This window comes from Prosthecobacter sp. (assembly GCF_044226605.1).
Classification (GTDB): Bacteria; Verrucomicrobiota; Verrucomicrobiia; order Verrucomicrobiales; family Verrucomicrobiaceae; genus Prosthecobacter.
The window spans coordinates 1-57671 of record NZ_JBGAGS010000025.1 but is presented as its reverse complement, the minus strand read 5'-3'; the positions used below and the strand labels follow the sequence as shown (position 1 = coordinate 57671).

At 61.5% G+C, this 57671-nt stretch carries 50 protein-coding genes (1 of these 50 running past the window's edge); 17 read left to right on the top strand and 33 right to left on the bottom strand.

Annotated features, from left to right (window positions below):
• On the top strand, positions 1-968 hold the 3' portion of the coding sequence (locus tag ACILSO_RS27000; protein ID WP_395740598.1) for an anthrax toxin-like adenylyl cyclase domain-containing protein. The gene continues 127 nt to the left of window position 1, outside the view; only the last 968 of its 1095 coding nucleotides appear in the window; the start codon falls outside the window, past its left edge; it ends in the stop codon at positions 966-968.
• Between the two features lie 213 nt (positions 969-1181).
• On the opposite strand, the gene ACILSO_RS26995 is transcribed toward ACILSO_RS27000, so the two are convergent.
• Positions 1182-1655, bottom strand: coding sequence for a DUF4375 domain-containing protein (locus ACILSO_RS26995; RefSeq protein WP_395740597.1), 474 nt, complete (start codon positions 1653-1655; stop codon positions 1182-1184).
• Between the two features lie 135 nt (positions 1656-1790).
• On the opposite strand from ACILSO_RS26995, the gene ACILSO_RS26990 reads away from it, so the two are divergent.
• The 6 genes from ACILSO_RS26990 (at position 1791) to ACILSO_RS26965 (ending at position 9630) form a co-directional block, all read left to right on the top strand.
• A complete protein-coding gene (locus tag ACILSO_RS26990) occupies positions 1791-2648 on the top strand; it encodes a hypothetical protein (RefSeq protein WP_395740596.1) in 858 nt (285 codons plus the stop codon).
• A 221-nt stretch (positions 2649-2869) separates the two neighbouring features.
• The gene (locus ACILSO_RS26985; protein ID WP_395740595.1) at positions 2870-5995 is read left to right on the top strand and encodes an SEL1-like repeat protein; all 3126 of its coding nucleotides are present in this window, start codon (positions 2870-2872) and stop codon (positions 5993-5995) included.
• 452 nt (positions 5996-6447) lie between these two features.
• Positions 6448-6915: a tetratricopeptide repeat protein gene (locus tag ACILSO_RS26980; RefSeq protein WP_395740594.1), complete on the top strand. Its 468-nt coding sequence runs from the start codon at positions 6448-6450 to the stop codon at positions 6913-6915.
• A gap of 123 nt (positions 6916-7038) precedes the next feature.
• Complete coding sequence (locus tag ACILSO_RS26975) at positions 7039-7869, top strand: ankyrin repeat domain-containing protein (protein WP_395740593.1); 831 nt, start codon at positions 7039-7041, stop codon at positions 7867-7869.
• A 718-nt stretch (positions 7870-8587) separates the two neighbouring features.
• Positions 8588-9130 carry a hypothetical protein gene (locus tag ACILSO_RS26970; RefSeq protein WP_395740592.1) on the top strand — a complete coding sequence of 181 codons (543 nt, stop codon included), beginning with the start codon at positions 8588-8590 and terminating at the stop codon, positions 9128-9130.
• Between the two features lie 41 nt (positions 9131-9171).
• Positions 9172-9630, top strand: a complete 459-nt coding sequence (locus tag ACILSO_RS26965) for an SRPBCC family protein (RefSeq protein ID WP_395740591.1) — start codon at positions 9172-9174, stop codon at positions 9628-9630.
• Between the two features lie 351 nt (positions 9631-9981).
• On the opposite strand, the gene ACILSO_RS26960 is transcribed toward ACILSO_RS26965, so the two are convergent.
• From ACILSO_RS26960 to ACILSO_RS26935, 6 genes are all read right to left on the bottom strand, one after another.
• Positions 9982-10614, bottom strand: a complete 633-nt coding sequence (locus ACILSO_RS26960; protein WP_395740590.1) for a hypothetical protein — start codon at positions 10612-10614, stop codon at positions 9982-9984.
• 117 nt (positions 10615-10731) lie between these two features.
• Positions 10732-12891 (bottom strand): TIR domain-containing protein, encoded by a 2160-nt coding sequence (locus ACILSO_RS26955; RefSeq protein ID WP_395740589.1) that lies wholly within the window; start codon positions 12889-12891, stop codon positions 10732-10734.
• A gap of 5 nt (positions 12892-12896) precedes the next feature.
• Complete coding sequence (locus ACILSO_RS26950) at positions 12897-13238, bottom strand: hypothetical protein (protein ID WP_395740588.1); 342 nt, start codon at positions 13236-13238, stop codon at positions 12897-12899.
• Between the two features lie 222 nt (positions 13239-13460).
• Positions 13461-15884: a DNA/RNA non-specific endonuclease gene (locus ACILSO_RS26945; protein WP_395740587.1), complete on the bottom strand. Its 2424-nt coding sequence runs from the start codon at positions 15882-15884 to the stop codon at positions 13461-13463.
• A gap of 17 nt (positions 15885-15901) precedes the next feature.
• Positions 15902-17989, bottom strand: a complete 2088-nt coding sequence (locus ACILSO_RS26940; RefSeq protein ID WP_395740586.1) for a CHAT domain-containing protein — start codon at positions 17987-17989, stop codon at positions 15902-15904.
• A gap of 68 nt (positions 17990-18057) precedes the next feature.
• Positions 18058-19527: a metallophosphoesterase gene (locus ACILSO_RS26935; protein ID WP_395740585.1), complete on the bottom strand. Its 1470-nt coding sequence runs from the start codon at positions 19525-19527 to the stop codon at positions 18058-18060.
• Between the two features lie 276 nt (positions 19528-19803).
• Between ACILSO_RS26935 and ACILSO_RS26930 the strand changes: the two genes are divergently transcribed.
• Complete coding sequence (locus ACILSO_RS26930) at positions 19804-20259, top strand: hypothetical protein (RefSeq protein WP_395740584.1); 456 nt, start codon at positions 19804-19806, stop codon at positions 20257-20259.
• 367 nt (positions 20260-20626) lie between these two features.
• Entirely contained in the window at positions 20627-21163 is a 537-nt protein-coding gene (locus ACILSO_RS26925; RefSeq protein WP_395740583.1) for a hypothetical protein, read from the top strand.
• A 7-nt stretch (positions 21164-21170) separates the two neighbouring features.
• Here ACILSO_RS26925 and ACILSO_RS26920 read toward each other — a convergent pair whose 3' ends face one another.
• Both ACILSO_RS26920 and ACILSO_RS26915 read right to left on the bottom strand, forming a co-directional pair.
• Positions 21171-21656, bottom strand: coding sequence for a hypothetical protein (locus ACILSO_RS26920; RefSeq protein ID WP_395740582.1), 486 nt, complete (start codon positions 21654-21656; stop codon positions 21171-21173).
• A gap of 255 nt (positions 21657-21911) precedes the next feature.
• On the bottom strand, positions 21912-23588 hold the full coding sequence (locus tag ACILSO_RS26915) for a hypothetical protein (protein ID WP_395740581.1): 1677 nt from the start codon (positions 23586-23588) through the stop codon (positions 21912-21914).
• A gap of 308 nt (positions 23589-23896) precedes the next feature.
• Between ACILSO_RS26915 and ACILSO_RS26910 the strand changes: the two genes are divergently transcribed.
• Both ACILSO_RS26910 and ACILSO_RS26905 read left to right on the top strand, forming a co-directional pair.
• A complete protein-coding gene (locus ACILSO_RS26910) occupies positions 23897-24847 on the top strand; it encodes a hypothetical protein (protein ID WP_395740580.1) in 951 nt (316 codons plus the stop codon).
• A 232-nt stretch (positions 24848-25079) separates the two neighbouring features.
• Positions 25080-25373 carry a hypothetical protein gene (locus ACILSO_RS26905; RefSeq protein ID WP_395740579.1) on the top strand — a complete coding sequence of 98 codons (294 nt, stop codon included), beginning with the start codon at positions 25080-25082 and terminating at the stop codon, positions 25371-25373.
• 177 nt (positions 25374-25550) lie between these two features.
• On the opposite strand, the gene ACILSO_RS26900 is transcribed toward ACILSO_RS26905, so the two are convergent.
• Complete coding sequence (locus tag ACILSO_RS26900; protein ID WP_395740578.1) at positions 25551-27269, bottom strand: hypothetical protein; 1719 nt, start codon at positions 27267-27269, stop codon at positions 25551-25553.
• 368 nt (positions 27270-27637) lie between these two features.
• Between ACILSO_RS26900 and ACILSO_RS26895 the strand changes: the two genes are divergently transcribed.
• Both ACILSO_RS26895 and dinB read left to right on the top strand, forming a co-directional pair.
• Positions 27638-28069 (top strand): hypothetical protein, encoded by a 432-nt coding sequence (locus tag ACILSO_RS26895; protein WP_395740577.1) that lies wholly within the window; start codon positions 27638-27640, stop codon positions 28067-28069.
• A 258-nt stretch (positions 28070-28327) separates the two neighbouring features.
• Positions 28328-29419, top strand: a complete 1092-nt coding sequence (dinB, locus tag ACILSO_RS26890) for a DNA polymerase IV (protein WP_395740576.1) — start codon at positions 28328-28330, stop codon at positions 29417-29419.
• A gap of 553 nt (positions 29420-29972) precedes the next feature.
• On the opposite strand, the gene ACILSO_RS26885 is transcribed toward dinB, so the two are convergent.
• The 5 genes from ACILSO_RS26885 to ACILSO_RS26865 all read right to left on the bottom strand — a co-directional run bounded on the left by ACILSO_RS26885 (position 29973) and on the right by ACILSO_RS26865 (position 35368).
• Positions 29973-30395 carry an ExbD/TolR family protein gene (locus tag ACILSO_RS26885; RefSeq protein ID WP_395740575.1) on the bottom strand — a complete coding sequence of 141 codons (423 nt, stop codon included), beginning with the start codon at positions 30393-30395 and terminating at the stop codon, positions 29973-29975.
• Between the two features lie 52 nt (positions 30396-30447).
• Positions 30448-31203 (bottom strand): MotA/TolQ/ExbB proton channel family protein, encoded by a 756-nt coding sequence (locus ACILSO_RS26880; RefSeq protein ID WP_395740574.1) that lies wholly within the window; start codon positions 31201-31203, stop codon positions 30448-30450.
• Positions 31187-31510, bottom strand: a complete 324-nt coding sequence (locus ACILSO_RS26875) for a hypothetical protein (RefSeq protein ID WP_395740573.1) — start codon at positions 31508-31510, stop codon at positions 31187-31189. Before ACILSO_RS26875 ends, ACILSO_RS26880 begins: the two co-directional genes overlap by 17 nt.
• The gene (locus ACILSO_RS26870; RefSeq protein ID WP_395740572.1) at positions 31494-32759 is read right to left on the bottom strand and encodes a hypothetical protein; all 1266 of its coding nucleotides are present in this window, start codon (positions 32757-32759) and stop codon (positions 31494-31496) included. Before ACILSO_RS26870 ends, ACILSO_RS26875 begins: the two co-directional genes overlap by 17 nt.
• Positions 32760-33307: 548 nt before the next feature.
• Positions 33308-35368, bottom strand: a complete 2061-nt coding sequence (locus ACILSO_RS26865) for a sodium-translocating pyrophosphatase (protein ID WP_395740571.1) — start codon at positions 35366-35368, stop codon at positions 33308-33310.
• Positions 35369-35694: 326 nt separating this feature from the next.
• Here ACILSO_RS26865 and ACILSO_RS26860 point away from each other — a divergent pair, with 326 nt between their 5' ends.
• Together ACILSO_RS26860 and ACILSO_RS26855 are read left to right on the top strand one after the other, a co-directional pair.
• Positions 35695-35925: a hypothetical protein gene (locus ACILSO_RS26860; protein ID WP_395740570.1), complete on the top strand. Its 231-nt coding sequence runs from the start codon at positions 35695-35697 to the stop codon at positions 35923-35925.
• A 260-nt stretch (positions 35926-36185) separates the two neighbouring features.
• The gene (locus tag ACILSO_RS26855; protein ID WP_395740569.1) at positions 36186-36632 is read left to right on the top strand and encodes a hypothetical protein; all 447 of its coding nucleotides are present in this window, start codon (positions 36186-36188) and stop codon (positions 36630-36632) included.
• A gap of 88 nt (positions 36633-36720) precedes the next feature.
• On the opposite strand, the gene ACILSO_RS26850 is transcribed toward ACILSO_RS26855, so the two are convergent.
• Entirely contained in the window at positions 36721-37320 is a 600-nt protein-coding gene (locus ACILSO_RS26850; protein WP_395740568.1) for a hypothetical protein, read from the bottom strand.
• Positions 37321-37682: 362 nt separating this feature from the next.
• On the opposite strand from ACILSO_RS26850, the gene ACILSO_RS26845 reads away from it, so the two are divergent.
• The gene (locus ACILSO_RS26845; protein ID WP_395740567.1) at positions 37683-37967 is read left to right on the top strand and encodes a hypothetical protein; all 285 of its coding nucleotides are present in this window, start codon (positions 37683-37685) and stop codon (positions 37965-37967) included.
• Positions 37968-37989: 22 nt separating this feature from the next.
• Here the strand turns inward: ACILSO_RS26845 and ACILSO_RS26840 are convergent, their stop codons facing one another.
• Positions 37990-38880: a LysR family transcriptional regulator gene (locus tag ACILSO_RS26840; protein WP_395740566.1), complete on the bottom strand. Its 891-nt coding sequence runs from the start codon at positions 38878-38880 to the stop codon at positions 37990-37992.
• 116 nt (positions 38881-38996) lie between these two features.
• Here ACILSO_RS26840 and ACILSO_RS26835 point away from each other — a divergent pair, with 116 nt between their 5' ends.
• Positions 38997-39929: a carbonic anhydrase family protein gene (locus ACILSO_RS26835; protein ID WP_395740565.1), complete on the top strand. Its 933-nt coding sequence runs from the start codon at positions 38997-38999 to the stop codon at positions 39927-39929.
• Between the two features lie 510 nt (positions 39930-40439).
• Here ACILSO_RS26835 and ACILSO_RS26830 read toward each other — a convergent pair.
• The 16 genes from ACILSO_RS26830 to ACILSO_RS26755 all read right to left on the bottom strand — a co-directional run bounded on the left by ACILSO_RS26830 (position 40440) and on the right by ACILSO_RS26755 (position 57269).
• Positions 40440-40664, bottom strand: coding sequence for a hypothetical protein (locus tag ACILSO_RS26830; RefSeq protein ID WP_395740564.1), 225 nt, complete (start codon positions 40662-40664; stop codon positions 40440-40442).
• A 91-nt stretch (positions 40665-40755) separates the two neighbouring features.
• Complete coding sequence (locus ACILSO_RS26825; protein WP_395740563.1) at positions 40756-41490, bottom strand: ROK family protein; 735 nt, start codon at positions 41488-41490, stop codon at positions 40756-40758.
• Positions 41491-41761: 271 nt separating this feature from the next.
• Positions 41762-42538 carry an SDR family oxidoreductase gene (locus tag ACILSO_RS26820; RefSeq protein ID WP_395740562.1) on the bottom strand — a complete coding sequence of 259 codons (777 nt, stop codon included), beginning with the start codon at positions 42536-42538 and terminating at the stop codon, positions 41762-41764.
• Positions 42539-42553: 15 nt separating this feature from the next.
• Positions 42554-42994 carry a hypothetical protein gene (locus ACILSO_RS26815; RefSeq protein WP_395740561.1) on the bottom strand — a complete coding sequence of 147 codons (441 nt, stop codon included), beginning with the start codon at positions 42992-42994 and terminating at the stop codon, positions 42554-42556.
• Positions 42995-43017: 23 nt separating this feature from the next.
• Positions 43018-43833, bottom strand: a complete 816-nt coding sequence (locus ACILSO_RS26810) for an HpcH/HpaI aldolase/citrate lyase family protein (RefSeq protein ID WP_395740560.1) — start codon at positions 43831-43833, stop codon at positions 43018-43020.
• A gap of 144 nt (positions 43834-43977) precedes the next feature.
• Entirely contained in the window at positions 43978-45555 is a 1578-nt protein-coding gene (locus ACILSO_RS26805; RefSeq protein WP_395740559.1) for a hypothetical protein, read from the bottom strand.
• 194 nt (positions 45556-45749) lie between these two features.
• Complete coding sequence (locus ACILSO_RS26800; protein WP_395740558.1) at positions 45750-46493, bottom strand: RraA family protein; 744 nt, start codon at positions 46491-46493, stop codon at positions 45750-45752.
• On the bottom strand, positions 46487-48001 hold the full coding sequence (locus ACILSO_RS26795; RefSeq protein WP_395740557.1) for a sialate O-acetylesterase: 1515 nt from the start codon (positions 47999-48001) through the stop codon (positions 46487-46489). The genes ACILSO_RS26800 and ACILSO_RS26795 overlap by 7 nt, the downstream gene beginning before the upstream one ends.
• Positions 47998-48894: an alpha/beta hydrolase fold domain-containing protein gene (locus tag ACILSO_RS26790; protein WP_395740556.1), complete on the bottom strand. Its 897-nt coding sequence runs from the start codon at positions 48892-48894 to the stop codon at positions 47998-48000. The genes ACILSO_RS26795 and ACILSO_RS26790 overlap by 4 nt, the downstream gene beginning before the upstream one ends.
• Positions 48891-50426 (bottom strand): hypothetical protein, encoded by a 1536-nt coding sequence (locus ACILSO_RS26785; RefSeq protein ID WP_395740555.1) that lies wholly within the window; start codon positions 50424-50426, stop codon positions 48891-48893. Before ACILSO_RS26785 ends, ACILSO_RS26790 begins: the two co-directional genes overlap by 4 nt.
• Positions 50423-51544, bottom strand: coding sequence for a sialidase family protein (locus tag ACILSO_RS26780; RefSeq protein WP_395740554.1), 1122 nt, complete (start codon positions 51542-51544; stop codon positions 50423-50425). Before ACILSO_RS26780 ends, ACILSO_RS26785 begins: the two co-directional genes overlap by 4 nt.
• Before the next feature lie 147 nt (positions 51545-51691).
• The gene (locus ACILSO_RS26775; RefSeq protein ID WP_395740553.1) at positions 51692-53080 is read right to left on the bottom strand and encodes a hypothetical protein; all 1389 of its coding nucleotides are present in this window, start codon (positions 53078-53080) and stop codon (positions 51692-51694) included.
• The gene (locus ACILSO_RS26770; RefSeq protein ID WP_395740552.1) at positions 53077-54024 is read right to left on the bottom strand and encodes a Gfo/Idh/MocA family protein; all 948 of its coding nucleotides are present in this window, start codon (positions 54022-54024) and stop codon (positions 53077-53079) included. The genes ACILSO_RS26775 and ACILSO_RS26770 overlap by 4 nt, the downstream gene beginning before the upstream one ends.
• Positions 54021-55010 carry a Gfo/Idh/MocA family protein gene (locus ACILSO_RS26765; protein WP_395740551.1) on the bottom strand — a complete coding sequence of 330 codons (990 nt, stop codon included), beginning with the start codon at positions 55008-55010 and terminating at the stop codon, positions 54021-54023. The genes ACILSO_RS26770 and ACILSO_RS26765 overlap by 4 nt, the downstream gene beginning before the upstream one ends.
• A gap of 115 nt (positions 55011-55125) precedes the next feature.
• A complete protein-coding gene (locus ACILSO_RS26760; protein ID WP_395740550.1) occupies positions 55126-56685 on the bottom strand; it encodes a sialate O-acetylesterase in 1560 nt (519 codons plus the stop codon).
• Between the two features lie 113 nt (positions 56686-56798).
• Entirely contained in the window at positions 56799-57269 is a 471-nt protein-coding gene (locus ACILSO_RS26755) for a bacterioferritin (RefSeq protein WP_395740549.1), read from the bottom strand.
• Between the last annotated feature and the right edge of the window lie 402 nt (positions 57270-57671).

Sequence of the window (57671 nt, the reverse complement as noted above, 5' to 3'; positions counted from 1 at the left end):
CCGGCCTCATCTTGGAAAACTACGCCTCCAAAGGGTTCCACGTCAAAGCCAAGTCCTGCAACTGGGGCCCCATGGCCGGCTTTGTCCTGAGCGATCCCCGTTTCACCAAACGCGCCGGCTCCAGGGAGGCCCGTGAAACCCAGCGCAAGGACGTGCACTCGGCACTCAACGGTGCCAACCCGGCCACAGAATTCCCCGTGTACATCACCGATGACCGCCGCCGGCACCTCGAGCACCACGGCTACATGGTGCGAAGCGGCGGCACCATCAATGAAATGATCTACAAAGCCAGCCCCAAAGGCGGCAAGGAAATGCAGTTCGTGCTGAAGCGAACCATGTCCGGCCCGGGAGCAGGCCCGCTCCAGCTGTGGGCGGTGTGTTATGGCCAGGCGGAGGTCGCGCTGCCCTCCAGTCCCACGGCACCCAACCGAGCCACCAGCAAGTCTGACCTTCTCCCTGTGATGGCGCTCGTCGATCCCCAATGCCCGGGCCATCTCCTCAACACCTATCGCTCAGCCATGACCGGAGACTACGACCTCTGGGCCGTCTTTCCAAAAAACGTCAATTATCAGCCCCATTACGTCGATCAGCGCGCCGTGCCCGGCTCCAACCGCTTCGTTCTCCCGATCCGCAACTTCACTGCGCACGAAGATCCGCACATGGGAAACATGACCCCGCGCGTTTCCCGTGTTAAAGACTACCTGAATCAGCGGCTCTATGTCGCAGGCTATCGCGGTGGGGACATGGTGCATCACAGCGATGAAGCCGGACGCCCGCTTGTCACCGACGTGGAGCTGGAGTTCATCGCCTTCATTCCCGGCGAGTCCCAGGCCCGCTTCATCGAAAACATCACCGACCTGAAGATGTTCTTCACTGAAGTCTTTCCACAGTACCACATCACCTTCAATCCCGGCTGGCAGCGCCAGCTCGGCTTCGCCACCACCCAGCAGGGAAACTGGGAGGCCTGAGAAGCCCCGCACCGCCTCCCCCTGCAGGTCGGCCGTGTTTGGCGTCGAGGTCACCCCATGCTCCAGCACCCCCTCCGCCATACCGCCCGACTTCGAGCACGCCCGTACGCCACGGCGCCCGCCTGGATCTGCCCGCAGCTTCCGTATTGATACGCAAATCACATCGCCGCCTTCTCGCACAACCATTTTCCGGTATAAAATACCACCCCGTATTCACCGCAGCTCGGAAGTATGCTCCTTCAGATACGCCACCAGCTTCACGTACATCAGCGGAAACGCCTCATCGATCCTGTCATTCACTTCCCTGAGCCGTTTTTCAAACTCCGGCGTGGCATCCTCAATGGCTGCCATCTGCACGTTGCGCGTGGCCCGGTCTGCCGGCACCTCCCCCTGCGGAAACCAGGCCGCAACATCCTTCAAAGCACCGCTGCATTCCCCCGCCCCCATCTCATCCAGCGCTCGCACCGCATGATAAAACAGGTCGCCTGACGAGTTGCTCAGGTATTGCCACACCGTGCCATTGAGCACCTCATCCCGCAGCCTCAGCGCCAGCACCAGCACCTGCTCAGCCCGTGAAAGCTGCTCAAACGTACGACCACGTTTGATGCGCGAATAGAGCTCACCGACCGCCCATCTGGCCTTGGGCTGCTCAAGAATCTTCGCCGGCGTCCGTCTCCACCACATCATTGGATCGTCAGGATACCTGGCCCCAATGATTGTCCACTCTTCATGTAACCCTCCGTCACAGTCTCCGGATGAAGAGTGGTGAAGGCGCATCCGCAAAGCCCCTTCCCAAAACTTTCAAACGGCAACGCAGCCCCCATGATCACCTCACCATCCCGGTCCGAAACACGCGAAATGCACGACACCACGGCTCGTTCGAGTCCTGGCACCAGGAGCGCCACGCGTCGCAGCTTCATCACTTCACTGGCCGGCAGCCTGCTCTGCCAGTGCGCCAGCAGGAAGCCCGATGTGTACCTGCCAGTCACACCCACGAAAGGTTTGCAAAAACTGCTCAGGCGCTCTGCCCTTTCCATCACACGCCCTTCCGGCTCGGGCGCTGCGTGGGTCCTTTCAGACAGCGAGGCACAGGTAGATTTTCAAATGGATTTCAGCCAGGTAGGGACCCCGCAGGATGCGATGGCGTGCCTGATGGCCACTCCCCTGGCCATGCTGGGTGTCATGGCCTACAATCGCACCTACAAGCAACCTTCCGAAGCGGAGCGTGATCAAGCCAGGGCCCTTTCCCAGGACCATCAAAATGCGGCGGACTGGATCAAACATTACCAGTCCGGGTTTAAGACCGCCGCCGTGCAGCACGGAGCCTCCTCCGTCCGCATCGTCCCGCCACGTCCGCCTCATCAGCCGGCCGCCAGTCTTTCGGATGTCGATACCTTTCCCGACCTCGCAGGCACCGGAGTGGATGCCGTGATCGACCTTCACCTCAGCTGCCGCTTTGAAGGCACCCGCACTTTGCGGCCCGCGCTTCACACCTATTGCAACGTCCGCCGCCCCGGGAACCGCAACACCTTGTGGGAAACCGCCTTCGACACCAAAGCCCAGGAAGCACACACCCTGCGCGAATGGATCAAAAATGACGGCGCACGTTTCCGCACCACCATTCAAAAACTCCCTCAACAGGCCGCACAACAGCTCGTGTCCGCTCTCTACGCGCAGTGAAAGCGTCATCATCGCCCTGCCGCCCACAGCCACGCCGCAGCAGCCCGCACCGCCCACACCACCGCCTCCGCACACAAAACTCTTCAGCCATCAAAGGTCCTCGCCCCCCGCACCAAAATCATTCATCGTAGTGATTGCCTTGGCCCCAGCCCCCCATCCAAAACCCGTACCAAAAACTTGTAACTGCCCCCTCTTCCTGCTTCGCTCTCCGTCACGGCAGCATGAACACCTCACCCGCTTCACAGGCACGAGCCCTCGCCCTCATCGCGTCCCTCCTTCACCTCCTCATCGGCCTGCCTGCATCGGCTCAGGTGCCCAAGCTCGAGGCCCCCGTTCCCAAGGCCCCCGACTCCGCTCCCACCCCCATCGCCGAGCTCCGCGAGCTCGCTGAGAAAGACGACCCCGCCGCGCAGTTCGCGCTCGCCCAGCGCATTCACGACGGCAAAGGCACCCGCAAGGATCCCGCCGATGCCATGCAGTGGTATCGCAAAGCCGCCAACCTTGGCCACATCCAGGCCCAGATCGCCGCCGCAGATGCCTACTTCAAAGGCGACGGCGTGAAGCAGAACCCCGCCGTCGGCATGCAGTGGCTGCGCAAAGCCGCCGAGCAGGGCGATGCCACCGCGCAGGGCCGGTTTGGCCTCGCCTTTTGCGATGGCCGCTACGCCACGCGAGATCCCGAAGAAGCCCTCAAGTGGTTCCAGCGCGCCGCGGACCAGGGCGACCCCCTCGGCCTCTACGGCATCGGCAATGCCTACGCCACCGGCGGAGGCGTGGAGAAAGACGTCGCCGAAGCCCTCAAATGGTATCGCAAAGCCGCCGAGAAAAACGAGCCCTGGGCACAGACCGCCCTCGGCCAGCATTACCGCGATGGCAACGGCGTCGCGCGCGATCCCGCCGCCGCCTTCCGCTGGTTCCAGCTTGCCGCGCAGCAGGGCCTCCCCACTGCGCAGTTTCGCCTCGGCATCTGCTACATGGACGGCATCGGCGTCGCCAAAAATCCCGCCACCGGCGTCGATTGGTTTCGCAAAGCCGCCGCGCAAGACGACGCCTACGCGCAGAACCGCCTCGGCCTCTGCTACATGGCCGCAGAAGGCGTTCCCTACGATGCAGAGCAGGCCGTGCAGTGGTTTCTCAAAGCCGCCAATCAAGGCTTCCCCTACTCCCAGTTCCGCCTCGGCCTCAGCTACTGGAAAGGCAGCGGCTCCCCCCTAGATCCCGCCACCGCCGTCACCTGGTTCACCCGTGCCGCCACACAGGGCCAGGCCTACGCCCAGTACTACCTCAGCGTCGCCTGCCTTCAGGGCCGCGGCACCGAGACAGACCACCCCGCCGCGCTCGACTGGCTGAAAAAATCCGCCGCCCAGGGCTACACCCATGCCATGTACCAGCTCGGCCTCTGCTACCAAAACGCCCAGGGCGTCCCCAGAAACATCGGCACCGCCATGGAGTGGTTTCAAAAAGCCGCCGAAAGCACCGGCACAGACGGCCTCGGCCGCGATGGCGCCCAGCTCCAGCTCGGCCTCCTTTATCAGCAGGGCACCCACGTCGAAAAAGACCTCGCAGCCGCAGCCGCCTGGTTTCGCCGCGCCGGAGACCGCGGCAATGCCACCGCCAGCTACCACCTCGGCCTCTGCTACCTCCAGGGCCAGGGCGTGGAAAAAGACCCCGCCGCCGCCGCCTTCTGGCTGCGCTTCGCCGCCGAATTCGCAGACGCCAATGCCCTCCACACCCTCAGCCAGCTCTACGCCCGCGGCCAGGGCCTCACGCAGGACGCCTCTGCTGCTAGGAAATACCAGCATCTGGCAGAAGAATTCGGCGCCGCAGACCCCCGCTGCCTCCAGAGCCCGCACTACACTCCCGATCCCGTCGCAGCGGAAAAATGGCTGCTCCAGGCCGCCGAAAAAGGCACCGCCCACGCCCAGTACCTCTACGCCCAGCACTGCTCCCTGGAGGATGTGGAGCACTACCAGTGGCAGCTCCGCGCCGCCGGGCAGGGCCACTCCCGCGCCCAGTTCTGCGTCGCCCAGTGCTACCTCAAAGGCCGCGGCACCCACAAAGACACCGCCACCGGCATCGACTGGCTGAAAAAAGCCGCCGCACAAAACCTAGCCGTCGCCCAATACGAGCTCGGCTCCCACTACCGCCTCGGCTCCGGCAGCACCCTCCCGAAAGACCCCGAAAAAGCCACCGAGTGGACCCGCAAGTCCGCCGATCAAGGCTACCCGCCCGCCGAATACAGCATGGCCCTCTTTCACAGCAAAGACAGCGCCGACTCCACCCGCTGGATGCTCAAAGCCGCCGAGCACGGCCACTTCACCGCCCAGTACCGCATCGGCTACGCCCACCACTCCGGCACCGACATGCCGCTCGATCACACCGCCGCCATCACCTGGCTCCGCAAATCCGCCCTGCAGGGCCACATCCCCGCCCAGCTCGCCCTAGCCGTGGACTACGCCACCGGCACCGGCGTCGAAAAAGACCCCGCCCAAGCCTGCGAATGGTACCGCAAAGCCGCCGAGAAGGGCGACCCCGAAGCGCAGTATCAGCTCGCCCTCTGCTATCACCTCGGCCAGGGCATCGCCAAGGACGAAGTCACCGCCCTCGAGTGGCTCGTCCGCGCCGCCTATCAGGACCACGTCATCGCGCAGGATGCCCTCGGAAGGGCCTACCTCGAAAGCCAGGACTCCAGCTGGACACGCAAACCTGGCACGACAGGCCTCACCCAAGATCCCAAGCAGGGCTTCACCTGGATCCACAAAGCCGCCGAGCACGGCCTCGCCCGCGCCCAGTATCGCCTCGCCGAATGCTACAAATACGGCGAAGGCGTCGAAAAAGACCCCGCCAAGTCCGTCCCCTGGTTTCGCAAAGCCGCCGAAAAAGGCCTCGCCGAAGCGCAGTTCGAGCTCGGCCACGCCCTCTACATCGGCCAGGCCGTCAAAGAAGATCCCCCGCAGGCCGTCGAGTGGTTCCGCAAAGCCGCCGCCCAAAGCCACCCCTGGGCCCAGCACCGCCTCGGCGACTGCACCATGGACGGCTTCGGCACCGCCAAGGACCCCGCCGCCGCCGTCGAATGGTATCGCAAAGCCGCCCACCAGCACAAAGCCCTCTCCCAAAACGCCCTCGGCGATGCCTACCGTGACGGCACCGGCGTCGAAAAAGACCCCGTCCAGGCCCTCTCCTGGTACCTCCTCGCCTCCGAGCAAAAAGAAGACAACCCCACCCAAAGCACCGCCCAAACCTCCGCCAAAGCCCTCCAAAAAACCCTCACCCCAAAACAGATCGAACAAGCCAGGCGCCTGGTGAAAGACTTTCACAAGGAACATCCGCAAGAGAAAGAAGAGTGAGCCCCCTATCCACCTCCCTCCCCACCCTCCGCTCACATCATCATCCTCCTCTTCCTCCCTTTTCCGGCTCCTCCTCGTCCTCCTACTCGAACTCGTCCTCGATCAAAGCCCCCCGCCACAAACTCACACCTCAAAGCCAAAACCCGCTTCGCCACTGCGCCAGCCTCTTCGCATTGTAGTACCGGCTTTAGCCGGTACTCCTCTTCCTCCTACTCCTCCTCTTCCTCCCTTTTCCGGCTCGTCCTCGTCCTCCTACTCGAACTCGTCCTCGATCAAAGCCCCCCGCCACAAACTCACACCTCAAAGCCACAACCCGCTCCTCTACTGCGCCAGCCTCTTGGCATTGTAGTACCGGCTTTAGCCGGTCCTGCTCTTCCTCCTACTCCTCCTCTTCCTCCCTTTTCCGGCTCCCATCGCCCCCCACATCTCGTCCTCGTCCACAACCTCAGCCCATGAACCTGCCCCAGCTTCTGATCTGCCTGCTCTGCGCCACCCATTTGGCAGCAGCCGATCCATCGCTCTACGAGCAAGCGCGCGAGCTTTACAAGCAAGGACCGAGCAAAGGCCCCGAGATCGTGCGCTTGCTGCAGGAGCACACCAAGGCCAATCCCAGGGACATCGATGCCTTCACCTTGTTGGGCATCACCCTTTTCGGAATCGAAAAGCCCGCAGAAGCCCTGCCCCCCATCGACCGCGCCATTGAGCTCGCGACCGAAGAAAAAAACATCCGCACAGGAGTCATCATGCTGCGCGCACGCACGCTGTATGAACTCGACCGCAAGTGGGAGTGCAGAAAGGTGCTCGAAGCCTATTGGGCCTTCTGGCAGGACAACCCCGAATTAAAGAAGCTCTACGACTGGTACTACCCCAAAGTCCAAGACGCCAAAAGCCCGGAAGAGAAAGCGGCGGCCAAAGCCTAACCCGCCCCCTCAGCTCCACTGCAAACAACAGGCCAGACATGAATGGCACTCGCTTACAACGCATAAAGCGTTGTTTGATCAGCCAGCCTCCGATACCACGCGCCAGCTTCCACCCGCGAAATCATGCAAAAAAGATTCATCACCACTTCAGCATTGGCGATTGGAGTCGCGCTGCTCGCGATCACCCTCACAAGACCACGCAGCCAGAGCAGTCACGTTTCTGAGTCACGCATGAAGGCGTTCCGTCTTCTCACGCAAGAGATGACCGAGACCATCCACAGACAGCACCGGTCTGAGTTTCTCGCCATGTACAACGCCTTCAAACCCCATGAGAGCCAGCGGGCCGAGTATGAGCAGACGCTGGTCTTCGCCGCCGTGGGCGTGTACGATCAGTTCTTCATCGACTTCGTCGTCGCATCAGGCGCAGACATCAATTGCCGCAACGAACGCGGGCAGACGTGCCTGGAGGCCGTGGCGCGGCGGAGCGACGAAATGGACGCTGCGGAGCAGCTTTATCATCTTGCCCAGTTAGGACTCAACGTGTCCCAGCCAGACAATCACGGCGAAACATTGGGTCATTATGCAGCACGGAACAACCGCGCGGGGCTGCTGTTGTGCCTGCCCGACAAATTCAAGAGCCTCATCGACGCTCAGAACAGTCTCGGCCAGACCCCGTTGATGATCTGTGCGGAATCAGGCATTGTGAATGCCGCAGCAGCTCTTCTGCATAAAGGCGCCTCAAGAACCCTCCGTGACCGCGAGGGACGCACTGCCCAGGATTACGCATCGAAACTTCAGATCAGAAATTCAGAATTCGAAATGGGAGTTTCTCCAGAGACAAAGAAAAAGTTTCTCGATCTGTTTTCCAACCCTCCCCCGATTGATGAAATCTTCAGAGACAAAACGACTGAAGACAAATCTGGCAAGGCTCCAGAACCCAACTTAAAACCATAGCAATAGCCAGACAAAATGGATGCAGCCTGCAGCTTGCATGGAACCTGTCGTATCCTCAACGCCATTTCCATCGCCCTCCAGCGCTGTCACCTGCACCAAATTTAAAACGCAGCCAAAAAAAAGATGCCACGACGCCGCGAACTCAAGTCGATTGCAAGCGGTCTTGCGTCACATTGTGTCAGCCGGAACAATGATATCGGTGGATACTGGGCATTGGGCGTCATTTGCAAGTCAGCCTTTGAAGCCGGAACCGATGAAGTTCGCTTAGCGATCATGTCCGACGATCCCGTTCCTGATCACCTGAAAGCATTCCGCAAATCATTTCGGGAACGCGTCTCCGACCAACACCCGTGGAGTCACCTCATTCAAGACATCGTGGTCGAATTCAGATTTGAACCGCATTCCATGCATCCAATTCGAGGACCATTGTCTCGGACCTTCTGCACAATCCACATGATCGACGATCTGAATGTTTCGAGAACCGCGACGGCATCAACCTTTTGTTACGCTCATGACCCCAGGTTCGAACACAAGTCCACACGTTGCTGACAAAACGCATGCACACCACGCCTTGCATCACATCTGTCATCTCGTCGACACCCGCACTTTCCGACAACCACCTTCCCTCTCACACCACTCCCATCCCATGAAAACCGCACTCTTTCTCACACTGGCCCTCTTCACCTTCACTGCTCACTCTCAGCAGCCCGATCGCTCCATGAAGATTGAGCTGCCGAAGTCCAATCCCGATTCGGTGTTCAGCCTTCGCGAGTCAGTCCAGTTCAACCTCGTCGTCATCACCAAGAGCGTTGAGGATCAGAACACGCTCGAGCCCTTGACCGTGGACGACTGGCGCTACGACGAGCCAAACTATTTTGCTGACGGCAGAGTGCCCAATGTCGTCCTCCATGTGGAACGCAAGGAGAAGGACGGACGCTGGGAGCGGGTGCCCTTCCGCGCATCATCACAAGGCGGTGGAGCGAATCTAGAACGTCTGCATGCCCACCTTGCCGTCGAAGTCTTTCCCGGTTCATCAAAAGTTCAGATGGCGCTGGCGATGTACCTGGCCAGGAAGGCCATGGCTGAAAAGAAAACCGATGAGTCGTTGAAGCAGGAAATGGCCGAAATTCAGAAGGCATTAAAAGCGGAAACACTGGGAGAGTTTCGCCTCACCGCCACCTACACTGGCGTATCGCGCAGCGGCGGACGCGTCATCGTGAAAGCCCCGTCGATCGAATTCAAGATTCAGGAAGCCCGATGAACCGGCAGCCCGGCCCGAACTAACGAACAGCGCCCGTCGCCATGCCATCCGCCGCCATCACCGAGCACATGCCCACCAGTGCGGCAGCCGTCTTTGACCTGTTGCACGACTACTCGCGGAGGCTCGAGTGGGACACCTTGCTGCGGGAGGCTCGCTTCACTCGCGGGCACACCTCCGCGGGAGTCGGAGCGACCACTCTGTGCGTCGGCAAGCCGCTTTTCGGCATCATCGGCATCGAAACCACCTATGTGACCTTCAACCGTGGCGTCATCGCCGCCGTCAGCATGATCAACCGCCCTCCGTTTTTCCAAACGTTTGCCGCCAGCATTCGGCATCAAAACACCGGCGAAGGCTCATCTCTCACCTACCGGTTCAGCTTCAGAGCACGCCCTTGCTTTCTGCGCTGGCTGCTTGAGCCCATCATGCTCGTCGTGCTCCGGCATGAAACGCGGCAGCGTCTGAGAGCACTGTCCCGATTCCTGGCATCCACACCGAGATGACCCAACGACAGCGCCAAAAAACAGGTGCGGCCAATGGCCTCGTCATGCCTTAGGAAGTCAAAAGTAAGTCGGCACCGCAGAGACTCTGCTGTACCGGGAGCGCCGGTTTTTAACCGGCTCCGGGTGCCGCTCCGCATGCATGCAGGCAGGCGTACACCGCACCTCTCACCCAGCCTCATTTCCCTGCCATGCTCCACGCACGCTCGACATAAGCCGGTTTATAAACCCGCGCTCCCAGCCATGAGCCTCTCCGGCGGCACCACAGATCGTGGTATCAGTTCCTGGACCCGTTCTCGAAATAAATGAGCGCAAAACCAAACCCGCTCGAATCAAGCCTTGATGCCTGCCCCGCTACTTCACCGGCACCCGAAACACCTTCCCTGAATACGGGCATTTCACCTCCATCCCTGGAGCGATGCCCGTCACGTCCACCAGATGGGTCTTGTCTGAGTAAGGGCTGTACACAAACCCCGGACGTCCCGGCACCGCCATGCCATAGGGCAGTTCCACGCCACGCGGAGCCACCGCCTTTGCCACCGGCGCCGCAGGCAGCATCTCGCTCACGGCTGCAGCCGAGGCCACAGGCGCAGGAGCCCGCTCAGGCACCTGGCGCAGCGGCTGCAGCCGCACCACCGGGCGCGACCGCGGAGCCGCATCCACAAAATCCAGCGGTATGTTGAACAGCTTTCCTGTAAACGGGCACACCACCAGCATGCCCGGCTGCATGCCGCGCACATCCACCAGCCGCGGCGGGTGCGTGTAGGGCGTGCGAATGTAGCCGCGCAGATACGTCACATTCAGCCCCGCCTCATGCCCCGGCGTCCTCTCCTGCACTTTCGGCCCCGCCACCTCCGTCAGACTCGTCTCCCCCTTCGGCACATCCGTCCAGAAGCTCTGCGGCTCCACCTGGCACCCCGCCAGCCCCAGCAGCAAAACACACGGACCCACGCAGCGGCGCAGCAGAGAAAAGATAGACCAAGTCATAGGCCTCGAAGCTACAAACGGACCCGCCATCCTGCAAGCCGCAGCCGGTGACACTTGAGCCATGGGCGGAACTCCGCCTCCGCCGTGCGCAAGCCGCCCTCTGCACGCCGCACGGACTTATCGCGGGCTGCGCCGCACTCTCGACACCCCCTTCACCACCAGTTCCATGATCTCATGAATATCCTGCGAGCAGCCCAGGCGCGCGTTCTCTTCCTGGGAAAGGCCGTTGCCTTTCGCCAGCCCCGCAAGGCCGAGCTGCGCAAAAGTTTGCACCATCCCTTCCGGGTCATACGCCCACGCCGGCTTCTCAGCTTGTTTCACGAAGCGCACATGCTGCCGCCGCACTTCCGCATCCGCCGCGGCGCCACAGTGGAGGCTGGCATGCACGAGTTCTTTGGCGCCTGCGGACTGCGCATCCATGATCGCCCCATACACCGCTCCGGCCGCGCCACCATACCCGCCGATCACATACAGCGGACGCTTTTGTTTCACCGACTCGCAAGCCTCTTCAGCGATGCCCGGGTACAGCCCCTGAAACGATGCCATCCCTCCCCCCAGCACAATGCGCGCATCACATTCCTTCGCAATCTCCCCGCGCATTTCCGTCAGCGCCAGAGCATAAAGAGCGCGCCCTTCCGCTGCAGCCGCAGGCGCCGCCTCGGCAGGCACCCATTCCACCGGGCATTCCTTCAGCGTCACCTCGGCAAACATCCGGCGCTCTGCTATCTCCTCCGGCTTCAGCCTCCTCTCCTCCGCCACGGTGTATGGCACATACATCGCCACATGGTCGTGCGAAGGGTGGGAGGGGTGCTGGTACGTGTGCACGATGTCCTGCAACTGACTGCCCAGTCCATTTGGTCGCAGGTCGCCACCCCAGACCACCTTGGCACCCAGCAGGATCAGCTGGAGCGCCAGCTCATAGGTGAAGTCATCCTGATGCTTCACGCTCAGCCCCATGTCCGCCCACCGGTCGGAGGCCGAAACGGAAATCCCAATGCTCTTTCCGTGCAGCGGATTCGGGTGCTTGTCCTTCTCCTCGTCGCACACCTCATTCAGAGCACTGGCCGCCCGCAGCGCCTGCCATTCGATCAGGCTTAGAAAGCGTTTGCCCGGTATCATCCGGTGCAGCACCTCCAGTTCGCCCGGCCTCAGCGGCGGGTCCGGGTAGACAAACATCTCCACCGCTCTGCCGCTCCGTTTCTTTTTCGTGGCAGATCCGTCCATGGCCTGCAGCTGATTGTCCAGCACGTCAGGCGGGTGCAGTCCGAAAGCAGGCAGCTCCGGCGCCTTGCCAGCCACCGAGTGAAAGATCGCCTCCAGGTGGCTGGTCCGCAGCAGCTCCAGCAGCATCGCGCTCACCACCACCGCTGCATTTTCATTCCAGCGCACCACCGGCGCATTCCCCAGGTAGGGAAACAGGCGCGCCGTCTGCTGGGTCAGCGCATCCAGCACCAGCATGGGCCGCTGCTGGCGCCGCGCCTCGATGATCTCAAACTGGCACCACGGACTCTCCAGCATGCGGTCCGTCCAGATCGCCAGCACCACCGAATTCTTGATCGACTTCTCGATCGCCCCCTTCACCGGATGCCCGTGCGGGATGTCATGCATGTCAAAAAAGCACGACAGCTGCGTCTCCTCATACAGGTATTTCCGCACCTCCTGCGCGATCCCCACCCCGTCCCTCTTCGCGTGGCAGAAAAACACACCCGGCAGCTCCACCTTCAGCACTCGCAGGATCGCCGTATAAACCGACTGATACAGCCGCTCGTCGTCTACCATCTCCTCCGGTTTGCTCACCACGATGTGATTCACATCTGCAAATGCCCGTGCCACCCGCGCTGCATCCGCCTGGATGGACACCGGAAGAACGATGGCCTTCCCGGCTTGTGCGCTTGCCACCAGTTCCTTCACGCAGCCGCTCCACTTCTCACGCTTTTCAAAAAAAAGCTGGTCCACCAGCACCACCGCCACATTTTTCTCCGCCATATCCAGCGGTATTCGCGCAGGCTGTCGGCGCTTCTTCTTCTCCCCATCCTGCCCGCTCCAGTGCCGCACCGGAATGCGCGCCGCACGCGTCCCTTGCGTACCGCTGGACAGCCGCTCATACAGCCTTTCCGCAAAGACCTCCGCCGGACTCTTGATGCGCTCAGCCTTGTCGCCCTTGGACTTCGGCACCCTCCAGGCTGCCTGCTCAAACACCACATGCACCGCCAGCGGCCACCGCCGCTTTTTCACTGCGCCGCCCGCTTCGCTGTGTGCTTTTTTTGCGCGTTTCATTTCGATCAGAGCATTTCCTTTGCCGTCAAATCCTCCACCCCGGCCATCTCCGCCAGCGCCCGGGTGTAAAGGCGCAGCTTCGGCATCATCTGCCCTAGTTCCTGGCGAAACTCCTGGCGTTTTGCGGCCTCCTGAAAAGCACCATCCATGAAGCACCTGTGCCACTTCGCGGTAAATGGACGGACAATCTGGTTGAGCAGAGGGATGACCAGCTTGGCAAACTTCATGCCGCCGGCACCGTGTTTCAGCAGCACCTCACGTGTAATGCCAAAGATGCTGAAGACGCACTCCAGCGCCACCTTTTCGTCCTTCATCAGCGCACTCGGCGGGCAAATGCGCGCAAGCATCTCAACGTACAGCTCCCACGCCACAGCCCGGTCAGCGTCGTCAGGGGAAAATTTCTTCCCCATGGAGACATCATTAAATGGCAGAGATTCGAGGCTGCATCGCTGCAAAAAATCTCCACGAGTCATGCCGCAAAGCTGCCCCATGCCACCAATTTACCAAGCGGATTTTAAAGCTTCTTCACGGCGGGGACCTTCCCCGTCTTTCCGCTCAGCGCCACGCCCTCACTTCCCAAAGTACGGCGCGTTCCGCGTCAGGTCCACCCAGCCCTCCGGCGTTTCTCTCACGCTCTCGGTGCTCAGGCTCTCCTTGCGGTCGTCCTTGCCGTCCTGGTCCGCGTCCAGCATCGGCGGCGTGCCGTTCTTCAGCGGATCGCACTCGCTCAGCGGCTTCGCATTCGGGCCGTAGGTGAACTTCAGGTGGATCATGTCCTCCAGCTCCGAGATCGGCAGTTGGAAGAGCTTGTACGGCTCAAAGGGCGTCTCACCCGCGGCCTCCGTCACACCAAACTGTTTGATCACCGGCGTCTGGTCCACCAGATACGCCACCGCAAAGAGCTTGCCGGAGGACGTCACCGCCACGGCCACCTTCCAGAACTTCATCGGCACCTGGATGCCCGGCAGGATGGGGAACACCGGATCCTTGTCTGAGAACACCGGCCCGGTGATGATCTGGGCGCGGAAGCCCTTCGCATCCTCCTCCACCGAGTTTTCCAGCACGTGTTTCTCCAGCCCCTGCCACCACTCCTGCGTCTCGTTAAACTTCGCGTGCTGCAGCGTGCAGTTTGTCCAGTGGCAGGTGTCCGCCGCGGACTGCATCGCATCCTTCATGGCCACACCGTACTCCATGTCCTCCTGCCGCGTCAGGTGCCCTTTGTCGAAAAGATTGTGCTCGTAGCCCTCCGGCCCCACCTGCGCATCGATGGGGATGCGCGGATCATACTTCCACACCCGCTTCGAGCTCAGCGCCCAGCGCCCCGCAAAGTCCACATTCGCCGCGCTGTAGATGGCAAAGCGCCGCTTCGCATGCATCACCAGGCTCATGCCCTGGTAGTTCAGCACCACCTCCTTCGTGCCCTCCGGCTCCAGCAGCTTCACCGCGGAGGCCGCCATGCCCGCCGTCATCTTCGGCAGGTTCACGCGATACTTGCTCTTGTCCTTGGCGGCCACCTTCACGCTCTTTTCCAGGCCCTTGCTCAGAAAGTCCACATCAAAGCCCGCCCTCTTGTCATAGTCATCGTCAAACGTGAACGCCACCCCCTTCGGCTTCGCCTTGGCCGCCACCTTCGGCTTTGCTTTTGCGGCCGCCGCCGCCTTCTCCGCCGCCGCCATGAAAGACTCCGTCGAGGCCCCGCCGCCCGCGCTGGGCGTCAGCACCGGATTTCCGGCAGCGTCAAAACTGAGCGTAAACTGGCGTCCAGCAAGAGCTGACGCGGCTGGAAAAGGCAGGGATGAGTTCATGGCAGGAGTGGCTGTGGGTTTGGCAGGGGTGGGAGATACGGTGGCAGGTAATGCAATGGCAGGAGATGAAGCACTGGAAGATGGTATGGCAAAAACGGGCGCTGAAGCCGCAATGGCCGCAGCCATGGTGAGAGGCACCGCAGGCGGCGGCGCCGCCACCGCGGAGATCCCCGCCGCATCCGCCACCGTTGTCGTGGTTGCCGGCTGGGACGTCAGCTCAGAGGGGTGGATGTTCAGCACCGACTCGATCAGCGGATGCGCCCCCAGGTCCCGCTGCAGCGTCTCCACGATGCGGGACACGCGGATGCCCTCGTTCGCCACCCACTTCACATCCTCCGGCCGGTTCACTCTCGGGTCATAGTCGCGCCCGTCCACCGTCTGCCAGCGCCCGTCCTTCGTCGCCGGCACCCCGCAGTGGTGCAGCGCCACCACCAGCCAGTCATTGTTAAACACCGGCGATCCCGAAGACCCCTCCTGCGTGTCCGTGGAGTACCACACCACGTCATCCCCGCGCTTCAGCAGCTGATTGTCCCGCACGCAGATCTGCTTCATCTCTCCGCGCGGGTGCTGGATGATCGTCAGCCACTCGCCCTCCACCGCCTTGCCCGTTCCCCCATACAGCGGCAGCCGGCCAAACTCCGCCAGCTCCCGCTCCGCATTCACCGCCCGCGCACCCACGCCCACCACCGTGAAGTCCAGCTCCTTGCTCGTGTAAAACAGCGCCCCCGGCTCCAGCGAAAACTTCACCCCCGCCAGCGGCTCCCCGTCCTCCCCGTGCTCGTACTCAAACTCCACCTCGGACCGCCGCGCCATCTCCGCGCTCAGCAGCACGTGGTTGTTCGTCAGCAGCACCCGCTCGCCGATGAGAAAGCCCGTGCCATAGCCCTCGATCGTCCCGTTCGGCTGCCGGATCCACACCCGCCCCACCGAGCGCGCCGCCCGGCTCCCGCGCGGCAGGTAGTTCACGTCCTGCAGTTCATTCCCCTGGATGATGCGCTCAAAGGCATCCTCCGCATCCGCCGTGCTCTCCGAAGTCTGCAGCAGAAAGCGCCGCCGGTCCTCCAGCGCCGCGTCCGTGGCCAGCTTCACCGGCGTGCGCGAGGCCTCCGCACGCCTGCGCAGCCCCTCCAGGTCCAGCGCACTGCTGCGCCGCACCGCCTTTTGAATGCTCTCAATGACGAGGCTCATGAAGGTTACAGTTCATCTCACCCCAGCGGCTGCAGCTTGTCCGCATAGCCCCGCGCTTCATCGCGCACACTTTTTGAAAACACCCGCTCATCGCTCGCAAACCGGTCGATCTGCCGGGCGATCGCGTAGAGGTCAAATCCCTTGCCACCCGTGATGCCGCGAATCGCGCGGATGTGTTCCCTCGCGCTGCCGCTCATCTCCAGTTTGCGCTGCCGGCTCGCGGCGTTTTTAACGTCGATCTTCTTGTTTTTGAAATGACCATGCAGCAGGCGCAGTTCCAGCAGATTGTCCCGCGCCCACAGCTGGTCCAGGCTCCCCTCCGCCTGCAGGTCTGCCAGAGAGGCGTTCAGTGCGGTGTCCCACAGCAGTTCCGGGCTGCGCTCGCTCGGCAGCGGCGCCTCCCTGCCGTCCAAATGCGGCTCCAGAATGCACTGCACATAGATGTGCTGCACCAGCGCCCACACCTTGGACCGGTCATAAAAGAAACTGTCCCAGTAGGCGTCCATCGACCGCACGAGCATCTGTTTGATGCGGTTTGAGTCCCGTTTGCCAGGCACCTTGTGCTTCTTGAGCACAAGCTCCGAGTGGCGCTTCTCCGCCGCGGAAATGAAGCCCGAGATCCGCGAATAATGGCGCCGTGCGCGCGCCCATTCTTCAAAGTCCCTCTTCGGCGGTGCCGGGCTCGCCGCCTCGTCGATCTCCGCCTTGGCGCACTGTGCCAGGTCTCTCAGCCGCCGCTTTGCCACCTCCACACGTTTCTCCCCTTCCTGCTCGTCCGCCGGGCTGATTTTCTTCTCCTCCCCAGGGGCATCCGTCTCCGTCGTGCCCTTCCTCCCTCGGCCTTGCGTGATCAGCCAGTCCACATGATTGAGCGCGGCTCTGACCTGCCAGTGGGCCTGGTCCACCTTGAAGCTTGCCAGCTGCCGCTCAAACCGGGCCGGCAATGCCGCGTAGAGCACCAGGCTGGCCCAGTCGTGCGTCTCCGGGATGGCGCCATGCAGCTGGCCGCGCAGGTCATGCATCAGCTCGCGCGGGTCATCTCCCTTCAGCAGGCCCCCGTAGAGCGTCTCCACCATCATCACAGATCCCCGGAACGACAGCGGGAACTGGCTCGCGATCACCACCGGTATGCCCTCCGCGTGCAGCGCATGCGCCACGCTCGCGCCCGCACCAGCAAAGCTCATCACCGAGCCCACCGTGCCCGCGTTGCAGCTCGCCAGCGTCACCACCAGCGGGTCTGCCGGGGCAAAGCTGCTTTCCCGGTCCGTGCGCAGCGTGCGGGCCAGCGTCTTCCCGTCCACGATGTTCCTCCCCGCGGGGTCCCGTGAATCATGCAGCGCCAGCCCGTAGCTGCGCTCCCCCGTGGTGGGATCGCTCTTCGCCAGGCCATGCGCCAGGATGTGCACGTGGGAAAAGCCTCCCGTCGCACACTGCTCGCGGATCTGCTCGATCGTCGCCTGCGGCAGCACCACCAGGTGCTCCGCTATCTTGTCCGAGGCCTTCGTCTCATCGTCAGGATGAAACACCCAGGGATCAATCGCCGCGCGCAGCGCCAGCAGGTGGGACTCCAGCGGCACCGCGTCCACCCCGGGCGGTGACGCCGCCACAAACAAAATGCGCGGCCGCCTCCCCTCGCGGTTCCACTCCGGGCTCACGCAGCTCGACTGCCGCACCTCTCGTGTGAGGCACACCGGCTGGTTCGTCTGCAGCACCAGCGCGCGCCCCTCCCCCGGAAAACCATTGTGGGAGATCATGAGCTCAAACGGCAGCTGCGCCAGCTCTGAGGCGGACACAATCATCCGCAGGTGCAGCAGCTTTCCGTTGCCCGCCGTGCAGCACTGCGAGATTTCAGCGATGAGGCTTGGTATCTTTGCCAGCAGCGCCCCCATCTCACGGCCCGTGTCCTCCAGCTGAAACACCCGGATCGCGTCCGGCAGTTCATAGGACAGCGCACGCAGCCGCTGCAAAAACTGCGCGTGCTCAAACGGCACCGTCACCGTCGTCGCCGCATGGCTCTCACAAAGGGCCAGGTAGGGTGTCAGCGGAGACAGCAGCTGGTTGTGCGGCGGTCCGTGCCGCAGGATCTCAAGAGTGATGGAGCGCATGGCTTGAAAGGATGGAGGTGAGTGTGAAATGGGAGCGGAAGGGGGTGGGCGTGCGGCTGCGCCCGCGCTCAGGCCGTGGTGTGCTCGCTGTTCGGCACCTGCTCCATGTTGAATGTCGCGCCTTTAAACTGCGCGCGCAACAGCTCGCCCCGCGTGCCGCCTGCCACCTTGCTGATCTTCACAAATGAGTTGTGCCGCATCACCAGTGAAGGCTCCGCCTCCAGTGCAGCCAGCGTGGCCTGTCCCATGCGTTCAAAGATCGGCTTAAACTTCTCCGCGTCTTCCATCACATCCTTGGTCAGCTGCATCAGCCCCACCCAGGTGCCCCCATTGTAGTAAAATCCGCCGTTGGTACGCGGGCGCGCACGCTCCAGGTGCGTGTGCCCCGTCACCACAAAGTCAAAGCCTGGCCCCACCCGCGCATCCACCCCCGTGAAGGTCGAGTCCGCATTCGTCAGCACAAAGCTCTCGTCCTTGATCAGTCCGTCCAGCGCGGCCCACACCACTTTGTACGGCGGATTCCCCTTCAGCAGGCTCAGCGTCGCACCGCCCAGGCCAAGATACTCCTGCTCGCGGTCTCTGCCGATCAGCTCCACCGGCCGCTTCTTTTGTTTAAAGGAGGCCTCCGCCTGCGCCAGCAGATCATCGCCAGACTTCACCTCCGCCATCTGCAGCTTTTCCCGCATTTTCAGCTCCGCCTCCGCGAAGGGATTGACCGGTGCGCTCTCCACCACCGCCGTCCTAGGCTCACCCAGCAGCCCGTCCTTCATCTTTTTCGCATCGCCGCTCGCCACAAACTTCAGCCCCGCGATGTCCCTCAGCTTCCCCACCAGGGACGAGTCCAGCGCCATCAGCACCATCGGCACCGCCTCCTGCTCCGGCTTCAGCAGATCCACAAACGGCCAGCGGTGTTTGATCTCATTCATCACCTCCACCACCATGCGGCTCCCCGCATTCGGCTTCCACACCTCCGTTCCTTTTCCCTGCAGCCGGTCCCTGCCCTGCTTGCGCAGCGTTTCAAAGGCCGTCACGTTCCACTCGTCCACCTCATTGCCGTGCATGCACAGCACCCGCGCCTTGCCCACAAAGGCCGCGTAGCCCGTCCCTTCAAACACCAGCTCCACCCGGCCCCGCGCCGCATCATCCGCCCCCGCCAGGATCTCCAGCAGCGCAGCACGCACCCACGGCAGCGAAAGCTCGATGTCATGATTGCCCAGATTGATCGCCAGGTAATGGTTCGGCTTCGCCACAAACTCACGCAGCCCGTCAAACACCGGCTTGAAAGCATCATCCCCCGCGATCCTCCGCAACATCCCCTCCGCCGTGTCCGGATTGAACGACTGAGCCCCCGGCTCCGCCAGAAAGTCCACCAGATCTCCGTTGATCACCAGGCACACCCGCAGCTCCGCCGGTCGCCCGGCCAGTTCCGCCAGCAGCGCCTTCGCCTCCTTGGTCGAAGTAAAAATCTGAAACCCCTTCGTCCCGCCCAGGTGCAGGTCAGACAACACATACAGCTCATCAAACGTCGGCAAATTCATCGTGTATAAGAGTAAGTCGTTATTAGGCACCTTCTGGCATAAGCCCTAAAACCTTCCACCCTTCTACAAGCTCGCCCCGCTCAAACGCAAGCACAAAAAAAGCATCCGCCAGCGCCCAAATATCCGGCCCTTGAAGAGCGCTATGTCCTTTCTGTCCTTTCGACTGAGCCCACCGCCTCCATTGGCCGCCTCATCCGCAAGCCCAGGCTCTTCTCTGACTTTCCGTTTGTTCCGCGTATTCCGCAGGCCATCATCACCGCTTGTAGAACAAGCCGCATGCTCTCCCGCCTCGCCTCCATGCTCAAACCTCCCGCCGAGGGAAACTGGCAGGCAGGTCACATCGGGCTTCACGGCATCTGGTACGAAGAGTGGCTCGGTGGAAAATGGCAGCGCCTCGAAATCGATGGCGAAATGCTCGTCGGCCAGCCCCACCACGTCATCTACTTCGGAGACGAGAATGCATGGAAACAAAAGCCAGCATGGGCGCAGCACCGTCGCGACGAAATCATCGATCGCATCAAGTCAAAATTCCGCATTCCAGACTACGAGTACGACGGCGAGGCCATCTTGTCTGAAGCAGACAAAGACATTCTGATCCGTGCCGCCGGAGGCCTTTCCGACACCCCCTGCCGCTGGGCCTCCTGCACCTCCCCCGCCCTGCACGGAAAGCAGTTTTGCGTCACTCACTGCCATCCCCAGTCCCTCTGGCGCCAGCCCACCTGTCCGGCCTGATACCACCGACCATTGAAAACCAGTCTGGATGGAATCACGCTCAGAGAGGCTTTCTCACCGGATACAGAACACTGCCCGAGCAGCTCAAGCATGGACGTAGGACGGGCGTGGCGACAGCCCGCCCGTCTGCGAGCACGCCGCAAACACTTAAACTTACGACCGCCCTCGAAGCCGGGCGCCTTGGAAGTACGACAGACACTCCTGTCTGTCGATCAGCGCGTGGCAAACACACTTGAACCCACGCCCTTCCCTCAGCCTCTGGCTTAGCGGCCGTAGCAGATCATTCGCTGACGAAACACCTCTCCTCCGTCCCGCCCGAGCACACCTTCTTGACGCCACGCAGCCCCTTGCCCACTCTTTCTCATCCATGCCCACCTCAAACGCCTTTCTATTTCCCGCCATCGTCTGCTTGTGCCTCAGCAGTTGTGCCGGCGATCCCAATGATCCCGTCGTCAAATCGGGCCATCACAGCAAGCTCCAGCTCATCAGTTCACAAGAAGCCTCCAAAATCTCCGCCTTCCTCTGGAGCACCCCCTTCGAGCCACCAGCCGCCAGCCCCATCACCCCCGCCGCCATCGTTCAGGCCTTCAACGCACAGCTCACCAAAGAAGGCAAGCCCCTGCGCGTCCGCCTCGAGTTCACCTCCGGCACCCAAGACCGCTGCCGCCACCAGCTCGCCCAGCCCATCCTCACCTGGCAGGGCGCTGCGCTCGATCCCGACCAGCTCCGCACCCTGCTCGCCACCTCCAGCATGCAGGACGTCCTCACCGCCCTCGCCCAGCACCTCGGCCTCAGCACCGTCTGGTACAGCGGCACCGTCCTCCTCTCCAATCACATCCCGAATGCACAACCCGCCGCCGAGCAGCCCCAGCCCATTCCGGAGATCATCAATCAAAAATCGTAAATCCTCGTCACTCCTGCCGGCACAGATCACCGTTGCTAAACAGAACCGCCCTGCCCTCCGGTCCTTTAAAAATCACCGCATGCTCTGAGCGCAGTTCCTCCAGCGCCGCCAGCACCACCGCCGCAGACTCCAGAGTCACCGGCGCAGCAGCCCGCACACGCAGCGTACGCGCCGGATCCGCCCCGCGCTTCGCGGTGAAGTCCGCCTCATCCTCGCCGCTGCCATCGCTGAAACTCCCCAGTCTCGACAGCACCTCTTCCAGCGCACGATAGAAGCGCTCAAAGTTTTTCACCTCCTCCTCCTCAGTCAGGCGACGGTCCATCTTCTCAGAATGCTCTGCAAACTCCTGCAGCAGCGCCTCCAGCTCCTCCTCAGACAGGAAGAATTCAGAAACCACCGCCTCGTGGCTCACGCGCTCGGCGGCAGCCTTTTCAGCGCGGCACGCCTCATCCACAAACACAGCCCCCGACACATGGCCAGGGAGAGGAAACATCACAGCATTCACATTCATAAAGCACAAAGACCCACCACCAATCGCGCCACCAAAACACTCTCAGCAGCTCCACATTGGACGCAGGCACCCATAAAATAATCACCCCATTCGCAAAAAGACAAGCTCTCCCTCCTCCCTACACACAGGTCATTTGCCTACTGAAAGCGAACCTCATCGCGCAGCTCGTCCATTCCCCCTCATGCTGAACTCATCCGCCAGACCTCTCCCTTCCTCCAGCAAATCATAAATCATAAATCAAAAATCCCCTCCCCTCCCCAGCACCCCCTTCACATACCGGTGCTCATACCGCCCATGCTCCGTCCCCCGTGGCAGCGGGCGTTCGTTGTCCTGATGCTGCCGGTCCATTTCCTGCGGGCCTTGCTGCCGCCAAAACTCCCGCGCCGTTCTTTTCTCCTTCGGCAGCCCCTTCATCCGCGTCGCCGCACGCTCCGCGTTCACGATGCGTGACACCCGCATCGCCTCGTTTTCCTTGTAGTCATCCCCGCGGTCCTTCCCGCACTTCACCGGCACCACCCGGTCCAGCGCATCGCGTCCGGCCTTGATCGCACGCTCAATGTCCTTCGCCTCCGCCTTCCTCCCGCTCTTCTCCACCGCCTGGATCACCTCATGAAACGCCGCCTGCTGGATCGCATGCGCCAGCTCGTGCGACATCGTGGCCCCGGTCCGGGCAAACGGATTATAATAGATCGTGGTATGCCCCGCCCGGTCCGTCAGCGTCTCCGCCAGCCCTTTCCTCTTCAGCTGGATCGAGACATTCAGCCGCGCCGCCGCCCTCTGCAGCGCCGCTGCCACCGGCGACTCCGCAGCCTCTTCCACCAGCGCCGCACGCGCAGCCGCTGCAAATCGCCCGTCGCTCCCTTCAATCCTCAGCCCGCACTCCCCTTTTCCGTTCAAATCCAGGCCCGCATTCAAACCACGCACCTCCTTCGGCTCGTGCCCCTCATGCAGCCCCCTCCCACCACGCTTCGTCAGGCCCGCTTCCCCTGAGATCGAGGCCAGAGTCCCCTCACCGCACCGCCTCCTCTCGCACACCACCGCACGTGCATTCTCACTCGCCCGCTGCTGCGCAAAACCGCCCGGCATTGGTCGCGGGCGCAGAAGCCTCGGCACCGGAGGCGCCGCATCATCCGTCAGCCCCGGCAGCTTCTGCGTCAGCGGCCCCGTCGCAGCCCCTAAAGGAGACAACGCCGACCTCGTCCCATCACGATTCATCGTCCCCACCCGGATCGCCGTCCTCCCCGTGCCCGGCCCCGTCCCCGGCGCATACAGATTGTTCTTCGGCCTCGTATCCAGCCGCTTCGGCTCTCCATCCACACCACCGCCGGCACTATTCACGCTGCCATTGGCATTCGTGCCCTGCGCCTGCAAATCCGCCCGCGTCACCGGTCCCGTCGCCCCCGCCGTAAGCCCCGGCAGCCTCTGCGCCAGCGGCCCCGTTGCAGCCCCAAGCGGTGAAAGCGCCGACTTCGTCCCATCACGATTCATCGTTCCCACCCGGATCGCCGTCCTCCCCGTGCCCGGGCCGGTCCCCGGCGCATACAGATTGTTCTTCGGCCTCATATCCAGCCGCGCAGGCTCGTCATTCAAGCCACCCGCGCCATTGTTGCCATTGCCATTCGCAGGACCACCCTGCGGCTGCAAATCGGCCCGCTTCACCGGCCCCGTCGCCCCCGCCGTCAGTCCCGGCAGCCTCTGCGCCAGCGGCCCCGTCGCCGCCCCCAGTGGAGACAGCGCCGACTTCGTCCCATCGCGATTCATCGTCCCCACCCGGATCGCCGTCCTACCCGTGCCCGGCCCAGTACCCGGCGCATACAGATTGTTCTTCGGTCTCGCATCGATCCGCGGCCGCGGCGGCTCCAGGCCCTGATTCAGATCTTCCTCTTCATCGTTCCCATCATCCGGTGTGTTCATAAAAGCATCCATGCCACACCCCTTGGGCCGTCATTCCCAACCGCAAGAACTTTCATACCACAATCATGGTATCTTCCGGTATAAAAAATGCCCCCAGTTCTCGGCTCCCTGTTCTTCGGTTCTCAGTTCATCATTCCCTTCGCATAGCGATGCCCGCCCCCAAAACCATCGCCCCAGCCACAAACCGCGAACAGAAAACAGAGAAAAACTTGCATTCCCCCGCCACGCCCCAAGCCTCCCTCTCAACCAGCCAGACGCAGTGAAGAACTCGGAAGGTGCCACCGCCGCCCAGCGGCCACGCCACCACCATGCCATCCGCTCACCGCCCTCGTACCGCGCCTTTCTCCCCCGCTTCTCACGCTCGCCCCCAGCCACCGCCGCAGCTCGGAAGCCCCCACAAAAAACACTCGCGTCGCCAGGACCGCACCCTTCGAGACATCCACCGCGCTCTCCACGGCAGCCCACCCGCACACGACCCGCGCACCCATCTCCACCTCGCCCAGCAGGCGCTCATCAATGCACTCGCACCCCCGTCCCCACCCACTCTCGCCCTCACTCCCGGCTCGCCATCATCCGCCCGGCTGCAGGAGCCTCACCTTCTCCACTGGGCGCACACAAACCACCTCCATCTCTCGCACGAGCACCTCCCCGCCGCCTTCCGGCCGCCCTCTCACCTCGAAGACGACTTCATGGAGCACCACGTCTGGCCCCACCCCGACGGCCGCCGCATCCTCAAGCTCACCCGCATCGGACACTTCGGCATGTGGCCATCCTCCCACGGCCTCCGTTGGCACCTGCATACCCGCCACGCCACCCCCCTCCGCTATCTCTCACGCCTCCTCTCCGCCAATACCCACCTCGCAGATGACATCGTCCTCCACGCCATCATCTCCGACTCCCACGGCCGCATCCAGATCCTTACCAGCCAGCCCCACTACCCCGGCCTCACCCCCGGCGACATCATCGACGCCGCCCCTGAACACGACCAGCCTCGCCTCCGCCAGCAGCAGCTCGCCCTCATCCGCCACGCCCTCACCACCCACGGCTTCCACCCCACCGCCCACTCCCCCAGCACCTTCTACCGCCCCACCGACAACCTCGCCCTCTTCGACGCCCACTTTCACAACCTCCTCTGGCAGCAGACATCCCACGGCCCCCGCCTCATCCCCTTCGACGTCATCCTCATGCACCCCGCCCCCCAACTCCGCCAAAACCTTCTCCGACCACCCGTTCCGACTCCTTCACTCGTAATACCATAAAGTGCTATCATATGACTTTACGTTTGCCTTCCGCTTTTCCGCGTGTTCCGCAGGCCAATAAAAACCTTGCCCCCATCCGCGGCCAAACCGCACGTCCAAATCATCCCGCCAGTGGACCCGTGCCCGCCACAGTTGAATTCCCCGCCGCACTCCGTTAGAAGGCGTGCACACAGCCACGACTCTCCCGATGGATTCACACATTCCCCCAGCCCACATCATCCTGGCCGAGGACATGAAAAAGCTCCTTCATGCGATCGCCCGCTACGATGCCTTGTATCGCTGGGGCCCCGCCCCCACCGAGGAACACTGGAGCATCCCCCTGATCAAGCAACTGATCGCAGCCCTGGAAGGTCAGACCATCCAAGGAGCCACCCTCCCGTTTTTACTCGGCCACTTTGAATCCACCATGATGGGGTATGTGGACAGCGTAACCCCGCTGGAAGAAAAAGACCTCCTGCCCCAAGGCTTTTCAGCCCACCTCATACGCACCGTCCGCGCCATCCGCGAAGATCTCCACCCAAAATAGTTCCTTTCTGCCAGCCCCACGCTTCATCATTCCTGCTCCGCATCCCATAATACCACTTCATACCACTAAGCACCGCATCCTAAACCAAACGCATCCGCAAAATCATCCCTCCTGTCATTCCCAACCGCCCGGTAGCAAAAAATCATAAATCATAAATCATAAATCCTCCGCCCCCCATCACCCTCGCACTCGCTGATAATCCCCCGGCCTTCTCCTCCGCCTCACCGTCGGCTTGTACAGCGTCGCACTCCCCTTGCACCGGTGCGCCATCGCCAGCCCCATCACATCATCATCGTGGCAGCCGGCCCGCGCCGTCTCCTTGCCGTTCTTGTCGATCACAAAAGTCTTGCACTCGCCCAGGATGTGCGGGCACCACACCTCCAGCGTCTCATTGTGAAACGCCAGCGCCAGACTGTCGATCACATCGCGCCGCTGATCCCTGTCCTTCAGCTTCCAGCCCAGCATGAAGTTCTGCCGCTCGCGGTCATACGGGTCCACCACCTGCCTCTTGTACAGCGGCACCCCCGCATCCTTCAGACGCTCCAGCACATGCAGGCCCATGTTCACCTCCAGCACCACCAGCGCACCTCCATAATACTCCGAAAGCAGCGCGATGCTGTCCGCCGTCAGCTGCGTCGTCCCGGTAAAAGGCGGCCGCACCCTCGCCACCACCGCATCCTTGTAGCACGCCCCGCCCGCCTGATGATACTCCGTGCGCAGCACCCCGATCGAGTGCCGGTCCGGGTCCCCGCTCTCCGCCTGGTCCTCCCCCGTCATCGGATCGCACCACACAATGTAGCTGCACCCCACCTGCGGCCTCTCCCAGATTTGAAAGCTGCCAAAACCCGTCGCATCCCGCTGAAACTCCACCGCATCTCCCACCTCCACCAGAGATCCCACCTCCGGCGCATGCAGCTGCGCCGCGCGCTCCAGCCGCCGCACCACCGCCACATTAAATCTCGGCCGCCCCGAAGAAAGAAAGCAGCTCACATCATCCTCCGGGTAAAACTCATCAAACACATCCTCGGAGCCCGAGCACTCCTGCGCCATGATCGCCCGCCGCCACGCGATCTGCTCATGCGTCCAGTCATACCTGCGTCGGCCGTTCGCCTCCCGCGCCGTCAGCGTCGTGTCGATCTTCGCCCGCATCGCCTCCGTCACCGGTTTCACATTCTCCTCAAACTCAAACCAAGCCGCAAACACCTTCACCCACCCGTTTCCCGGCGCCGCCTCCCCCGCCCGCAGCCCCGCCAGATAGTCCTCCAGCCCCAGCGCCCCCTGCCATGTTTCATAATGCCAGCCACTGGCACCGTCTGGTGTGCTCTCCGCGATCGCGATCCCCGCGTCATTCAGCGACGGCAAAATCGACGCCATGATCTTCCGGTCATCCTTCACCCCGCCGCGCGGATACTTCGCGCTCTCGCTAAACAGCACCGCCTGCCGCGGCTTCGAGATCCCCGGGTTCATCGACTCCGCGCTCGTGATCGTCGCCGTGCTCCCGTTCGCCCACCGCATGCGCGTCTCCCGCGGCTCCAGCGCATTCCTCCACGGGAAGCGGTCATGCGCGCTGAAAGTCCGCAGCCGGTCCAGAATGCCCTGGCTGTTCGCAGTGATGTTCGCCAAAATCAGCGCGTCCGTGTTGCGCTGCTGGCACAGGTGATAGATCACCTCCACGCTAAAAGTTGTCCCCCCGCACTGCCGCACCTTCGTCACGATGATGCGCACCGCCTCCACCCCCACCGCCGTCAGCACCTCCACCGCCTCTGCCATCCGCCGCTGCAGCACATTCGCCCGCGGCCTCTCCAGCCTCTTCGTCGTCGCATTCTGCACCTTCGTGCACGTCTCAAAGTGAACCAGCGGCGAAACCGCTGCCAGGTGAAAATCAGCCTCATTCATGGTTAGTGGAAAAAGCCTTGGGTCCAGATTTCAAACCACAAGCGCTTTTTTCACCCCCCCAAGTCACAAAATACCACATCATAGCACTCGAACCCTCATCAAACAATCCCTGCCCCCGCTCTTCCTCTTCCTCTTCCTCTTCCTCTAACCCAGAACAGAGAACCCATCAGCCTCTTCGTATTGTCGCACCGGCATTAGCTGGTCCCGCTCCCCGCACCACCTCATCATCTTCACCCACCTACCATTTCACCACCCCGCAGCCCCAAAAAACCTTTTCTCCACGCGATTGCCAGCCCCGCAAATCCCCTCTAGCTTTCCGCATAGCGCATCCTTCCTCCACACACTCTCTCCCGAGCCTGTTACTTCACATGAAACACCTCCTCACCAGCCTCCTGCTTTCCTCCCTCGTCGTCTCTTGCGCCACCAAGCCCCGCGATCTCGACCGCCCCGCGCCCGGCACGCCGGCCATCCGCGTCTCCCAGGCGGTGGACTGCACCTATCCGGACGGCAAGTTCACCCTCCCGGCCGGCATCTATCAGCCCGAGGCCCGCTCATCCAAAGGCATCTACTACGTCGCCCCGGAGCGCCTCAAGACCACCGGCATCATCCGCGATGGCCACGAGCGCGGCGGACTTTTCATCGCCAATGAAGGCTGGCAGTGGGCCTGGACTGGCCACCCCGGCCGCGAAGCCGCCGACAGCGAATACACCATCCTCGGCAAGCGCGGCATCATCATGCCCACCCACTACAAATTTGAGCCCTACGTCAAATACACCAAGGTCAAAACCAAGAGCCGCTAAACCCCTCCGCGCCCGCTGAAATTCTGCATCTTCAATTTTCAGTTCCCAGTTTTCAATTCTCAGTTTTCAGTTCGACGCGCGACCTCGGCCCATCGCCCCTCCGTTTCCCGCAAGTGCCCGCCACTCCATGCTCCATCGTGCCCGTCTAGGCCAGCTCTCCCACTCGAAGCCCCGCTCTCTCTCCATCGGCGGACATTCATCCCTCGCGCCAAGACCGCACCTCAGCAGCCTATCCAGCCGTAAGTAGTACTCCCCACCATGCCCCGCGTCATCATGCACATGGACATGGACGCCTTCTTCGCCTCCGTGGAGCAGCGGGACAACCCCGCCTACCGGGGCAGGCCCCTCATCGTCGGCTCGCCCCCTGATCAGCGCGGCGTCGTCTGCGCCGCCAGCTATGAGGCCCGCAAGTTCAAAGTCCGCTCCGCCATGCCCTCCCGCACCGCCGCCAGGCTCTGCCCCGAGGGCATCTTCGTCCGCCCGCGCATGGACGTTTACCGCGCCGAGTCCGCACGCATTATGGCCATTCTCCAGGAGTTCACCCCGCTCATCGAGCGCGTCTCCGTGGACGAAGCCTACCTCGATGTCAGCGCCCATTTCACCGAGATCCCCGCCGCCGACCTCGACGCCGCCATTGAAGCCGCCCGCCCCATGGCCGCCGAAATCAAGCGCCGCATCCGTAGCGAGATCCAGCTCACCGCCAGCGTCGGCATCAGCTCCAACAAATTCCTCGCCAAGCTCGCCAGCGACCTCGAAAAGCCCGACGGCCTCACCGCCATCAAAGACAGCGAAAAAATCGCCTTTCTTCGTCCCCTCCCCGTCAGCGCCATCCACGGCGTCGGCCCCGTCACCGCCCAGGGCCTGCAAGCCCTCGGCCTCATGACCATCGGCGATCTCCAGGACACCCCCGGCGCCCAATCCCTCGAAAGCGTCGCCGGCTCCTTCGCCACCCGCCTGCGCGAACGCGCCTTCGGCAATGACGACCGTCCCGTGGACGTCAGCGACGAACGCAAAAGCATCAGCGCCGAAAACACCTTTCTCACCGACACCGACTCCCGTCCCATCCTCCGCACCGCGCTCAAAGAGATGGCGCTCGATGTCTCCCAGACCCTCGCCAAGCACGGCCTCGGCGCCCTCACCGTGCAGGTCAAGGTCCGCTACAGCGACTTCACCACCCTCACCCGCCAGCTTCGCGTCGAAGAGCCCGTCACCACGGAGCGGGACATCTACCGCCTCGCCTGCTTCCTCCTCGCCCGCCACCGCCTCGTCACCTCCCCCCTCCGCCTCATCGGCATCGGCCTCTCCACCCTCGTCGATCCCCTCCAAAAACAGCTCAGACTCCCCATCTGACCCCGCTGTCCTCTCCCGTCATTTCCTACCATTTCATGCTATCCGAGCCACTTGGACACAGCAGCCCTGATCAGGAAAACGCCCCAAACGCGCCGTCCATCCAGCATCCCGTAGCATATTAAATAATAGTGTGGTCGACCCAAGGAGGGGAAACATCCACGGAGTTCACGAAAGAGGCGCCAGCAAAGTGGTCCGCTCAGTCCTCTGAGCGGATATCGCCGTCACAAAACGCTTGTATCACCACACCGGAGGCTGTGCGGCCCAATAGCTGTACCAGCCCCGGCTTGGCAGCTCGCACAGTTTCAACAAGCTATGAAATAATTTAAAATGCTCTAAACCTCAGACGCAGCTCACACCCAGGACTGGTAGGGATGCGCTGCGCGCGTCCCTGAAATCCCTCGTCCCAGAATTGCCTGCCACCCAAGCATGCTCCCCCATTTCCAAAACTCCCGCCACCCAACGCATCCGCATCCGCATCCGCATCCGCATCCGCATCCGCATCCGCATCCGCGATCCAGCATCCAGCATCCAGCATCCAGCATCCAGCCCGGCCTCACGGCGCCGCCCGCTGAATCCGCGTCGGCATGTCGCTGATGTTATACCCCGCCTCGCGCAGCGAGTCGTACACCTTCACCAGCACGCCCAGCGCCGCCGTCGTGTCCGCCTGCATCTCCAGTTTCAGGCCGGGATTCTCCAGCTTCATCTTCCCCACCGCCGCCCCCAGCTTCTCCAGCTCCACCGGCTTGCCATCCAGAAAGATGTTCTGCTTCTCGTCGATGCTGATCGCCACCCGGCTCTCCGACACCGCCGCCTCGCCGCCCAGAGACTTCGACTCCGGCAGCTTGATCTTCATCTGCGTCTTGTCCTTTTTAAACGTCGTCGTCGCCACAAAGAAGATCAGCAAAATCACCATGATGTCGATCAGAGACACGATGGGGATCATCGGCACCGGTCGGCGTTTCGGGCGCAGGTTCATGGCCATGGCGTGTGGTAGGGGGAAAGGGGGTTCGTTGTCGCTTCACACACACTCACGCCGCCGGACGCTGCACTTCAAAGTGCTGGTAAAAATGCTGGATCGTCTCCTGCATGATGGACTCCACCCGCACCGCCAGAGCATCCAGCCGGCGCGTGAAATACGTGTGCGCCAGCACCGACGGCACCGCCACAAACAAGCCGGCGATCGTACACCGCAGCGCCACGCCGATCTCCATGGCCACCTTTGCCGTGTCCGGCCCGCCCTCACCCGTGCCAAATTCCGAGAACATCCCCACCAGGCCCACCGTCGTGCCCAGCAGCCCCAGCAGCGGCGCCACCGAGATCATCACCTCCAGCAGCGGTATACCGCTCTCCAGCCGGTGGATCTCCTCCCGAGCCTTGATCGCGCACGCATCATGGCACTCCTGCTTGCTCGTAAACGCACCGCTGATCGCCATGCTGCCCAGGCGCGAAAGCATCGAGCCGTCCGTGTTTAAAAAATCCTGCAGCGGCCGGATGTCCCCCCGCAGCGCATAGTTCGGGATGGACCTCAGCTGGCTGATCACCGCATTCGGCATGATCACATGCGCCCGCAGGTTCAGCCACGCCATGATCGCTGCACCGATCGCCGCCATCGAGCACAGCACGATCAGCCCCATCGTAAACCCGCCCGTGGAGAGGAAGTTATACAGCAGCTGGCCCGCCGAAGGCGCAGTCTTGGCGGCAGCGGCTGGAGCAGCAGCCGCAGCTTCGGCAAACATAGGCGAGGCAGCGGCGGCAGAGGCGAGGAGTTCAGTAAATGAGGACATTGGATTCGATTTTCAGGCGCTCCTGATCTTCTTTCAGAAGCAAAGGGATCACATCAGCAGACATCGGCGGTATCTCAGCATCGCGCATCGCCTGCAAGGTAAATTCTGGCCGCACCATGCAGGCATTCGGGTCATAGCCCCCCTTGTGCACGGCATCTCCGGCGCGGGCCACCGTCATCCCAGCCTGCGCACCTCCCGCCAGCCCGAGCGTCAGGACCAGCACCAGCGTCAGAGCCAGGCTCCGCAGCACTCCCGCCAATGCATGCCGAAAAAAGGAACGCACCGCCATGTCAGTAAATGAGGACATTGTATTCCACCTTCAGCCGCTCCTGATCATTCATCGGCAGTGAGGGGATCACCTCCTGCGGCATCGGCGGGATCTCCGCATCCTTGATCGCCTGCAGGGTGAAAGCCGTCAGCACGGGGTTCGAGTCCTTGTCATTGATCACCCGCAGGCTCTCTACCTTGCCCTTTTTGTTCACGAAAAAGACGATCTGCAGGCTGCCGTACGTCACCCCGTCTCCGCGCAGCGTGCGGTAGATGTGCCACTTCTTTTCCACCTGGCCCGTCACCTGGCGGATGTAGCGCCCCTTCGGCGTCTCCTCCGCATCCACAGACGCCTCCGTGCCCCGGTTCGAAATCGAGCCCTTCGTCTGCGTCGTCCGCGTGAAGGGCGTGAATGCACTCGGGTCCGGGTTCCGCGTCGTTTTGGTGATCGGTTCGTCATCCATCACCGGCAGCGCCTTGGGCACCGGCTGCTCCGGCTTGGCCTCAGGCGGCGTGGCCACGGCCATCTCCGGCTTTGGAGTCGCGTTCTCCGGTGTCGGCTCTTTCGGCAGAGTCTTCGGCGGCGCTTCCGCTTCATTCTTCACCTTCTCCGGCTTCTTCACTTCCAGCGGCAGTCGGTTTTTGTCCACCTTGGCCAGCTCCTTGTCAGCCTCCTCCATCATCTTCGTCAGCGGCGTGCTCTCAGCCACCGCCTTGGCCACATTTTGCGGCGGCACCACCGGCGTGGGTGGCGGCGCATTCGGCGTCGGCGGCAGCATCGAGGGCGGAGCCGGCGGCACCGGCGGCTGCGGCTGCATCATCGCCAGATCCTTCGGCGGCGTCTTCGGCCTCGCATCATCCTTCAGCTCCCCATTGCGGTAGTCACGCTCCGCCAGCTCCTGCGTGGAAATTTTGAGGCCGTCCATCGTCGGCAGCGGTTCCGTCGCATCCGGAGAAGGCGCCTTCACCGTCGCCGCGTTCGTGTTCCGGTCCGAGATGAACATCGGGTTCTTCGGCGCATTGTTCGCCGCCTCATTCTGCGCCGTGCGGATGTACACCTCCCGCTTCGGCGGAGGAGGCGGCAGCGGCTTTGGCGGCGGCATGATCTGGTCCGGAAAGATCAGCGTCACCTCCTTTTCCGGCGGCGGCTTGTGCGCTTCATCCCACAGCTTCCGCGCCGCATCCACCATGGAAAGCCACACCAGCAGCACCAGCAGCAGCGCATGCACCACCACCGTGCCGGTGATGGCAATGCCCAGGTTGTTGTTGCTTTGCGGTTGCGCAGTCACGTGCGGAATAGGGTACCTACCCATATTGCTTCCAACCCCCTGAGAATCAAATGCTCATTAGCCCCCCTCCGTAGGCAGCCCACCCAACCAAAACCACCCCCTCTCTCCGCCCCGCCTCATCATCCACTCCTCCTACTCTTCCTCCCTTTCTTCGTCCTCTTCGTCCTCTTCGTCCTCCTCGTCCTCCTCGTCCTCCTACTCGAACTCGTCCTCGATCCCACCGCCCCCGCCTCACCCCACATCCCCACATCCCCACATCCCCACATCCCCAAGTCCCCCCAGCCTCCCCACCCATTCATCCAATCTTCCTCTTCGTCCTACTCCTCCACCCTTTCGTCCTCGTCCTCCTACTCGAACTCCGCTCGCCCGTCGTCGCCTTCGCGAAGAATGGGCCCAGCACCACCCCACCACTCTATCCCCCACTGTCCCCACCTTCCTCCTCTCTCAGCCCTCCAACATCCCTCCAAAAACGCCAAAAGGGCCCCCGTCTCCGGAAGCCCTTTCAACTTGAAACTTGAAACCTTAAACTTTTTACAACCTCCCACCCCTCACTTCACCACCGCTTTAAACACGATCGGGATGATCAGGATCGCCAGGATGTTCACCACCTTGATCATCGGGTTCACTGCTGGGCCCGCCGTGTCCTTATAAGGATCACCCACGGTATCGCCCGTCACCGCCGCCTGATGGCCAAAGCTGCCCTTGCCGCCGTGGTTGCCTTCTTCGATGAACTTCTTCGCATTGTCCCACGCACCGCCCGCGCTCGTCATCGAAATGCCCACAAACAGCCCCGTCACGATCGTGCCGATCAGCACCCCGCCCAGCGCCTCCATGCCCAGATACGACACGCCGATCACAAAGATCAGCGGCAGCAGCGCCGGCACGATCATCTGGCCCAGCGCCGCCTTCGTCACGATGTCCACGCACTGCGCATAATCAGGCGTCTCAGAGCCGTTCAGAATGCCAGGCTTCAGGCCGATCTGGCGGCGCACTTCCAGCACCACCGCACCCGCCGCATTGCCCACCGCGCTCATGCAGAAAGACGTGAACAGGAACGGCAGCAGACCGCCGATGAACATGCCGATCACCACCTTCGGGTCCATCAGGTCAAAGCTCACCTTGTGCCCCACGAAGGCCTGCAGATCCTCCACATAAGAGCCAAACAGCACCATCGCCGCCAGCCCCGCGCTCGCGATCGCATAGCCCTTCGTCACCGCCTTCATCGTGTTGCCCACGGCATCCAGCTCGTCCGTGATCTTGCGCACGCTCTCCGGCAGTCCGGACATCACAGCAATGCCGCCCGCGTTGTCCGTGATCGGGCCAAACGCATCCAAAGAAATCACAATGCCCGAGAGTGAAAGCATGGACACCACCGCGATCGCGATGCCATACAGCCCCGCCAGATCATAGCAGCACCAGATCGAGGCCGCGATCGCCAGCACCGGCAGCAGCGTCGCCTGGTTCCCGATGCTGATGCCCGCGATGATGTTCGTCGCGTGCCCCGTTTCCGAAGCCTTCGCGATCTTGCGCACCGGCTTGTGGTGCGTGCTCGTGTAGTAGTTCGTGATCCATACCACCAGCAGCGTCATCACCAGGCCCACCACCGCGCAGTAGAAGAGGTTGGCATGCGGCAGCGCCTGCTCGCCAATCTTCAGCCCCGCAGGGAAGATCTCGCCCGTGGCCCACCAGAACAAACCAGCAGCCACCAGACCGGACACCGCCACACCGCACACCAGGGACGTCGTCGCCTCCTGCTTCACAAAATTCACCCAGCCAATGCCGATCAAAGACGCAATGATCGCCAGCCCGCACAGCACAAACGGATAGATCACCGCCGCGTCCGTGCCCACCGTCAGGTGGCCCACCAGCACGCCGCCGATCAGGCTCACCGCGTAGGTTTCAAACACGTCCGCCGCCATCCCCGCGCAGTCACCCACGTTGTCGCCCACATTGTCAGCGATCGTCGCCGGATTCCGCGGATCATCCTCGTTCAGGTTCTGCTCATTCTTGCCCACCAGGTCCGCGCCCACGTCCGCCGCCTTCGTATAAATACCGCCGCCCAGACGCGCAAACACACTGATCAGTGAACTGCCCAGCGCCAGCCCAACCAGTGAATCAATCGCATGCTTCGCGTGATCCACCGCGCCGCGCACGATCAAATAGAAAACACCCACCGAGAGCAGCCCCAGCGCCACCACCAGCAGCCCCGTCACCGCACCACCATTGAAGGCCACCTTCAGCGCCGGGTGGTTCCCCACCGAAGCCGCCTGCGCCGTGCGCACATTGGCCCGCACCGCGATCATCATGCCGATATAGCCCGCCGCCATCGAGCACACCGCGCCGACCACAAAGCCCGCCGCCGTGAGTCCCCCGCGCAGCCACCACACCGCCGCCAGCATCACCACCGCGATCAGGCTCACCGCCATGATCTGCCGGTTCAGGTAAGCCTTCGCCCCCTGCTGGATCGCGCCCGCGATTTGAGCCATCTTCTCATTCCCCGCATCCGATCCCACCACCTGGCGGATCAAGATGAAAGCAAACACAAGTCCAACGACGGCCAGGGCGATCGAAAGAGTGATTCCGTTTTGCAGTAAAAAAGAGGCGAGCATGATTCTGTTCTAGGGGTGTCGGGTGGTTGGTCCGGGGCGCGTAAAGCCGCGAAGTTTAGCAAGACGCAAATTGTAGGCAACAACTTGCTCACAGATTCTACAAACCTCATTTCTCTCCGCCTAATCCCCTCCTCATCCGCCTCCCTAGACGAAAAACCCCACAATTGCCTCGCCTCACCATCCCGCGCATCCACCGCCCACGGCCCGTCAAACCCGCACCCCATTGCCAAAACACCCGCCACCGGCTACCTCCTCACCATGTCACTCCTGCCCACCCCGCGCTCACTTCCGAAGTTCGCGAACCCCAGCCGCTCCGGAGGCAGGCCATGAAGCAAGGTCTCCCCACGAAAAAAATCGTCTGCAGTCTCATCGCTCTCCTGGTCGGCTGCATTTGCTATTTCTGGCTGCCCTTCATCATCCTCGAATCCCCCGAAAACGCCCCGCCCCCCGAAGGCTTCCGCGGCCTCCGTCTCAACCTCGCATTGCTCTCCATCGTGACAGCCGGCATCGCTTTCGAGATCTCCCAGTACCTTCTCGGGCCGCCATCCAAAAAATGAACCTTCGCCAAAGCCTGCCTGCCATCCCCCGGGAAGCGCTCACCAATCACCCCTCACCCACTCACCACCTCCGCTCCGACGCAAAGACTTCCCCACCAGCTCAAAACCCACCTCCTGACCTCGCCCCCTGCTTCCAAATCATAAATCATAAATCATAAATCCCTCCTCCCCCTCCCAAAATCCCCGCGCAAATTTCCACCCGGCGACGCTTGAATCCCCGCCCCCGCACACGTTCTCTCCTCCTGCACCCCGCCACGCCTATGAAAACCCTTCGTCTGGCCCTGCTCACCCTCCTCTGCCTCTCCTCCGCCGCCCTGGCACGCATCGGCGAAACCCAGGACGAATGCATCCGCCGTTATGGCGAGCCCGTGCAGCGGGACGCAGACAAAACCCTCTCCTTCCGCAAATCCGGCATCGCCGTCACCTGCACCTTTCTTGAAGGCCGCTGCGTGCACATCCGCTACCAGAAGCTCGACCCCGACGCCCGCCTCAATGGCCGCGAAGTGGACATCCTCCGCGCCGCCAACGGCACCCACTGGAAGCTCCAGGGCGGCAACACCTCTTCCTACAGCACCATGCGCAATGAAACCTGCGAATGCCGCTGGGACTACAGCACCGGCGTCCTCGAGTTCGAAACCCTCACCGAAGTAAACCGCAAAAAGCAGGACACAATCACCGCCGAAAAAAAGCTCCTCGAAGGCTTCTGATCCAGCGCCGCATCCATCAGAGCACAGTACCCATCTCGCTTCGCTAAGAGAACAGAAATGGGCACGAACAAGCTACGCTGTCGGGATGTTATTGAAAGCCCTGCACCCGCTTTTGTTTTGAGAACTTGTCAGCAGCTTTTTCGGCCTCAATACTGAAATCAGAGTAAGCTTTAGCAAAAAGCTCATTCTTCATGGCGGCTTTGATTTCCTCGCCTCCTCGCACAGCAACGGTTACTTTGGCAGACTGTTCTTCGTAATTAATTTCTACTTCAAAGCGGGCTGTTAATAAACCATGTGACACAGAAGATTCGAGCACGTGAGATTTATTTGGCTCGAGATCCTTCGCATCCTCAAGGTCAGACTCTAAGAATCCATAAGAATCCTTTAACAACCGTAAGTAAAAATTAAATTCCCGGTTCATCAGTTCGTTCCCTTCATCTTTTGATCGGTATTTGATGATCTTGGAGCAAACCACTTCCATGACGGAGCGGTCATGGTAAAAATAAACCTTCGCGGTTCGATTCGCAAAATCGAAGATCCGAAATCCAAAGTCACCCTTATCATGCTTGAAGATGGGTTTACCGTAGCTGGACGTACACTCGTCCATGGTTTCTCCAACTCGCGCCCAACTTGTGGCGGACAAAGCCATCGCGGCGACTATAAATTTTGCGAGTAGGCGAACTAACATGACATCGGATGATGAGGAAATGGATTTGCTGGAACAAGTTTAATGGATAAATCTTGTTGAGGCAATGAATGGAACGCACAGCCTCGGATGCCCCTCCGCATTCGTCATTCGCTCCTACTCCCTCATCAGCTCCCACAAAATCAGATTCGGAAACTGCCTGCTCGGTGTGATCGCTTAGAAGCTCCCCTTGATCTGTGGAAACAGTTGCCGCTCCACCAGCATCTTGCCCTCCATCTTTTTGTCCGATTTTTTTATCGCCCACCCCTCTCGTTTCTGGTTTGCTGCCTCAGCTAGCTGTTCCGATGAATCGATTCCTGTCATTTCTGCTGCGTCTTTTCCGCGCTCCGCCCAAACCACAGCTCATGCCCAGAGAAAAAATGATGGCTCGTTGGTCAGAGCTCACAGCATGGCTTCATGACGAGGAAGTCCCTCTCACGAAGGAGGACAAAGACATCGAGGCCCTCCTGCAAACTGAGCATTACAGCGCCGACATGCTTCCGCGTTTGCAGGACCACGAGCAGCGGCTGCTTCACGAATTGGAGCAAGTGGGAGGCAACGCCGCCTACTATGTCCTGTGCTGCCTCGGCATCGTGGGAGCTCTTCAGGAGCATTGCAAAGCGGAGCCGCCCAAAGCTGACGCGGCCTAGGCATCAAAATCAGAGCCCCCACTCACCCGCCTTTCCGCCCCTTCCCACTCATCAGCTCCCGCAAAATCAAATTCGGAAACCGCCGGCTCGGCGTGATCGCATAGAAGCTCTCCTTGATCTGCGGAAACCGGTGCCGCTCCACCAGCACCCCGCTCTCCAGTTCATCCTTCACCACCACCGGCGGCACCAGCGTCACCCCCTGCGTCTCACGCGCCACCAGTCGCAGCATCGCCATGTCATCCACCTCCGCCGCGATGATCGGCCGGATCCCGCTCTGATCCATCAGCACATCAAACGCCGCGCGGATGCTGCTCCCCTGGCTCGGCAGCACGATCGGCACCTTGCGCAGATCCTCCGGAAAACGGAAGCGCTTCATCCCCCGTTTCTTGTGCCCCACCAGGCTCACCGCCTGCTCATCCAGCAGGTGGCTGTGGCAGGTCATCTCCGCATCGCGCCGCACAGGCGTGTTGGACAGCACCACGTCCAGCGTATGCGCCTGCAGCTGCCCCAGCAGCTCCCGCAGCGTGCCGGAGTGGATGATCAGCTCCACATCATCCCGCGGGATCAGCGGCCGCAGAAAGCTCAGCTGGAAATTCCGCGAAAGGTTCGATGCCGCCCCCACCCGCACCAGCCCCCGGCTCCGCCCCGCGCGATTGCGCATCACGTCCGCCAGCTCCTCACCGCTGCGAAAAATCGCATGCGCATACTCCAGCGCTATCCTCCCCGCCTCCGTCAGCACCAGCGCCTTGTGCTTCCTCTCAAACAGCACCTGCCCCAGGCTCTCCTCCAGGCTCCGCAGCTGCACACTCAGCGCCGACTGCGAAATCTTTAAATGCCTCGCCGCCCTCGTCAGACTTCCCTCCGTCGCGATGGCACGAAAGTAGCGCAGATGATGATAATTCAAAAAAGCCATGCCCTCACATTTACCAAACAGAACGATGTCTGCCAATTCTTGAATTGGAACGAATCACCACCCCATCCCATAAACTCCCAAACATCCCGCCATACGTCCGCGACCCAGCATCCAGCATGACTCCCCCCCTCCTAAAACGCGTCTCCATCATCTGTGACCCCGAAGTCGAAGAGCACGTCGCCGCGCTCCTCGAAGAAATCGGTGCCGAAGGCCACATGACCGTTCCCGTGCGTGGCATCGACTCCCAGACCGCCGCAGCCGAGGACTCCACCGCTCCCGCCGAAGTCGCCAAGGTGCAGATCGAAATCACCCTCGATGCCGACCGCGCCGAAACACTCCTCCAGCGCCTCCAGAGCGATCTCCTCACCTCCGCGCCCACCATCGCCGCCTATGAGAGCGATGTCCCTGAGGAAGAGCAAGCCGTCAGCCACGTCACCACCGCCGAAGAGCAGGCCCGCCTCACCCCCGACGAAGTCCTCCAGCAGTTCAAAGACGGCAACCGCCGCTTCCGCAGTGGCCAGACCACCCGGCGCAATCACCCCGAGCAGGTCCGCAAATCCGCCGTCGGCCAGTATCCCAAAGCCGTCGTCCTCAGCTGCCTCGACAGCCGCGTCCCCGTGGAAGACGTCTTCGACCAGGGCATCGGCGATGTCTTCGTCGCCCGCGTCGCCGGAAACCTCGTCAATGAAGACATCCTCGGCAGCATGGAGTTCGCCTGCAAAGTCGCCGGCGCCAAGATGATCCTCGTCATGGGCCACCAGCACTGCGGCGCCATCCGCGGCGCCATCGATGACGTGAAGCTCGGAAACCTCACCACCCTCCTCGCCAAGATCAAGCCCGCCGTCGCCCTCAGCAGCAGCTTCCCCGGAGAGCAAAACTCCGCCAATCCCCTCTACGTCCGCCACGTCGCCCGCAACAACGTCCGCCACGCCCTCTCCCAGATCCGCACCCTCAGCCCCATCCTCAAAGAGATGGAAGACAAACGCGAAATCAAAATCGTCGGCGCCTTCTACCGCCTCACCGACGGCACCCTCGAATTCATCGAGTAAGCCCCCCATCCCGCATTCGCGACAACGCTCTCGCAAGCGCACCACAATTACCGCAATCGCAACAGCGCCTCCGCAATCACGCCAGCGCTCCCGCAAGCGCGCCAGCGTCCTGGACTGCTCCAGCCCTCTGGAGCTTTCCGTGCACCCTCGGCTCGCGAAAACGCATGAGGTGCGGTGCGCTTCAAAACTCTCCCTCTTCCCTAGGCGCAACTTTAGGCCGTGTTTGAAGACCCGCTGGACGAATGCTGCGCATGCGGTCCGAGGAGCGCGGACTTCAGTCCGCAGAAGGTCGCAGACACCCGCGCGGCGGTGGATGGCTCCCTGCTGGTCGCAAGCACGAGCGCGCTGAGGAGCGTCAGTGGCGCTGCAAGTGAGAGACTGAAAGCGGATGGCCGAACGGCTCAGCGATTCAATAAATTCCGCACTCCAAAAGCGCTTTCGCCCACGTTCGCACTGCAGGCTTCCAAACACACCTTTGCGTGTGACCTCGCCCCTGCCTTACCCACCGCCCTACGCCGGCGTCTGCGTCAGCACGCTCATCCAGCTAAGCATGGGATCGCCCTTGCCGGCCTCGCTCCCCGCCTGCTCCTCAATCCTCGAAACAATTCGTCGCGGAAACACCGCAGCCAGCGAATCTCCTTTGTAAAGGCACACGAGTGCGCCGTCTAGGTTGCACCGGTCCGCGTCTTTGAAGGCCGAACCGCCTCTCGTAAAATGGATTTTGTATCGATGCATAATCTCATTCTAGGGTTTTATAATGATTACGCTCCAACCCGTTTTCCGTCCATTTCCATTCACCGCCTGACTGATCCATCAGGCTAATCCCTTACGCCGCACTTCGTGCGGCTCTCACCCCGCCTCTTCCTCTCCGCGCCGGCACTCCCATCACTTCCGAATGGTGCAGATGCGCGGCATCCTTCCACAGACGCACCGCTCCATGAATCACATCCTGGTTGCAGCTCCTCCGGCACCCCTCCGGCAGCGGATCCAGATGCTTCGCATTCCCGCCGCCGATCACCGTGTCGCCCGGCCAGAACACATCCTTCAGCAGCGCCACCGCGCGGTGCACGTGCTTCTGCCAGCGCTCATGCCCATTGCGGCGCCGCGCCTCCTTCGTCAGCAGCTTCATGAACGTGCGCCGTCCGCGCAGCGGGATCAGCCCCAGCTCCACCGGCATGATCACCCCGTCCACCACCATCGCCGCGCCCACGCTCGTGCCAAAGCCCACGAACAGCATCCGCCCTCCTTGGTAGTGAGCCAGCGCCTGCATCGCCGCATCATTGATGATCTTCACCGGCTTCCCAAACGCCTTCGCAAAATCAAAGTTCAGCCACCCACCGGAAAGATTCAGCGGCTCACGCACCAGCCTCCCCTTCTCCACCAGCCCCGGAAAGCCCATCGAGATCGCGTCATACTTCCAGTCTGAAGTCATCACCTTCACCCCCTTCACCATGTCCGCCGCCGTCAGCCCCCGCCCAGACGGAAACTTCCGCATCTCACCTCCGCCGCTGATCATCATCTTCACATTGCTCCCACCGATATCGATCATGAGGATGTTCATAATAAAAAATCAAATTCAAGGGTTCACGCTCAAGCCGGCGCGGCAGTACACCTCCCACCTCCGCCATTCTCAGCTTCTACACCCTCACCATCGGCCCACGCCCCATCCACGCGTGTAACCATCTGCCCCCCCCTCGTAGGATAGCCGTCCCGGCTGTCCATGTCAGACAGGCTTCCAGCCTGTCCTCCCCACCCACCACTCCACACCCATCTTCCGGCCAACAACCGCAAACCACCGCCAACAACAGCAAACCACCGCCAACTCGGCTCGCCTACTTCGCCGTATACCCCCCATCCACCGGCAAATTCACCCCCGTAATATACCGCGACGCATCACTCAGCAGAAAGATCACCGCGCCACCCAGGTCCGTCTCATCCGCCATGCGCCCCAGCATGGTATGCTCACAATAGCGCTTCAAAAACGCCTCCGGCTGGTGATTGAAAAATCCCCCCGGCGCCAGGTTGTTCACCCGCACCCCCTTCGGCCCATACAGCGCCGCATAGAAGCGCGTCAGGTTTTCCATCCCGCCTTTGTGGAAGAAATAATCCGGCGGCATGTCCCCGATGTTCGTGCCCTCATACAGTTCATAGCTCGGCCCGATCATCCCCTGGATGCTCCCAATGTTCACGATGCTCCCGCGACCCGCTTCCGCCATCGTCTTGCCAAAATGCCGGTGCATCAGCATCAGCCCCGTCGCATTCACACGCATCGACTCCGCAAACTGCTCGGTCGCACCATTCGCCCCCTTCATCGGCCGCAGCACCGCATTGTTCACCAGCCCATGCAGCGCTCCATGCTGCGCCATCACACGCTCATGCAGCGCCACCACCGAAGCCTCATCCCCCTGATCCAGCGCCTCCGCAAACACCTTGTGCCCCTTCGCCCTCTCCTCCTCCGCCACGATCTGCAGCTTCGCCACATCCCGCGAAGCCATCACCAGCGTCGCCCCCGCCTCCGCCAGCATCGCCGCCAGCCCCCTCCCATACAGCCCCGCGCCTCCAGTCAGCAGAATGGTTTTATCGTGAAGGGAAAAGAGAGATGTGTTCATAAGTGAATAGTGGGATCAGTTTCCAAGATTTGCCTTTTCCAGACAAAGATGGTCATAACGTGACGAGTCAGGTCCGAGCAATTGGGCACGAACAGTGGTTTCAAATTCATGGACGAAATCCGCAATTCGAAAATCCTTTAACTTATACCGCTTCAAGATAGCAGGCACTTCGGAGACCAAAGCCATTGCCGCCATGTGTCTTCTTTCTGCATGGGTGCCATTTACGAAGCTGGGGAGGGGCAGCATGACGTCTAGATAGAGGTCGTGTGTTTTACGATCCATTCGAATTCGCTGTTTGAATTGGAGTTCGGGATCACGGCACATCATGACGATGCACAAGCCTGAAAGCGAAGACCCAAAATCCAATCCTTCAAAATGCTCCCGAAGAGACAGCACCTTTAATGCATGATCGAGCTTGGCTTCCCAATTTGAATCTGAGGTCACAAAGACTTTCATGCCGGAGATTTGAATCGCTTCGTCTATTTCGATGACTTGTAAACCGAGTCACTGCCACCCGCCGCCTTCACCCCACCAAAATCCCCCACCATCCGGCGAAACGCGTTCCCCAGCTCGATCACATCCGCCCCCAGCGTAAACACCCGCACCCCTTCGTCATTCTCCAGCATCTCCCTCTGGCCAAACAGCGACGCCACCGCCGGATACTTCCCATGCTTCACCGCCGCCGCGTGCACACGCTTGCGCGCCGCCACCACCTCCGCACACGTCGCCTGTCCCAGCTTGCCGATGCGATGGCTGTAATCCCCCGCGCCGAACAGCAGCATGTCATACCCTGGCACCGCCGCGATCTCGTCCACCACCTCCAGCGCCTCCGGACTTTCGATCTGCAAAATCACAAACTTCTCCGTGTTGCAGTGCAGCGCATACTCCGCCAGCGGCACCTGGCAGTACAGCCCGTCCATGTTTCCCGCATCCAGCGCCTTGCTCCCCAGCGGCCGGCACCGTACCATGTCCACCACATTCCGCGCCTCCTCCGCGCTCGTCACATGCGGCACCATGATCCCTGTCGCATCGCATTCAAACGGCTTCACATACTCGCTGTACCCGCCCTTGTTCACCCGCACGATCGTGTCCATGTCATAGAGCTTCGCCGCGCGGATCTGATGCTCCAGATTCAGCCAGTCATTCGGCACATGCTCATTGCACAGCCACACCGCCGAAGCCCCCGCCAGCCCCGCCAGCTCCACAATCCGCGGATCCCCCATGTTCAGTTTGATCACCGTGGAGTTCTGGCCGTTGCGCAGTTCGCGCAAAATTCGTGAGGGTCGTAGTTTCATAGATAAAAAATAAGTAAGTAGGTAAATAAGTAAAAGCTAGGTCCATCCATCACACCGCGACCCATCAGCCAGTCGCGGCGCTCAAAAAATCCAAAATCAGTCTCTGCGTTTCTCCATTCACTGCGGTGTAAAATCATAAAGCCTTCAGTGCAGCGTGATCGCATAAACACACGCCTTCTGCAGTTGCAGCCTCACGTGATACTTCCCCGCAGGCAGATCCGCCAGCTTCTTGTCCTTCCATTCAATCTTCTGCCGCAGGCCATCCCCCTTCACCGCCTTGCAGTTCGCCTTGTCAAAGCCCGGCACCCGATACCCATCCGCATCCAGCAGCTCCGCCAGCACCGCACCACCCTTCGCGTTCGCATTCACATAGATCTCCGTCCTTCCGCCAAGACCCAGCGGCTTCAGCGTGATCTGCCCCACATCCGCCGGCTTCTTCACCTTCGCCGTCGGCGCAGCCGGGTGGCTCCGAATCCCCGCAAACCGGTCCAGCGGCAGCGTCACCAGCCCCACCCCGCTCTTCTGCTGATCCCCCGTGATGTCCGTGCCACCACCGATCGCACCGCTGCTGTACGCCCCGTAATAAAACCGCATCTCATCCCCATGGACGATCATGTTCGTGTTCGTCAGAATCGTCCCGCTGTCAAACTGCTGCCCAGGGCTGCGTGGCAGAAACAGCGTCTTCCGAAACGGCCTCTCCCACTCAAACCCATCACGGCTCACCATAAGCTCAATGTCCATCATCCCGTGCTCCGCGCGATTCAGGATCTGGTTCACACTGAAGTACCGCTCCCGATGAAAGAACACCGGCGACGTGTGAAACTCCAGTTCCCCGTCCTCATCATCCGGCACGCAGACAAACTGCGGCTTGCTCCAGTGCAGAAAATCCTTGCTCTCACTGCGGCCCATTCCGTGCTTCCACGCATGCCCGCCGTCCGGCCCGCACAGCCACATCTTGCCAAAGATCACATACGCCTCGTGCTTCGGATCATAGATCACATCCGCCGCATCAGACAGCGTCAGCGGCATCAGCGACTGCCTCCGCACCCTTCCATCCGGCAGCTTCGTTTCTGAATACGGATTCACTCCCGCAAACGGCTCCTGCTGCCCCTTCCCGCCAAAGCTGTTCTTAAAAAACGGCGCGCCCTTCGCCTTCGTCCAGTGAATGCCATCCGGCGAATACGCCACATGCAGCCCCGCCGAAGCCTCCCCATTCTCATCGTACGTCCAGTCATTGAAGGCCATCTTGTACCGCTTCGCCTCATCCTTCTCCCGCACATCATGCAGCACCGAGTTGCAGTAACGATCCCCATACCCACCGCTGCCGATGAGCACGATGTTCGTATCCTTCTCCCCGTTAAAATCAAACAGCCCCAGATTCGGCTTCGAGAAGGAAATACCATCGTCCGACTCCGCATAGCACACCACGCACTCATGCGTCTTCACCTTTGCCCGCGTGCCCGCATACGCCTGATACCATAGCTGATACTTCCCCGTCTTCTCATCCCGCCTCACACTCGTCCACCCAATCGCCATCTCCCACGCCTTGTCCTCCGTGATCAGCGGATTCCTCACATGCCTCACCGGCTGCTCCATCACCCTCCTTGTCCCAGCCCGATACAGCACCTCATGATCATCCACAAACAGCAGCGTCCTCTCCTCCGCCCCACACGAAATTCCGCAGGCAATAAACAGCAGGCATTTAATTAAGGTCGGTTTCATAAAGTGTAGATCATTTCAAATCACAACGAGTTCAATAACCTCAGGTCCGGCAAAAAGAGTTCTCCCTCTCCCCGCCCCCGACACACAACAAAATCTAGTGCTACTCTTCGGGGAGAGGGCCGGGGTGAGGGGCCTACACTTCCGCCACGCTCCGCAGCCTTCCTCACACAATACCATAAAATAATATAAATTCATCACCTCTCCTCCTCCCCTCCACTCACACAATCACTAAACCCATACTTCCCCACCAGCGCCTGCACATGCTCCCGCTTCTCCGCCGGCGTCTTATCGGTCCGTCTCAAAAACATGTGCGCCTCATGCTCAAACGCCCGGTTCTTCACCGCCGCCCCGGTCAGTCTCGTCAGACAATCAAACGGCACACGGATCACCCCATTCCCATCCGCATGCACCACATCCCCCTTCGAAAACGTCACCCCGCTGATCTCCACCGGCCGGTTGATATGCCGAAACCTCAGCGCCTCATGATGCACCGCCCGCCCGCGACCATACACTGCAAACGGCGTTGAAATCAGCCCCGCAATATCTCGCACCCGGCTGTCCGTCACCATCCCCGTGCAGCCCACGGAATACAGCGTCTTCGCCATCCCATCGCCGATCAGGCACTCATGCTCCGGTCGCGATCCCACCGCCTTCGCCACCAGCACGCACGGCAGCTCGCAGTGCCGCATCATCTCCAGCAGCTCCCAGTACAGCGCCGTGTCACCCGCCTCACCCGGCGTGCTGCTGTCGATCTCCGCCGTGAAGACCACGCCCACCGTCGGCCCCAGCGGCGGCGTCACACTCTGAATGTCCCCGCCGCAGTAGTACTCATGCGGCGCCGCCTTGCTCACATAGCCAATTGTGTTCGCCAGCAGCGGCGTGTCAAAATCGCGCAACTCCTCCAGCAATGCTTTCGTGATGGTGCTGTTTTCTACCATAAATCAGTGCGGAAAGGCGAGGCCGGCAGACCTTCGCCATTGAAAAGATTGAACTCCGGATCCGCCGCCCACGCATACCTCACCGCCACCGGGCTGCGCACCTGCGGCGCAGAAACAATCACCACATCTCCCTCGATGCGCGCCACCGCCGGCTTCCACGCCCGATTCTCCCCTGCAATCACAAATCCCTTCAGAGCACCACCGCCCTGCGCCACCAACCCGCCGTTCGCATGCTCAAAGCACAGCGCGATCTCGCCACCGCGAATCTCCTGCTTCACCAGCAGCGGTCCCGAAGTCGCGGGCACGTCCTGGCCATACACCTTCCCCAGCGCCCACAGCGCCAGCCTGTGCCCCACCACCTGCTTGTTCTTCGGGTGCACATCCTTGGACTCCCCCACATCCAGCGTGATCGCCATGCCCGTCTTCGGCAGATCCAGGCACCGCCGCTGCGCCTCACGAATCTCCGGCCACGCCGCCTTCTTGTTCAGATTGGGAAGCTGCACCCATGCAAACGGCAGCTCCGCGCCCCAGCACGCGCGCCAGTCCTTCACCAGCAGCCGCATCTGCGTTTCATAAAACGGCGCCCGCTCCGCCGTCGCGTTGCTCTCCCCCTGATACCACAGCATACCACGCACCGCATATGGCGCCAGCGGCGCGATCTTCCCGTTGTGCAGCCCACCCACATTCATCACCCCCAGAAAGCTCGCATACGGATCACTCGGCCTCTTCGGCTCCGCCTTTCCTGTCCCATGCGCCGCATCCACCGCCGCCTTCCATTTGATCAACGCCGCCTCATGCGCCTTCGCCGCCTTCTCTCGGTCAAACTCCGCCATCAGCCGCTCACGCTGCACAAAATACGGCTTCAGCTCCCCATACTTCTCCTGCACCTCACGATCCAGCCAGGACTCGATCAGCGTCCCTCCCGCCGACGAATTAATCACTCCCACCGCCCCTCCCAGCCGCTGCTGAATCTTCCGCGCAAAGTAAAAACCCACCGCTGAAAATTCACCCACCGTCTCCGGCCCGCACACCACCCATGCCCCCTCACAATCCTCCTGCGCCTGCTCAGCCCTTCCCGACTTCACCGTAAACATGCGGATCTGCGGCAACGTCGCTGCCGCCTTCTCCTTCTCATAGTCCTTCGACTCCGCCACCGTCATCACCATGTTGGACTGCCCCGCGCACAGCCACGTCTCCCCCACCAGCACATCCTGAATGCGGATCATATTCGTCCCCGTAATCGTCATTTCCAGCGCCTGCTCCTTCTCCGTGCGGCTCAGCGGTTTCAAATCCACGCGCCACTTCCCATCGCCACCCGCCGTCGCCGTTTGCGTCTGTCCGCCCAGCGCCACCGTCACCTTCTCCCCCTTGTCCGCCCATCCCCACACCGGCACCGTCACACCCTGCTGCAACACCGCATGATCAGAAAACACCGCAGGCATCCGCACCGCCGCCCGGCCCTGCCCGGCGGCGCATGCACACATCAAAATCAGCAGCGCCCATTTCATCGCCGAAGTTCCTCCAGCAAAAACGCCTCCGGCTTCGGCACCTCAGTGCCCGCCTTTTCCTCAATGCGCAGAATGCACTTCACCCCCGCCGCATCCGCCTTCTCCTTCAGCTTCGCCCCCAGCTCCGCGTGATGGATCGCACTCCCCGCGCTCGTCGCCGGCAGCGGATCCACGCGCGGGTTTGAAATCAGCACCGGCGGATCATCGCGCGACACATGCGTGATCGGCGAAAACTCATGCAGCACCTTCACCCACTCCGCCTTCGGCTTCTTCATGTCCTCCACCTTCTTCGCCCCCACCGCGCGTGCCATCATCGGGTGCAGCAGCACCTGCTCCCCCACCCATCCCGTGATCACCGCAGGCTCGATGGACGTCTGTGGCGACAGCGCCACCGCCGCACACAGCTTGGTCGAAAGCCTCGCCACCGCATCACTGCTCTTCGCATCCGCCAGATCATCGTGATACGCCAGCCACAGCGAAGTCGTCGCCCCAGCCGAAATGCCATACGCCGCGAAGCGCTCCGCATTCAGCTTCCACTCGCCCGCCTTGCTGCGCAGAAACTGCACCGCCCTTGCCGCATCATGCACCGGCGCTGGCAGCACCGCCTGCGTCGAATACCGGTAGTTGATCGATGCCACCGATACCCCCTGCGCCAGCATGTAATTCAGCAGCTTCACCGGCACATCCGCCTTGCTCCCGCCTGCCCAGCCTCCTCCGTGAATAAAAATCAGCAGTGGCCGCGCCCCCTCACCCTTCGCCTGCCACACATCCAGCTTGTTCCGCTCATGCGGCCCATAGCTCACATCTTTAAACGTCGGCTCGCTCGCCACCTCGGCACCCGTCAGCGCCGCCGCCATCATCATCAGCAAAGTCAGGATCAAAGATGTTTTCATAAGTCGTGAAGAGTCAGCGCAAAAGCTTCCGCATTGTCGAGATGAATCCGAATGATGACCTTCCCCTCCGGCGGCATCGGCAGCCTGCTCAGGTCCGCCTTCTTCCATTTCACCTCATGCCGCAGCCCATCCCCCGCTATCGGCACGGCATCCGTCCTGGTAAATCCTGGTAGCTTATACCCGCGCTCATCCAGCAGCTCCACCCGCACCCCGCCGCCGCCCGCATCCGCATTCAGCGTCAGCTTCTGGATCCCGCTCAGCGTGCGAGGCTTCAGCGTTATCTGCCCCAGCTTCTCCAGCGGCTTCACTCCCGCAAACCGGTCCAGCGGCAGCGTCGCCAGCCCGACACCCGTCTTCGGCATCCGCTTTTTCGATCCCCATTCATTCGCCCGCTTGCCAAACTGCCACGGATTCTCCGCCCCCGCATAATAGAACCTCATCTCCTCCTCCAGCACCACCGGCGTCGCATTGCTAAAAATCCGCGACGCATCAAAGCCGTTCCCATTCTCCACCGCCCCCATGAACGGCGTGCTGCGGAACGGCCTCTGCCACGCGATCCCGTCCCGGCTGATCGCCAGTTCGATCGGCTGCAGCCCATGCGTCTCAAAATCCGCCACCTGCACCAGCGCAAAGTACACCCCATGGTGCAAAAACGCCGGCGCCCCGTGCAACTGCACCCCGCGCCTCGTCCCCGGATAATCCGCCGGCCTCACCCCGTCAAACTCATCCGGTGCCATCACCAGTTGCGGCGCGGACCACTTCACAAAGTCATCGCTCTCCGTCAGCACGATCGCCCGCTTCCAGTACGTCATGCCATCCGGCGCATCGATCCACGCCTTCGCATACACCACATATTTCTTCCGCTGCGCATCATACATCGCATCCAGCACATCGCTCACCGAGCTGTGCACGCCGAAGTCATGATCCTCCCCCACCTTCGGCGGCTCGCTCATCCGCCCATACGCACCCCGCAGCACCGGCCCCGGCTGCTTGTTCCAGTGAATCCCGTCTGCCGAAAACGCCACAAACATGCCCCCATTCTTCCCACGCGGATCCTTCCCCGCCTCCACCTCCGGCACCGCATGCGGGATGGACCAGTACACCATCTTGTACCGCCGCTCTGGATCGCCCCCCGGCGCATCCACCACCACAGACGCCCCATACTGCTCCACGCTGTCCAGCACCACATTCCGGTCCGTGATCCCCACGTGCGGCACCACATCCAGCTCCGGCTTCTTCCACACAATCCCGTCCTCCGACTCCGCATAACACACCGCCGTATCCCTTCCTGACATTTGATACCACATCTGCCAGCGCCCCGTCTCCGGATCGCGATGCACGCTGTTGTATGACACCTGATTCTTCACCGTCGGCCCCACCACCAGCGGATTCCCCGCATGCCTCTTCGGCACATGCATCTGCCGCCGTGTCCCAGACCGGTACAAAATCTCATGATCATCCACAAACAGCAGCGTCTCCCCGGCCACGCAGTTCAGGGTCAGCAGCAAAGAGATGAGCCAGATCGTTTTCATGGTTGCACCCTCCAATACGCTTCTTTCAGCACCGCCTTGTGCGAATCTTTCGGCGCCTCGTACCACACCGTCAGCAGCCCGCCGTCCGCCAGCTCCACGCTGCTCGGATATCCCAGGTCCCATCCCGCCGCATCCTTCGTCAGCACAAATTCCTCCGACCACGTCCTGCCATGGTCACCGCTCATCTTCCCACGAATCCCAAACGGTTCCTGCCGCCACGAATACATCATGAGCAGCCTCCCGTCCCGCAACCGCAGCAGATGCGAGGGAAACCCATCCGCCACCTTCTGCTTCTCGCTCCACGTCTTGCCACCATCCGTCGAAATGATCTGCGCCGTGTTTTGCACCGTGCCCTTGCCACCCGCGATCTTGTCGCGCACCTGCACCACGATCGTCCCATCCGCCGCCTCCACCGCATGCAGCTCTCCCGCCCGCACTGGCATTTCAGAGAGCATCTTCCACGTCACCCCATCATCATCCGAGACATGCGCCACCGCCTTCTTCCCGTTTGCGGTCGCGTAAAAAAGCCGCCCATCCTTCAAATTCACCGGCCCATGCGGACTAAACCCCGGCACCCGATACCGCGGCGACCAGTTCACGCCGCCATCCGTGGACCGCATCATCCAGTAACCCGTCTCCTCCTCCTTCTGTGCCTGCGTCGTCGCCCCGTCCATCACATGCCACCGCTTCAGCATCACCTCCGTCTCAGCGCCAAACACACTCTGCAGCAGCCGCTCCGGCGCATTCATGTGAATCTGGTACGCAAATGAGTTGAACATCGTTGCGATGAGCGTGCCCTTGCTCGTCTCCACCACTCCCGAGTCCCGGTCATCGATCGCACTGTCCGCCAGCACCCGCGGCATCGTCCACGTCTTCCCATCATCACGCGAGGTGATCATCTCCTGCCGCCCATACGGGCAGATGTGAAACTCCCGTCCTCCCGAATACACCACCACCAGCGTCCCGTTCGCACACCGAGTCATCGTCGGCCACCCATGATAAAACTGCGGCAGTTGCGAGATCGTCCTCACCTCACTCACCTTGACCTTCACCACCACAGCCGCCTCCGCATGCAGCCCCGTCGGCAGCATCATCATGACGGAAAAAAGAATGCGCATGGCCCGGTTCATTTCATCTGTAGTTTGGCAGGATTGAATTCTGAAATCTTTTTCCATCCATCTTTTACCAGCATTCCGGATTCAGCGGCTGCGCGTTCAGAAGCTCGATGGTGAAGTTGGCTCGGGATTATGGTTTCGTTCAAAAGTTCAGTCCCCAAATCGCAGCGCATACAGGTCCGCATCCTTCAGCTTCACGCGCAGCCTCACCGTCTGTCCCTTCATCGCCGCCACATCCAGCGCCTTCGCCTCCAGTTCATCCCCATACAGCTCCGGCATCGTCGCCAGCACCTTCCCCGCCTCACCCTGCACCTCGACCTGAATCGACCCCGCCGCCGAAGTCGCATAGTTCAGAATGAGCTTCCCTCCCTCAAACCGCAGCGGCTTCGTCACAAACTCCCCGCCCTTCGCATCCGCATGCATCGAGGCAAATCCCTGCTTCCTCACCGCCAGCCTCCGCATGCGATTGTCCGCATACCGATAATGCTCGCTGATGTACAGCGACCACTCCCCATCCCCCATGTCAATGATCCCGTTCGCCGTCATGTTGTTCCGGTCCGTCCAGTTTTTCGGGTCCGGCCCCGGCCGCACCCACGCCTCCAGAAACGGCCGGTCCCAGTTTACCCCGTCCCGGCTGCTCATGAACACCGCATCCGAGACCCCCTTGTACTTATGCTCGGGTATTTTCTGCCGTGTCGTCACATAGCGCTTCGGAAAGCACACCAGCAGATGCGGCGCCGTCGGGCACGGCACCGTCGCAGAGGTATAAAAATGCTCCATCGGCACACCCTCCGCATACTTGTGCGGCACCGGCTCCGTCCACGTCAGAAAATCCGCCGAGCCATTGCTCTGCACGGCACGGATTTTGTCCACAAAGATCCGGCTGAAGCACGCATACCGGCTCCGTGCACTGTCCCAAAACGCCAGGTTCTGCGAATCAAACGCCCCCTTCGTCATCACCGCCTCCGGCTTCATCTTCTGCCAGTGAATCCCGTCCGCTGAGGCAAACGCATACAGCCCGCCCGGCGTCGCGCCCGTCATCCAGTTCTTGCCCGGTGCCTTCACGCCTCCCAGCGCCTTGTACCGCTGCTCCGGCTTGGCCTGCGGATTCTCATCCAGAAACGGCGAAAAATTATGCGCCTCCACCCCGCGCCAGATCACATTGTTCTCCTTCGTCCCGCCCGCCTCGATCAGCCCCAGCTTCGGCCGCGTGAAGTGAATTCCATCCTCACTCTCCGCCACGCACGTCACCTGGTCGTCACTGTGATCCGACCCGCCCGCCGATCCCCGGTAATACATCCGCACCTTCGTCCCATCCTGGATCACCGTGAAATACGCACACGTCGGCCCCTCCCACGGCTGATCCGTCGTCAGCACGATCTCCTTCTTCACCGGCTCATGCAGCTTCAGCGCCGCCCCGTTTTTCTCAGCCACCAGATACTCATCCACAAACAGCTCCCACCGCGAGCCAATGTCCCGCACCTCCGCCGCCAGTGCCATCGCCGGAAACAGGAATAATAGAAAATAACAGGCCTTCATAGTTCAGCTAAAATGTCTTGGATGTGAATGATCTTCCCGCCCTGCTCCCGGCTGCGGATTCCACCGATGATCACCGCCATCAGTTCCACCGTCTCCACAAACGGCAGCGGCGCCCTGCCCGTCTGCAGCATCTCAACGAACGCCACCAGTTGCCCGCGAAACGCGTTGTAAGTATCCGCCAGCTTCAGCGGGATGTCCCCCTTCGTGCCATACAGATGCACCGCGCCAAAGCTCCCATACGCATCATGCAGCGCCCCCAGCGTCACCTTCACGCCACTGCCATGCGTCACATGCATCACATCGCCGCCTGCATCGCTGTGCGCCTGCACCGTTAGAAATCCCGGCCCCAGCAGCGGCTCCACCGCCTCCAGCGCATGGATGCCATAGCGCTCCCACGTCTTGCACGTAAAGCTCGTGATCCACCGCAGCTCTCCCAGCCGCTCCCGCTGCTCCTCACTCAGCCGCATCTCCGGCGCATAGCGCATCCCGCTCGTGGAAAGCAGGATCTTCCCGTCCAGCTCCCATTGCACAAACTGCCGCAGCTCCTCCATCGTCGTCGCCATCGGCTTGTCGACAAACACCGGCAGCCCAGCCTCCACAAACGGCCGCGCTCTCCGCACATGATCTGTCCCGTCATCCGTGGCAATGACCACCGCATCCACCTGCCCGATCACATCCTCCGGTTTCGCCACCACATGTTCGATCAGGCTCGCCGCCGCCACCTTCGGCGCATCCGCCGCATCATCCGTCCACACATGCGTCACCCTCGCCCCCGGTATGCGGATCGACTCCAGCGCCTGCTTCCCCATATACGCGATGATCCCCGCATACGGACACTTCGCCATCTCCTCCGGGTTGTAGCCATTGATGATCCCGCTCCAGGAATACGGATGCCCGTTTCCCTCGATCATCCCCAGCATCGCCAGTTTCAGCTCCTTGCTCATGAGATCTCCACGGCTTGGCCGCTCGCCGCAGATCGCAGCGCCGCCTGGTTAAACTTCAGCGTCTGCACCGCTTCCTCAAACGTCGCCAGCGGCGTCGCCATTCCCTCCATGCCATCCATGAAAGCGCTCGCCTGCGCGGTGAAAAGTTCATCCCGCTCCAGCGGCGGCGTCACATGCCACGTCCACCCCGCCTCGCCATGATGGATAAAACCCCAGCGACGCTCGTGAATTTCGACCTTCACGCTGCCTCGCTCACAATGGATGACCAGCGTGTTTTCATTCGGCGCTTGGAACTGCGTCAGCGCATAGCTCACCAGCGCATCGCCATGCCGCGCGCTCACGTTCACCGTGTCCTCCACCGTCACCCCTTCCAGCGCCTGATGCGCCGCATCGCAGTATACCCGCGTGCACGGCCCGATCAGCCACTCCACCGCATTTACAATGTGCGTCAGCGCATCCTGAATCGCCCCTCCGCCCAGCTCATGCTTCGCATAGTAGATGTCTTTGTACGCAGGCCGATACGTCGGAAAATGCTGCCCCGAAGTGCTGCTCACATGCAGCACCTTCCCCAGCCCCCCCTTCAGCAAATACTCCCGCGCACCCGCCATCCACGGCATCAGGTGGTACACATACGCCACCGCCACATACCCCTTCGCCTGCGCCATGGCCTCCCGCACTTCCGGCACCAGCGCCACATCGATCGCCAACGGCTTCTCAATGAACACATGCAGCCCCAGCGGCAGCAGCTTCAGCGCTATCGGCAGATGCAGGTGCGCCGGTGTGCAGATCACCACCGCGTCAAACCTCCCCTTCGCCAGCGCCTCATCCAGCGAGCTGAAAACCGGCACCCCATACCTCGTCACCATCGCCTCCAGCAGCATTGGATTCGTGTCACACCCCGCCACCGTGCAGCGTCCTGTGTTATTGAAGCAGCGCAGGTGCCGCTCCCCGATGCTGCCGCAGCCGATGATGAGTATGGAATGCATGAATGATAAGCACCCCATAAACGCACCCCGCCGCCGCGAGTGTACCGCCAATCTCTGGTCCGTTTTCCGAACCAGATTCCCGCCTAAATGGCCGTAGTCAGCCCATCGCTGCAGCTCACTTCCCCTTCACCGCCAGCCCCGCATTGTCCATGGCCCAGTCATCCGTCCGGAACGGTGCCGCTGGCAGCCCGCTGCCGTTCACCAGATTCACCTCCGGATTGTTCGCCCACGCGTACCTCACCGCCACCGGCTTCGCCACCGCAGCGCTGGAGACCACCACCTTCCCGCCCTCGATCCGCGCCTCCGCCCACTGCCACTGCTTCGTCTCGTCCGCGATGGCAAATCCCTTCACGGCAGCCCCTCCGTCCACCGTCTTCAGCCCGCCCGCATGCTTGAACTCCACCACCACCTCGCTGCCCTTGATCTCATGGCTGCCATACACCGGCCCGCTGTATTCCACCTTCTCCCCATACACCTTCGCGCGTGCCCATAGCGCAAGCCGGCGGCCGATCTCCTGCTTGTTCTTCGGGTGAATGTTTCCCGCATCCCCGATGTCCAGGTTCACCGTCATTCCGGTGTTCGGCACCTTCAGCGTCGCCGTCTGTGCCTCGCGCAGCCGCGCCCAAGGCGCCGCAGCCGCAGGCTCCGCATCCCGCTTCTGGAAATTGGGCAGCTGCACCCACGCAAACGGCAGCTCCGCCCCCCAGCGGGCGCGCCAGTCCTGGATCAGCAGCGGCATCTGCACCGCATACAGCGGCCCGTTTCCCGCATTCGACTCACCCTGATACCAGATGATGCCACGCAGCGCAAACGGCGCCAGCGGCGCGATCTTCCCGTTGTAAAGATTCCCCGGCCTCCCCGCGTGCAGCGGATCGCTCCCCGCATACACCGGCGCGGCCGGCGGGGTCTGCTTCCCTTGCAGCGCCGCCTTCGCAGCCTCCTGCCACAGCTTCTTCGCCGCGTCATTCTTCGCCCGGTTCTCCGGCTGTTCAAACACCGCCACATCCTTCTCCCAGCGCTTCAGCAGCGGCTGCAGGTGCGGCTCCTTCTGCATCGCCTCCAGGCTCGTCCACGACTCGATCGGCGTTCCTCCCACGGAAGAGTTGATCAGTCCCACCGGCACCTTCAGATCCTGCTGCAGCTCGCGTCCGAAGAAATACGCCGTCGCAGAAAAATTCGCCACCGTCCGCGGCGTGCAGATCTGCCACACTCCGGCGCACTGCTCCTGCGGCGTCGCCGCTGTGAAGTTCTGCACGAAAAACATGCGGATATTTGGGAAATTCGCCGCGGCCGCCTCCTTCTCCGCGTTGTCCACCCCTTTGACTGCCATCGCCATGTTCGACTGCCCGGAGCACAGCCACACCTCTCCCACCAGCACATCCTTCACCACCTCCGTGCTCTGCCCGGACACCCGCAGGATTCCCGGATCATTGCTCGCCGGCATCGGGTCCAGCACCACCTTCCATTTGCCGTCCTTGTCCGCCTTCGTCACCTTCGTCTGCTCGCCAAACTTCACATTGATCTCCTGGCCCGGCTCCGCCCAGCCCCACACAGGCACCGGCTTGTCCCGCTGCAGCACCATGTGGTCTTTAAAGAGCGCGGAGAGCGTCACCGTCGCCCGCGCGCTGCACACCATTGCGCAGCACATCAGCAGCATCAGCAGCCATGGTTTCATGGCTGCATGCTTTTGCCAGGCGTTCATTCGGCGCTCGCAGGAGAGTTTCATAAGATGTCAGTGGGAACAGTCAGGTTTCGTTCTTCTCTCGGCAGGAGCGTACGTGCACCCCGTCAGTCTTCGATCTTCGGATTGTCGATTCCCAGGGCTTCCGCCAGATCCATCAGATGCTCCTGCTCCTGCGCGATGATCTTCCGCAGCACCTCGCTCAGTGCGAATTCTCCCATCGCCTCCGCCTGGCGGATGCGCTCACGGTAGTTGCGGATTGTTTGTTTCTCGTTCTCCAGGTCAAAGCTCAGCATGTCTTTCGGCTTGTCAGACACCTTCACCTCCTTCGGCACAGTCGTTGGCGTGCCATTGAAATAGTCGATCTGCTTGGCGATCGCCAGCGCATGGCTCAGCTCCTCGCCCGCGTGCAGCGCCAGTTCATCGGCAATGTCCATGTACTCCGCTCCTTTCAGCGTCTGGCTGTACACCACATAAGCAATGATCGCCTGGTACTCACGGGCCAGATCCTCGTTCAAAAGATCGATCATTTCCTGGCGGGTGGGTTTCTTGGGAGCGGTTGGAGAGGACTCGTTCATGATGTTGATAGGGTTGTTTGCCTCCAGACATCGCATCCACCCGGTCCCTCGGATGTAGGAAACCCGCCCGATTCCTTTCTCATGCACTCCTCTTCCACGCAGGCAAAAAAAGTGGGCGTGAAGTCTTGTCAGCTTCACGCCCTTGGTCACCGGTTCTCTTTCCACACTCAGCAGAAGTTCGAATCACTGACCACTAACTTATCGCGGCCGCCCACGCCCGCGGATGTACTTCCCCAAATAAATTTAACTCACATTCCCAACACTTAGAGCATATTAAAAAATACTATAGCCACAAGAGGCAAACCAACCCATGGCGTTTTTGGCCGTGATTTTTGAGAACGCCATGGTGATGGCTTCATCAAGCTGCGCGGGCGTGCGTGCCTCCGCGCTGCGCAACAGCCC

Bases quoted from the DNA above. Each gene is read 5' to 3' on its own strand.
- ACILSO_RS26965 (WP_395740591.1), top strand. From the start codon at position 9,172: ATGCCATCCGCCGCCATCACCGAGCACATGCCCACCAGTGCGGCAGCC.
- ACILSO_RS26755 (WP_395740549.1), bottom strand. From the start codon at position 57,269: ATGAACGAGTCCTCTCCAACCGCTCCCAAGAAACCCACCCGCCAGGAA.
- ACILSO_RS26970 (WP_395740592.1), top strand. From the start codon at position 8,588: ATGAAGATTGAGCTGCCGAAGTCCAATCCCGATTCGGTGTTCAGCCTT.
- ACILSO_RS26980 (WP_395740594.1), top strand. From the start codon at position 6,448: ATGAACCTGCCCCAGCTTCTGATCTGCCTGCTCTGCGCCACCCATTTG.
- ACILSO_RS26875 (WP_395740573.1), bottom strand. From the start codon at position 31,510: ATGTCCTCATTTACTGACATGGCGGTGCGTTCCTTTTTTCGGCATGCA.
- ACILSO_RS26975 (WP_395740593.1), top strand. From the start codon at position 7,039: ATGCAAAAAAGATTCATCACCACTTCAGCATTGGCGATTGGAGTCGCG.
- ACILSO_RS26995 (WP_395740597.1), bottom strand. From the start codon at position 1,655: ATGATGTGGTGGAGACGGACGCCGGCGAAGATTCTTGAGCAGCCCAAG.
- ACILSO_RS26900 (WP_395740578.1), bottom strand. From the start codon at position 27,269: ATGAATGAGGCTGATTTTCACCTGGCAGCGGTTTCGCCGCTGGTTCAC.
- ACILSO_RS26945 (WP_395740587.1), bottom strand. From the start codon at position 15,884: ATGAGCCTCGTCATTGAGAGCATTCAAAAGGCGGTGCGGCGCAGCAGT.
- ACILSO_RS26950 (WP_395740588.1), bottom strand. From the start codon at position 13,238: ATGCTTGCGCGCATTTGCCCGCCGAGTGCGCTGATGAAGGACGAAAAG.
- ACILSO_RS26840 (WP_395740566.1), bottom strand. From the start codon at position 38,880: ATGGCTTTTTTGAATTATCATCATCTGCGCTACTTTCGTGCCATCGCG.
- ACILSO_RS26775 (WP_395740553.1), bottom strand. From the start codon at position 53,080: ATGAAGGCCTGTTATTTTCTATTATTCCTGTTTCCGGCGATGGCACTG.
- ACILSO_RS26770 (WP_395740552.1), bottom strand. From the start codon at position 54,024: ATGAGCAAGGAGCTGAAACTGGCGATGCTGGGGATGATCGAGGGAAAC.
- ACILSO_RS26920 (WP_395740582.1), bottom strand. From the start codon at position 21,656: ATGTTTCCTCTCCCTGGCCATGTGTCGGGGGCTGTGTTTGTGGATGAG.
- ACILSO_RS26905 (WP_395740579.1), top strand. From the start codon at position 25,080: ATGAAAAAGCTCCTTCATGCGATCGCCCGCTACGATGCCTTGTATCGC.
- ACILSO_RS26785 (WP_395740555.1), bottom strand. From the start codon at position 50,426: ATGAAAACGATCTGGCTCATCTCTTTGCTGCTGACCCTGAACTGCGTG.
- ACILSO_RS26845 (WP_395740567.1), top strand. From the start codon at position 37,683: ATGCCCAGAGAAAAAATGATGGCTCGTTGGTCAGAGCTCACAGCATGG.
- ACILSO_RS26910 (WP_395740580.1), top strand. From the start codon at position 23,897: ATGCCATCCGCTCACCGCCCTCGTACCGCGCCTTTCTCCCCCGCTTCT.
- ACILSO_RS26820 (WP_395740562.1), bottom strand. From the start codon at position 42,538: ATGAACACATCTCTCTTTTCCCTTCACGATAAAACCATTCTGCTGACT.
- ACILSO_RS26940 (WP_395740586.1), bottom strand. From the start codon at position 17,989: ATGCGCTCCATCACTCTTGAGATCCTGCGGCACGGACCGCCGCACAAC.
- ACILSO_RS26955 (WP_395740589.1), bottom strand. From the start codon at position 12,891: ATGAAACGCGCAAAAAAAGCACACAGCGAAGCGGGCGGCGCAGTGAAA.
- ACILSO_RS26925 (WP_395740583.1), top strand. From the start codon at position 20,627: ATGCCCACCTCAAACGCCTTTCTATTTCCCGCCATCGTCTGCTTGTGC.
- ACILSO_RS26960 (WP_395740590.1), bottom strand. From the start codon at position 10,614: ATGACTTGGTCTATCTTTTCTCTGCTGCGCCGCTGCGTGGGTCCGTGT.
- ACILSO_RS26985 (WP_395740595.1), top strand. From the start codon at position 2,870: ATGAACACCTCACCCGCTTCACAGGCACGAGCCCTCGCCCTCATCGCG.
- ACILSO_RS26795 (WP_395740557.1), bottom strand. From the start codon at position 48,001: ATGAAATGGGCGCTGCTGATTTTGATGTGTGCATGCGCCGCCGGGCAG.
- ACILSO_RS26990 (WP_395740596.1), top strand. From the start codon at position 1,791: ATGATCACCTCACCATCCCGGTCCGAAACACGCGAAATGCACGACACC.
- ACILSO_RS26930 (WP_395740584.1), top strand. From the start codon at position 19,804: ATGCTCTCCCGCCTCGCCTCCATGCTCAAACCTCCCGCCGAGGGAAAC.
- dinB (WP_395740576.1), top strand. From the start codon at position 28,328: ATGCCCCGCGTCATCATGCACATGGACATGGACGCCTTCTTCGCCTCC.
- ACILSO_RS26765 (WP_395740551.1), bottom strand. From the start codon at position 55,010: ATGCATTCCATACTCATCATCGGCTGCGGCAGCATCGGGGAGCGGCAC.
- ACILSO_RS26935 (WP_395740585.1), bottom strand. From the start codon at position 19,527: ATGAATTTGCCGACGTTTGATGAGCTGTATGTGTTGTCTGACCTGCAC.
- ACILSO_RS26835 (WP_395740565.1), top strand. From the start codon at position 38,997: ATGACTCCCCCCCTCCTAAAACGCGTCTCCATCATCTGTGACCCCGAA.
- ACILSO_RS26800 (WP_395740558.1), bottom strand. From the start codon at position 46,493: ATGGTAGAAAACAGCACCATCACGAAAGCATTGCTGGAGGAGTTGCGC.
- ACILSO_RS26865 (WP_395740571.1), bottom strand. From the start codon at position 35,368: ATGCTCGCCTCTTTTTTACTGCAAAACGGAATCACTCTTTCGATCGCC.
- ACILSO_RS26855 (WP_395740569.1), top strand. From the start codon at position 36,186: ATGAAAACCCTTCGTCTGGCCCTGCTCACCCTCCTCTGCCTCTCCTCC.
- ACILSO_RS26810 (WP_395740560.1), bottom strand. From the start codon at position 43,833: ATGAAACTACGACCCTCACGAATTTTGCGCGAACTGCGCAACGGCCAG.
- ACILSO_RS26780 (WP_395740554.1), bottom strand. From the start codon at position 51,544: ATGCGCATTCTTTTTTCCGTCATGATGATGCTGCCGACGGGGCTGCAT.
- ACILSO_RS26830 (WP_395740564.1), bottom strand. From the start codon at position 40,664: ATGCATCGATACAAAATCCATTTTACGAGAGGCGGTTCGGCCTTCAAA.
- ACILSO_RS26860 (WP_395740570.1), top strand. From the start codon at position 35,695: ATGAAGCAAGGTCTCCCCACGAAAAAAATCGTCTGCAGTCTCATCGCT.
- ACILSO_RS26805 (WP_395740559.1), bottom strand. From the start codon at position 45,555: ATGAAACCGACCTTAATTAAATGCCTGCTGTTTATTGCCTGCGGAATT.
- ACILSO_RS26895 (WP_395740577.1), top strand. From the start codon at position 27,638: ATGAAACACCTCCTCACCAGCCTCCTGCTTTCCTCCCTCGTCGTCTCT.
- ACILSO_RS26760 (WP_395740550.1), bottom strand. From the start codon at position 56,685: ATGAAACCATGGCTGCTGATGCTGCTGATGTGCTGCGCAATGGTGTGC.
- ACILSO_RS26885 (WP_395740575.1), bottom strand. From the start codon at position 30,395: ATGAACCTGCGCCCGAAACGCCGACCGGTGCCGATGATCCCCATCGTG.
- ACILSO_RS26850 (WP_395740568.1), bottom strand. From the start codon at position 37,320: ATGTTAGTTCGCCTACTCGCAAAATTTATAGTCGCCGCGATGGCTTTG.
- ACILSO_RS26915 (WP_395740581.1), bottom strand. From the start codon at position 23,588: ATGAACACACCGGATGATGGGAACGATGAAGAGGAAGATCTGAATCAG.
- ACILSO_RS26815 (WP_395740561.1), bottom strand. From the start codon at position 42,994: ATGAAAGTCTTTGTGACCTCAGATTCAAATTGGGAAGCCAAGCTCGAT.
- ACILSO_RS26825 (WP_395740563.1), bottom strand. From the start codon at position 41,490: ATGAACATCCTCATGATCGATATCGGTGGGAGCAATGTGAAGATGATG.
- ACILSO_RS26790 (WP_395740556.1), bottom strand. From the start codon at position 48,894: ATGAAAACATCTTTGATCCTGACTTTGCTGATGATGATGGCGGCGGCG.
- ACILSO_RS26880 (WP_395740574.1), bottom strand. From the start codon at position 31,203: ATGTCCTCATTTACTGAACTCCTCGCCTCTGCCGCCGCTGCCTCGCCT.